Annotated in this window: 50 protein-coding genes, 6 tRNA genes, 1 rRNA gene and 1 other annotated feature; of the genes, 9 read left to right on the top strand and 48 right to left on the bottom strand. The window is 38.5% G+C overall.

Annotation, left to right across the window (positions count from 1 at the left end; all coding sequences use genetic code 11):
• Positions 1-427 precede the first annotated feature (427 nt).
• Positions 428-3064 carry a bifunctional acetaldehyde-CoA/alcohol dehydrogenase gene (gene adhE / locus H5R88_RS02175; protein ID WP_182600145.1) on the top strand — a complete coding sequence of 879 codons (2637 nt, stop codon included), beginning with the start codon at positions 428-430 and terminating at the stop codon, positions 3062-3064.
• Positions 3065-3159: 95 nt separating this feature from the next.
• Here the strand turns inward: adhE and H5R88_RS02170 are convergent, their stop codons facing one another.
• Genes H5R88_RS02170 through H5R88_RS02160 form a run of 3 tightly spaced genes read right to left on the bottom strand, consistent with a single transcriptional unit; the run spans position 3160 to position 4852 of the window.
• Positions 3160-3915, bottom strand: a complete 756-nt coding sequence (locus tag H5R88_RS02170; protein ID WP_182578738.1) for a DUF4097 family beta strand repeat-containing protein — start codon at positions 3913-3915, stop codon at positions 3160-3162.
• The gene (locus tag H5R88_RS02165) at positions 3916-4527 is read right to left on the bottom strand and encodes a DUF1700 domain-containing protein (RefSeq protein ID WP_182578739.1); all 612 of its coding nucleotides are present in this window, start codon (positions 4525-4527) and stop codon (positions 3916-3918) included.
• A complete protein-coding gene (locus H5R88_RS02160; protein ID WP_182600144.1) occupies positions 4520-4852 on the bottom strand; it encodes a PadR family transcriptional regulator in 333 nt (110 codons plus the stop codon). Before H5R88_RS02160 ends, H5R88_RS02165 begins: the two co-directional genes overlap by 8 nt.
• A gap of 188 nt (positions 4853-5040) precedes the next feature.
• On the opposite strand from H5R88_RS02160, the gene mscL reads away from it, so the two are divergent.
• The 3 genes from mscL (at position 5041) to H5R88_RS02145 (ending at position 6277) form a co-directional block, all read left to right on the top strand.
• Positions 5041-5412: a large-conductance mechanosensitive channel protein MscL gene (mscL, locus tag H5R88_RS02155; RefSeq protein ID WP_182578741.1), complete on the top strand. Its 372-nt coding sequence runs from the start codon at positions 5041-5043 to the stop codon at positions 5410-5412.
• Between the two features lie 202 nt (positions 5413-5614).
• Positions 5615-5845 carry a hypothetical protein gene (locus tag H5R88_RS02150; RefSeq protein WP_182578742.1) on the top strand — a complete coding sequence of 77 codons (231 nt, stop codon included), beginning with the start codon at positions 5615-5617 and terminating at the stop codon, positions 5843-5845.
• Between the two features lie 147 nt (positions 5846-5992).
• Entirely contained in the window at positions 5993-6277 is a 285-nt protein-coding gene (locus H5R88_RS02145; protein ID WP_182578743.1) for a hypothetical protein, read from the top strand.
• Positions 6278-6752: 475 nt separating this feature from the next.
• Here the strand turns inward: H5R88_RS02145 and rplL are convergent, their stop codons facing one another.
• The 16 genes from rplL to H5R88_RS02065 all read right to left on the bottom strand — a co-directional run bounded on the left by rplL (position 6753) and on the right by H5R88_RS02065 (position 20682).
• Complete coding sequence (gene rplL, locus H5R88_RS02140; protein WP_003666310.1) at positions 6753-7118, bottom strand: 50S ribosomal protein L7/L12; 366 nt, start codon at positions 7116-7118, stop codon at positions 6753-6755.
• A 56-nt stretch (positions 7119-7174) separates the two neighbouring features.
• Entirely contained in the window at positions 7175-7675 is a 501-nt protein-coding gene (rplJ, locus tag H5R88_RS02135; RefSeq protein ID WP_182578744.1) for a 50S ribosomal protein L10, read from the bottom strand.
• Positions 7676-7707: 32 nt separating this feature from the next.
• Positions 7708-7826 (bottom strand) — a sequence feature (ribosomal protein L10 leader region).
• A 47-nt stretch (positions 7827-7873) separates the two neighbouring features.
• A complete protein-coding gene (gene wecB / locus H5R88_RS02130) occupies positions 7874-8995 on the bottom strand; it encodes a non-hydrolyzing UDP-N-acetylglucosamine 2-epimerase (protein ID WP_182578777.1) in 1122 nt (373 codons plus the stop codon).
• Between the two features lie 28 nt (positions 8996-9023).
• Positions 9024-10325: a glycosyltransferase gene (locus H5R88_RS02125; protein ID WP_182600143.1), complete on the bottom strand. Its 1302-nt coding sequence runs from the start codon at positions 10323-10325 to the stop codon at positions 9024-9026.
• A gap of 401 nt (positions 10326-10726) precedes the next feature.
• Complete coding sequence (locus H5R88_RS02120) at positions 10727-11920, bottom strand: aminotransferase-like domain-containing protein (RefSeq protein ID WP_182578746.1); 1194 nt, start codon at positions 11918-11920, stop codon at positions 10727-10729.
• A gap of 287 nt (positions 11921-12207) precedes the next feature.
• Positions 12208-12900, bottom strand: a complete 693-nt coding sequence (gene rplA / locus H5R88_RS02115; protein ID WP_003666300.1) for a 50S ribosomal protein L1 — start codon at positions 12898-12900, stop codon at positions 12208-12210.
• A gap of 91 nt (positions 12901-12991) precedes the next feature.
• Complete coding sequence (gene rplK, locus H5R88_RS02110; protein ID WP_003666299.1) at positions 12992-13417, bottom strand: 50S ribosomal protein L11; 426 nt, start codon at positions 13415-13417, stop codon at positions 12992-12994.
• Positions 13418-13556: 139 nt separating this feature from the next.
• Positions 13557-14099, bottom strand: coding sequence for a transcription termination/antitermination protein NusG (nusG, locus tag H5R88_RS02105; protein ID WP_308182602.1), 543 nt, complete (start codon positions 14097-14099; stop codon positions 13557-13559).
• 116 nt (positions 14100-14215) lie between these two features.
• The gene (gene secE, locus H5R88_RS02100) at positions 14216-14392 is read right to left on the bottom strand and encodes a preprotein translocase subunit SecE (RefSeq protein WP_003666294.1); all 177 of its coding nucleotides are present in this window, start codon (positions 14390-14392) and stop codon (positions 14216-14218) included.
• 11 nt (positions 14393-14403) lie between these two features.
• Positions 14404-14553 (bottom strand): 50S ribosomal protein L33, encoded by a 150-nt coding sequence (gene rpmG / locus H5R88_RS02095; RefSeq protein WP_182578748.1) that lies wholly within the window; start codon positions 14551-14553, stop codon positions 14404-14406.
• Between the two features lie 65 nt (positions 14554-14618).
• Positions 14619-15368, bottom strand: coding sequence for a 23S rRNA (guanosine(2251)-2'-O)-methyltransferase RlmB (rlmB, locus tag H5R88_RS02090; protein WP_182578749.1), 750 nt, complete (start codon positions 15366-15368; stop codon positions 14619-14621).
• Entirely contained in the window at positions 15358-15771 is a 414-nt protein-coding gene (locus H5R88_RS02085) for a Mini-ribonuclease 3 (RefSeq protein ID WP_003670544.1), read from the bottom strand. Before H5R88_RS02085 ends, rlmB begins: the two co-directional genes overlap by 11 nt.
• Positions 15772-15782: 11 nt before the next feature.
• Positions 15783-17195: a cysteine--tRNA ligase gene (cysS, locus tag H5R88_RS02080; protein ID WP_182600142.1), complete on the bottom strand. Its 1413-nt coding sequence runs from the start codon at positions 17193-17195 to the stop codon at positions 15783-15785.
• Between the two features lie 377 nt (positions 17196-17572).
• Complete coding sequence (locus H5R88_RS02075) at positions 17573-18730, bottom strand: PIN/TRAM domain-containing protein (protein WP_182600141.1); 1158 nt, start codon at positions 18728-18730, stop codon at positions 17573-17575.
• A 17-nt stretch (positions 18731-18747) separates the two neighbouring features.
• Positions 18748-20121, bottom strand: coding sequence for a DNA repair protein RadA (gene radA / locus H5R88_RS02070; protein ID WP_182600140.1), 1374 nt, complete (start codon positions 20119-20121; stop codon positions 18748-18750).
• Positions 20122-20145: 24 nt separating this feature from the next.
• On the bottom strand, positions 20146-20682 hold the full coding sequence (locus tag H5R88_RS02065; RefSeq protein ID WP_182600139.1) for a dCTP deaminase/dUTPase family protein: 537 nt from the start codon (positions 20680-20682) through the stop codon (positions 20146-20148).
• 137 nt (positions 20683-20819) lie between these two features.
• On the opposite strand from H5R88_RS02065, the gene H5R88_RS02060 reads away from it, so the two are divergent.
• The 4 genes from H5R88_RS02060 to H5R88_RS02045 all read left to right on the top strand — a co-directional run bounded on the left by H5R88_RS02060 (position 20820) and on the right by H5R88_RS02045 (position 24252).
• On the top strand, positions 20820-21116 hold the full coding sequence (locus tag H5R88_RS02060; protein WP_182578754.1) for a GNAT family N-acetyltransferase: 297 nt from the start codon (positions 20820-20822) through the stop codon (positions 21114-21116).
• Positions 21117-21127: 11 nt separating this feature from the next.
• The gene (rpiA, locus tag H5R88_RS02055) at positions 21128-21811 is read left to right on the top strand and encodes a ribose-5-phosphate isomerase RpiA (RefSeq protein ID WP_003666281.1); all 684 of its coding nucleotides are present in this window, start codon (positions 21128-21130) and stop codon (positions 21809-21811) included.
• A 28-nt stretch (positions 21812-21839) separates the two neighbouring features.
• On the top strand, positions 21840-23180 hold the full coding sequence (locus H5R88_RS02050; RefSeq protein WP_182600138.1) for a C1 family peptidase: 1341 nt from the start codon (positions 21840-21842) through the stop codon (positions 23178-23180).
• 190 nt (positions 23181-23370) lie between these two features.
• Positions 23371-24252 carry a DMT family transporter gene (locus H5R88_RS02045; protein ID WP_182600137.1) on the top strand — a complete coding sequence of 294 codons (882 nt, stop codon included), beginning with the start codon at positions 23371-23373 and terminating at the stop codon, positions 24250-24252.
• Between the two features lie 44 nt (positions 24253-24296).
• Here H5R88_RS02045 and H5R88_RS02040 read toward each other — a convergent pair whose 3' ends face one another.
• From H5R88_RS02040 to H5R88_RS02015, 6 genes are all read right to left on the bottom strand, one after another.
• A complete protein-coding gene (locus H5R88_RS02040) occupies positions 24297-25088 on the bottom strand; it encodes a transporter substrate-binding domain-containing protein (protein ID WP_182578757.1) in 792 nt (263 codons plus the stop codon).
• Between the two features lie 15 nt (positions 25089-25103).
• The gene (locus H5R88_RS02035; protein ID WP_182600136.1) at positions 25104-25853 is read right to left on the bottom strand and encodes an amino acid ABC transporter ATP-binding protein; all 750 of its coding nucleotides are present in this window, start codon (positions 25851-25853) and stop codon (positions 25104-25106) included.
• A gap of 5 nt (positions 25854-25858) precedes the next feature.
• Positions 25859-26560, bottom strand: a complete 702-nt coding sequence (locus H5R88_RS02030; protein ID WP_182600135.1) for an amino acid ABC transporter permease — start codon at positions 26558-26560, stop codon at positions 25859-25861.
• Positions 26561-26586: 26 nt separating this feature from the next.
• A complete protein-coding gene (locus tag H5R88_RS02025; RefSeq protein ID WP_182578760.1) occupies positions 26587-27729 on the bottom strand; it encodes a trans-sulfuration enzyme family protein in 1143 nt (380 codons plus the stop codon).
• 277 nt (positions 27730-28006) lie between these two features.
• Positions 28007-28873, bottom strand: coding sequence for an alpha/beta hydrolase (locus H5R88_RS02020; protein ID WP_182600134.1), 867 nt, complete (start codon positions 28871-28873; stop codon positions 28007-28009).
• Complete coding sequence (locus H5R88_RS02015) at positions 28848-29597, bottom strand: 2,3-bisphosphoglycerate-dependent phosphoglycerate mutase (protein WP_182600133.1); 750 nt, start codon at positions 29595-29597, stop codon at positions 28848-28850. The genes H5R88_RS02020 and H5R88_RS02015 overlap by 26 nt, the downstream gene beginning before the upstream one ends.
• Positions 29598-29727: 130 nt before the next feature.
• Here H5R88_RS02015 and H5R88_RS02010 point away from each other — a divergent pair, with 130 nt between their 5' ends.
• Positions 29728-31497 (top strand): putative glycosyltransferase family protein, encoded by a 1770-nt coding sequence (locus tag H5R88_RS02010; RefSeq protein WP_182600132.1) that lies wholly within the window; start codon positions 29728-29730, stop codon positions 31495-31497.
• Positions 31498-31595: 98 nt separating this feature from the next.
• On the opposite strand, the gene H5R88_RS02005 is transcribed toward H5R88_RS02010, so the two are convergent.
• The 23 genes from H5R88_RS02005 to rrf all read right to left on the bottom strand — a co-directional run.
• Positions 31596-32555 (bottom strand): beta-galactosidase small subunit, encoded by a 960-nt coding sequence (locus H5R88_RS02005; RefSeq protein ID WP_182600131.1) that lies wholly within the window; start codon positions 32553-32555, stop codon positions 31596-31598.
• Positions 32539-34425 carry a glycoside hydrolase family 2 TIM barrel-domain containing protein gene (locus H5R88_RS02000; RefSeq protein WP_182600130.1) on the bottom strand — a complete coding sequence of 629 codons (1887 nt, stop codon included), beginning with the start codon at positions 34423-34425 and terminating at the stop codon, positions 32539-32541. Before H5R88_RS02000 ends, H5R88_RS02005 begins: the two co-directional genes overlap by 17 nt.
• 159 nt (positions 34426-34584) lie before the next feature.
• Positions 34585-34670, bottom strand: a tRNA-Leu gene (locus tag H5R88_RS01995).
• Positions 34671-34727: 57 nt separating this feature from the next.
• Positions 34728-35180 (bottom strand): SprT family protein, encoded by a 453-nt coding sequence (locus H5R88_RS01990; protein ID WP_182600129.1) that lies wholly within the window; start codon positions 35178-35180, stop codon positions 34728-34730.
• Complete coding sequence (locus H5R88_RS01985) at positions 35173-37350, bottom strand: Tex family protein (RefSeq protein ID WP_182600128.1); 2178 nt, start codon at positions 37348-37350, stop codon at positions 35173-35175. Before H5R88_RS01985 ends, H5R88_RS01990 begins: the two co-directional genes overlap by 8 nt.
• Positions 37351-37415: 65 nt before the next feature.
• On the bottom strand, positions 37416-38243 hold the full coding sequence (gene nadE / locus H5R88_RS01980) for an NAD(+) synthase (protein ID WP_182600127.1): 828 nt from the start codon (positions 38241-38243) through the stop codon (positions 37416-37418).
• Positions 38244-38255: 12 nt separating this feature from the next.
• On the bottom strand, positions 38256-39722 hold the full coding sequence (locus tag H5R88_RS01975; protein WP_182600126.1) for a nicotinate phosphoribosyltransferase: 1467 nt from the start codon (positions 39720-39722) through the stop codon (positions 38256-38258).
• Positions 39723-39783: 61 nt separating this feature from the next.
• Complete coding sequence (locus H5R88_RS01970; RefSeq protein ID WP_003666262.1) at positions 39784-40485, bottom strand: GntR family transcriptional regulator; 702 nt, start codon at positions 40483-40485, stop codon at positions 39784-39786.
• 146 nt (positions 40486-40631) lie between these two features.
• The gene (locus H5R88_RS01965) at positions 40632-41351 is read right to left on the bottom strand and encodes an aspartate/glutamate racemase family protein (protein ID WP_182600125.1); all 720 of its coding nucleotides are present in this window, start codon (positions 41349-41351) and stop codon (positions 40632-40634) included.
• Between the two features lie 33 nt (positions 41352-41384).
• Positions 41385-43034, bottom strand: coding sequence for an aspartate-alanine antiporter-like transporter (locus H5R88_RS01960; protein WP_182600124.1), 1650 nt, complete (start codon positions 43032-43034; stop codon positions 41385-41387).
• A gap of 92 nt (positions 43035-43126) precedes the next feature.
• On the bottom strand, positions 43127-44524 hold the full coding sequence (locus tag H5R88_RS01955) for an MFS transporter (protein ID WP_182600123.1): 1398 nt from the start codon (positions 44522-44524) through the stop codon (positions 43127-43129).
• 118 nt (positions 44525-44642) lie between these two features.
• Positions 44643-45287, bottom strand: coding sequence for a P-loop NTPase family protein (locus H5R88_RS01950; RefSeq protein WP_182600122.1), 645 nt, complete (start codon positions 45285-45287; stop codon positions 44643-44645).
• Positions 45288-45377: 90 nt separating this feature from the next.
• Positions 45378-45449, bottom strand: a tRNA-Gln gene (locus H5R88_RS01945).
• A 10-nt stretch (positions 45450-45459) separates the two neighbouring features.
• Positions 45460-45542 (bottom strand) — tRNA-Tyr (locus H5R88_RS01940).
• Positions 45543-45641: 99 nt separating this feature from the next.
• Complete coding sequence (locus H5R88_RS01935; protein WP_182600121.1) at positions 45642-46472, bottom strand: metallophosphoesterase; 831 nt, start codon at positions 46470-46472, stop codon at positions 45642-45644.
• A gap of 58 nt (positions 46473-46530) precedes the next feature.
• On the bottom strand, positions 46531-48030 hold the full coding sequence (locus tag H5R88_RS01930) for a peptide MFS transporter (RefSeq protein ID WP_182600120.1): 1500 nt from the start codon (positions 48028-48030) through the stop codon (positions 46531-46533).
• Between the two features lie 212 nt (positions 48031-48242).
• The gene (locus H5R88_RS01925; RefSeq protein WP_182600119.1) at positions 48243-48938 is read right to left on the bottom strand and encodes a lipocalin/fatty acid-binding family protein; all 696 of its coding nucleotides are present in this window, start codon (positions 48936-48938) and stop codon (positions 48243-48245) included.
• A gap of 150 nt (positions 48939-49088) precedes the next feature.
• A complete protein-coding gene (locus tag H5R88_RS01920) occupies positions 49089-49415 on the bottom strand; it encodes a DMT family transporter (protein ID WP_182600118.1) in 327 nt (108 codons plus the stop codon).
• Entirely contained in the window at positions 49412-49840 is a 429-nt protein-coding gene (locus H5R88_RS01915) for a MarR family winged helix-turn-helix transcriptional regulator (protein WP_182600117.1), read from the bottom strand. The genes H5R88_RS01920 and H5R88_RS01915 overlap by 4 nt, the downstream gene beginning before the upstream one ends.
• Positions 49841-49967: 127 nt before the next feature.
• A tRNA-Asn gene (locus H5R88_RS01910) sits at positions 49968-50040 on the bottom strand.
• A gap of 785 nt (positions 50041-50825) precedes the next feature.
• Positions 50826-50898: transfer RNA gene (locus tag H5R88_RS01905), tRNA-Thr, on the bottom strand.
• Positions 50899-51057: 159 nt separating this feature from the next.
• Positions 51058-51130, bottom strand: a tRNA-Asn gene (locus H5R88_RS01900).
• 5 nt (positions 51131-51135) lie between these two features.
• A 5S ribosomal RNA gene (gene rrf / locus H5R88_RS01895) occupies positions 51136-51234 on the bottom strand; the annotation flags it as partial.

Below are 51234 nucleotides of genomic sequence, written 5' to 3'. Positions count from 1 at the left end.
CACTTCAATATGAGCAGAATCTAGTTGCCTAGAAAAATATTTATTCAATTTTAAAGCAAGAACATACAGGTTCCAACTTTAAGGGTACACGTCATTCTGAATGGTGTTTTTTTATTCCCAATAATCTTCTGACGAATCGTTAACTTAATAACTAACTAAGTTAAATCAATCCATTCTCCTCTATGCCTCCTTTGTGAAATCAATTTCAATGGTTAATAGTTAGTGAATCTGCCATCTCATCGCCCTAAAAATAATACCAATGCTTTTTGCTGTCATGAAAGTGTTATCAAGACAATGTTGTAAGCGAATTCACAAAAAGCAACCATTGTTTAAAGATTCACAAAGATGTTTACAAAGCAAAAAAATGTAGTAATATTATAAATGTTCAAAGGTTAACAAAGAAAAATTGAAAAAGGAGATTTCAATTATGCCTGCTAACAACAAAAAACAAGTTGAAAAAAACGTATTAACTGAAGAAGAAAAAAAGAAAAATGCACAAAAATTAGTTGATGACATCATTGCCAAAAGTGAAGCTGCTTTTGAACAATTACGTTACTACTCACAAGAACAAGTTGATAAAATTTGTCAAGCAATGGCCTTGGCTGCTGAAGAACATCACATGGATTTAGCTATTGATGCAGCCGAAGAAACAGGTCGTGGAGTTGCCGAAGATAAGGCTATCAAGAACATCTACGCAAGTGAATACATTTGGAACAACATCCGTCATGATAAAACTGTAGGAATCATTGAAGATAACGATGAAAACCAAACTATCACGATTGCCGATCCTCTTGGTATTATTGCAGGTATCGTTCCCGTTACTAACCCTACATCAACAACTATTTTCAAATCAATCATTAGCGCTAAGACACGGAATACAATTATCTTTTCATTCCACCGTCAAGCAATGAAATCTTCTATTAAAACGGCTAAGATTTTACAAGAGGCTGCTGAAAAAGCTGGTGCACCAAAAAACATGATTCAATGGCTTCCTGAAAGTAGCCGTGAAAATACAACTGCACTGTTACAACATCCTAAGACTGCTACCATTTTAGCAACTGGTGGCCCTTCATTAGTTAAGGCTGCTTATAGTTCAGGTAACCCTGCACTTGGTGTTGGTCCTGGTAACGGTCCAGCTTACATTGAAAAGACTGCTAATATTGAGCGTTCTGTTTACGATATTGTTCTTTCTAAGACTTTCGATAACGGAATGATCTGTGCTACTGAAAACTCAGTTGTTGTTGACGAAGAGATCTACGACAAGGTAAAAGAAGAATTCCAAAAATGGAACTGTTACTTCTTGAAGCCAAATGAAATTGATAAGTTCACTGACGGCTTCATCGATCCTAAGCGTCACCAAGTTCGTGGACCGATTGCTGGTCGTTCAGCTAACGCTATCGCTGACATGTGTGGAATTAATGTACCTGAAAACACTAAGGTTATTATTGCCGAATATGAAGGTGTTGGTGACAAATACCCCCTTTCAGCTGAAAAGCTTTCACCAGTATTAACAATGTACAAGGCTACTTCCCATGAAAATGCTTTTGATATCTGTGCTCAATTACTGCACTACGGTGGTGAGGGGCACACTGCTGCAATCCATACTCTTGATGATGATTTAGCAACTAAGTACGGTCTTGAAATGCGTGCTTCACGGATTATTGTTAACTCACCATCTGGTATTGGTGGTATCGGTAACATCTACAACAACATGACACCATCACTTACTTTAGGTACTGGTTCATATGGTGGTAACTCAATTTCTCATAACGTTACTGATTGGGACCTCTTAAACATCAAAACAATTGCGAAGCGGCGTGAAAACCGTCAATGGGTTAAAATTCCCCCAAAAGTATACTTTCAACGCAACTCACTAAAAGAATTGCAAGATATTCCAAACATTAACCGGGCATTTATCGTTACTGGTCCTGGAATGAGCAAGCGTGGTTACGTTCAACGTGTTATCGACCAACTACGTCAACGTCAAAACGACACTGCTTTCTTAGTATTCGATGATGTTGAAGAAGATCCATCAACAAACACTGTTGAAAAGGGTGTTGCCATGATGAACGACTTTAAGCCTGATACAATCATTGCTCTTGGTGGTGGTTCACCAATGGATGCTGCTAAAGCAATGTGGATGTTCTATGAGCACCCAGAAACTTCCTGGTACGGGGTTATGCAAAAGTACCTTGATATCCGGAAGCGTGCTTACCAAATCAAGAAACCTACTAAGTCTCAACTTATTGGTATCCCTACGACATCAGGTACTGGTTCAGAAGTTACTCCATTTGCCGTTATTACCGATTCAGAAACCCATGTCAAGTACCCACTTGCTGACTACGCCTTAACACCAAACATTGCGATTGTTGACTCACAATTCGTTGAAACTGTTCCAGCAAAAACCACTGCTTGGACTGGACTAGACGTTTTATGTCACGCTACTGAATCATATGTTTCTGTTATGGCAACTGATTACACTCGTGGATGGTCATTACAAACTATTAAAGGTGTAATGGAAAACCTTTCTAAGTCCGTTCAAGGTGATAAGTTAGCTCGTCGTAAGATGCATGACTTCTCAACAATGGCTGGTATGGCATTTGGTCAAGCCTTCTTAGGAATTAACCATTCTCTTGCCCATAAGATGGGTGGAGCATTCGGTCTTCCTCACGGTTTACTTATCGCTATTGCAATGCCACAAGTAATTCGTTTTAACGCAAAACGTCCACAAAAACTTGCTCTCTGGCCTCACTATGAGACTTACCATGCAACTAAGGACTATGCTGACATTGCACGATTCATTGGTTTGAAAGGTAACACTGATGAAGAATTAGCTGAAGCATATGCTAAGAAAGTTATCGAACTCGCTCACGAATGTGGTGTTAAACTTAGTCTTAAGGACAATGGCGTTACACGTGAAGAATTTGATAAGGCCGTTGACGATCTTGCTCGCTTAGCTTACGAAGATCAATGTACTACGACTAATCCAGTTGAACCACTTGTTAGCCAACTCAAGGAATTACTTGAACGTTGCTATGATGGTACGGGCGTTGAAGAAAAATAATCCAGCGCATAATTAAAAATTAAGACTTTTCTCTTATTAAAAAGCTCCTCGATATCTAGCTGGATATCGAGGGGCTTTTATTGATCTTAGTCTACTTAATTTACTTCATTATCACCAGATTGCGTTATTAAGCGGAGGACATTTTCTGCATCATCATTTTGATGTAAGGATTCTTCACCTTTGTCTTCCCCATTAAGTTCATTATCACCGGCATCAGTCTTTAGGAAATAACCATCAACAGTTGTGTTTGTGACCGTATTATCGCCAGACTGATTATTAACAGTATATTGGCCTTGAACTGTTAAATCATGTCCTGTGAAGTTACCTGACGAAAGTTTTGTACTTCCACCACGTAATGTAACTTGATGATATTCAACGTCGCCTGCACCACTGTTAACATCAATATTGTCCATTTTAACTTTAGAAACTGTTAGATCACCACTTTCTAAATGAATGCGCCCAGCTAAGGCTTGGTCATGCGGGATAGTCACAATGATTAAATCTTGGTGAGGTTGATAATCGTTAAAATTAAAGACAAGCGGAAATCCACCAGTTTGGCGAATTGAAGCAACATTATTATGAACAGTTACTGCCGGAGTATGCTTACTGATGCCAGAATAAGTAATCTGATAATTCTTGCCTTCACGAATTACTACATTAGCCGTCGATGCTGAAATATCAATCCGTTCAAAAGCTTTTTTAGTACTTATCGTTTTAGTGTGAAAATGAAAAATTGCTGGACGATTGTTTTCAAAATAAACGGCCTTGTTACCATTATTAAAGAAGCCTATTCCAAGGAGAACTACTCCTATGATTAAAACAATCAATCCTACCTTAAACGTCTTTTTCATTTACTTTTTCCCCCTTACCTGTACTTTTGCATAAATGAATTTAGCAAAATTTGCAATCCCTTGAACAATAACTCTGATTAACCAGTAGATTAAAGGCAAACAAACAAGGAATAAGCCGATGAGGGTCACTCCTAATCCAAGATAAAATAGTCCACTGAACAAGTTTGTCGCAATTAAACCTATTCCAACATAAAGAGATACAATCGCTATGGCAGCAACTCCAAAGATCAAGACAATTATTCCAGCGATTAAACCGAATGCGATTCCCCCTGCTGCCAACAATAGTACTAATAAGGCAATTCCTAGCCCAAATGTTATTGGTGAAGTAATAATCGCTACTAGCACCCACCAAAAGACACGCCAACTAGAATGAGGTGAAGCAGGGTGTCCTTCTTTAAGTGACTCATTATTAGCTTTAATTGAATAATCGGCTAGTATCTTATGGCTTAACTGTCGTGGTGTGCCTAACCTTTCCTCAATTGCTGTTCGGGTTTCTAGTCTAGCATCTGCAATATACTCATCATAAAATTCTAAGGCATCATTTCGTTCTTCATCAGTCAATTGTCTTAAATATATTGATAAATCATTGATGTATTTTTGACGTTCATTCATCTTTATCTTCTCCCTCACTTAACCCATAAAAAATACCATCTAAACTATTTTTATAATCATTCCATAACTTACGAATACGTTGTAAGTGTTTCTTGCCGGCCTCCGTAATTTGATAATAACGACGATTACGTCCCTGATAAGGCTGATCATAAGTTGTTAAATAGCTATCTTTCTTTAACCGGCGTAAAACGGGATACATTGTTGATTCGGAAATAGTAATAGCTGATTGCATTCGCTGGGTTAGGGCATACCCATAATAATCTTTGTGTTCAAGAATTGCTAAGACCATCCCATCGAGTAAGTCTGCTGTAATTTGAATCTTCATTCTATCCCTCCTTTTTAAGCAGTAATATTATATGAAATATAATATAGTAGTTGAATATAGTATACAAGTATTATTTAAAAATAAATTAAATATTCCTGTGTCATCTCATAAAAGAACTAAGCATATAATCTGTTTGGTATAATTATAATTGAAGTTATCCCCCCTAGAACTAAAAGGAGGTCTATTTTATGTTAAGAGAATTCAAAACATTTATTGCACGTGGTAGCGTCATTGACATGGCCGTTGGGATAATTGTTGGGGCAGCTTTTACATCTATCGTTAAGTCACTAGTTAATAACCTGATCAATCCCCTTATCGGTCTATTCATTGGTCGAGTTGACCTATCTAACCTTGTTTTGATAGTTGGTGACGCTCAATTTAAATATGGAAGTTTCCTAAATGCGGTTATTAACTTCCTAATTATTTCCTTTGTTGTTTTCTTAATGGTAAAAGCAATTAATACTTTCCGTAAAAAAGAGGATAATCAAAAAGATACTCCTAGCGAAGAAGTTATGTACCTCAAAGAAATTACTGAACTTCTTAAAAAGAATAAAGATTAAAAAGCGGCCTCCAAGGTTCGGTTTTACCGAGTGTTGGAGGCCATTATTGTGTACTACGCTATTTATTCTTTATGAAAGGAGCCTGACCTATGTCACACCCCTCTTTATTAAGATATAATATTTTTATTTTTATATCATATTATTGGAATTGAGTTTGTATAATTGTTACTATCATAGTAGGATAACAAAAGAGGTGATAATCATGTTCAAAAAGAAAAAGTGTCCTACGTCAGGTAGCCAAGAAAATGTAACAAGCGCATACCAAAAAGGTTATGATCAAGCAGTTAAAGATTATAAGGCACTAGAACCTTTCCGCAAATATCCGCAACGAGTTATTAATGTTACCAACAAATTCATCAAAGGTAAGATGCATGCACTTCATGACTATGTTGACGGATATGAAGATGCTAAACAGCAACTTTCCCAAAAATAAAGTATTACCATTATCTATCGTAAATTACGAATATTTGAATAACTTCAACTGCTAACTACACCGAGTAATACTTTTTTCGAATGTTGCTATTTATCAGTACAGTATAAAGTTATTTGCTTTTATTTAAGTCCTAAGGAGGGATAGCTTATGTTATTTAATGTTATTTTTTGGATCTTAGCTATTTGGTTTGTCATTAATGTTATTTGGATGTGGTTCCAACTTAATAATCAAATCCTACAAAAGACTTTCGCTTGGATCAATGTTTGTGCAATTATTATTGGTTTTTGGGTTTATTATGGTGTATCTCATGATGCAAGCGCAATTAACGGTTGGTTTATTGCTATGAACTGGGTTAATATTGCTATTGCTGCTATTCAATTCTACTTTGGTTACCGCACCAGTAACAATAGTACTACTCATCCTACAAAGTAGGTTTACCTACTTTGTAACTTTTCTATTCTCCTTTTCACATGTCAAAAGGAGAATGGGAAACAACTTTCTTGACAAGGTGGATAGTTAAGTCCCCCGCCAGCTACTACATCATAGTAGTCTATACTTTAAGAAGTTAAGTTGATTTGTAGCCCAATTAAATACGAGACAATTGATTGATTAATTCAATTAATAACCTCTTACACCACTGTACGTACGGGCAGTTTGTCAACTTAATCATGTTTGAATTAACTGGAGCGTCTTGAACAGATTTATAAGTCCAAGTTGTTCCAGTTTTTCATTTTTAAGGTATTTTCCCTTAAAATTTTTTAGATTCCCCCTCACTCACAGTTGGATCATCAACTTATAGTTCCAACTACTACGGCCCATACGCTACCATATTCATGCTAGGCGCACAAACAAAAAAAGAGTTACGAAAATTACTTCTCGTAACTCTTTTTTACTTAATAATTTTAGACTACTTAAGGGTAACAGTAGCACCAGCAGCTTCAAGCTTTTCCTTGATGTCGTTAGCTTCGTCTTCCTTAACGTCTTCCTTAATAGCTGATGGAGCACCATCAACAAGGTCCTTAGCATCCTTAAGACCAAGACCAGTAATGTCCTTAACAGCCTTAATAACCTTAACCTTAGCTGAACCTGGTTCAGTTAATTCTACAGTGAAGCTGTCCTTAGCAGCAGCGTCACCACCAGCAGCACCTGCAACTGCAACTGGAGCAGCAGCAGAAACGTCAAATTCTTCTTCGATAGCCTTAACTAAGTCGTTAAGGTCAGAGATTGATGCTTCCTTTAATGAAGCAATAATAGCATCCTTATCAAAAGCCATGTTTATTTCCTCCAATGTTTAGGTAATTAATTTTAATTTTGTATTGTATTGATATATTATGCGGCTTCGTCTTCCTTGTCGGCAATAGCCTTGACTGCGCGAGCAATCTTCCGCATTGGATCTTGTAATGCAGATGCAAGCATTGACAACAGTTCTTCTCGACCTGGCATATTTGCATATTCGTTGATTTCGTCAAGAGTCTTAACACTCTTTTCAATGAAGCCACCCTTGATTTCAAGAGCGTCGTGATCATCAGCGAACTTCTTTAAGATCTTAGCTGGAGCAATTGGGTCTTCGTCAGAAAAGGCAACAGCAGTTGGTCCAACAAAAGTAGAACGAAGATCTTCGTAATCAGTGCCTTCAACAGCACGATCAAGAATCTTGTTCTTGATAACTGACATTTGGACACCCGCATCGCGAAGTTGCTTACGTAAGTCAGTAACTTCCGCAACAGTCAAACCACGGTAATCTACAACGATAGCACTTTGGGCTGCATTAAGCATATCAATAGTTTGCTTAACGATTTCAGCTTTCTTAGCAATAGCTGCTTCACTCATGAATTTTCACCTCCTGCAATGTTTTTTTGATCGGATTTATAAAAAAATCCCTATGACCGCAGACATAGAGAAGGAACTTTCATTTCTTCCTCGGCAGGCATTTAATTAAGGCTTTCGCCACCTGAGTCTTAGGCAGAGTCATATTTAATCAACTTTTACAGTTTAACATATTCCCTAAAGTTCTGTAAAGGGACTTTTTTATAATTCTTTTTGGGTTTCCGCCCATTCAGCAATCGCATCTAAAATCCGTTCACTTGCATACCCATCCCCATAAGGATTCTGAGCTTTACTCATCTTATCATATTCTTCAGGATTCTCTAATAATGAAGATAATTCTTTAGCTACATTATTAAATTCCGTCCCGATTAATTTAAGGGTTCCGGCAGTTACACCTTCTGGACGCTCTGTAGTAGTACGCAAAACGAGAACTGGTTTATGAAGTGCCGGTGCTTCTTCCTGCACCCCGCCTGAATCACTCATTACCAGTAAAGCCTTACTCATAATATTATGAAAATCAACCACATCCAATGGGGAAATCAAATGAAAATGATTATCATTTCCCAAAATTTTGTTAGCAACCGCTTGGACTTTCGGATTAAGGTGAACCGGATAAATAACGTCAATATCGTCACGGTGGTCCACAATTGTCTTAATTGCCTTAAAGGTTTCTGCCATTGGTTTACCCCAATTTTCTCGCCGGTGCATCGTAAGTAAAATAATTTTCTTGCCGGGGGTAATTTCGTCTAGTACTTGGTGATGGTACGAATGATTAATCGTATACCGCAAAGCATCAATTGCCGTATTACCCGTAACTATAATTCCATGACAATGATTTCCCATTTTGAGATTTTTAGCACTTGTTTCCGTTGGCGCAAAATATAAATCAGCAAGATCGTCAATCATTTGTCGGTTCATCTCTTCCGGATAAGGAGAATATTTATCCCATGTTCGCAACCCAGCTTCTACATGACCAATTGCAATCCGATTATAAAAGGCAGCTAAGGCCGAAGCGTAGGCCGAACTAGTATCACCATGAACTAATACAATATCTGGCCGTTCTTTTTGAATAATTGGTTCAAGTCTGGTCATCGTTTCTATTGTAATTTCTGTTAATGTTTGTCCAGGACGCATTATTTTCAAATTATAATCAGGTTCTATTTGGAAAACAGCCAAAACCTGTTGAAGCATTGCAGCATGCTGACCAGTCGAAACAACCACAGATAAAAAGCGCTCATCTTGCTCCAGTGCCTTAACGACTGGACCCATTTTAATTCCCTCCGGACGAGTTCCAAATACCGTCATTACTTTAATCTTTCTCATCATATCTCCCTGCTAATTATAAATAAACTCAAGCCGCATTTTTCCCATGTTCCGTTTTAATCCACGAATTTTGATGGAAACTCCATCGCCAATAAGCCATTATAATACTAAAAAACAGAATAACATACATATAGGAAATTCCAATCGGTAAAAAGAACAATTGACGCTTTTTTAAAGGGGGTTCATGATAGTGAGCTAAGTCACGACAGTAAAAGATACCAAAAATTATTCCCCAAAATAATGAAAAGGTTACTAATCCTCCTATCACTAATGAAAAGGTCATAATCGGCAAGTAACTATAAAGATCATGCCAATGAGTAAGGGTAATCGTCGTTAAAATAATAATCGCAATATCTGCAAGAAAATTAAGCCATGGCTGAAGCAGAAAATAATATATTCCAAGTTTCTGTGTCCTACTTAAAATTCGACTTTTAATAACTTGCGGAAGGTACTTAAGACAATTTAAATCGCCTTGCACCCACCTACTCCGTTGACGAATAAACCTTTTCGGAGACGTTAATGCTTCCTGGTAAACATATGTATCTGTCATATAATCAACACGCAATTTTTTTAGCATCATCTTTATCGTTAATTCATAATCATCTAATAGCGCATTACCCCAGGGATGTACACCAATTTTATCAATAATTGGTTTGAGACGGAAAAATTGTCCATTTCCACTTAAACCAACTGTTTTAGTATACATTCGCATAATTTGAGCCATGTGATTAATGCTAAAAAACTCAATATCTTGCAATATTTGTAAGCCATTTTTAAAATGTGGATACATTTTAACTCGCATCTGGGTAATGTTCGTCTTTGGTAAAGAAAAATATGCATTTAATCTTTGTAGCGCATTATCAGCTAATTGCGCATCAGCATCCACAACCCCAATAATAACCTTTTCAAAGGGAACTCCCTGACGGATAGTGATCTGACAGATATAATCTAAAGCAAAGTTCAATACGTCTCCTTTACCTGTATGGGCATTAGGGACATAACGCCGTAAAAGGTGTACACGTGAATTATTAATCTGCTTAATTTTACTGATCGAACCATCACTACTGGCATCATCTACTACTACTATTTCAAATTGTTTAAATTTCAATAGCCCCTTTATTGTTCGTTGAATAACCCCTGCTTCATTAAAACATGGAACGATAACATAATATTGTAAATTACAGTCAATTTTAGCTGGTTGTTGGTTTCCAGCAAAGTGATAAAAGTCACGAGGATATGAAATCATTCGAAATAAAAGACTAATCAACGAATAAAATAAAAATATAAACAGCGCGATCCCCCAAATAAGTGTAAAAATTACAATTAACATCTATAATTATCCCTTTTTCATATTTTGGTGATAAATCAGCCAAAATAAAAAACTAACTACAAAAGATACCATAAACATTACTATTAAAGTAAGGATAACGGACGCTGCCATTCCTGTATTAGTTAAATTTATTATTGACATTATCAAAAACTCCTTTTACCTTTAAAAATTTTGATAATGCCTATTTCTATCCCAATTGGATAGTCAGAAACCCGAATATTTAAAACTTATCAGCAATTAATATAATTATAATCATAATTAACTAAAAGTACAAAATGATTTTAGTGATGTAATTCATTTATAGCAACATATAAATAGAGACTATGGAAAAATTTCCACAGCCTCACAACTACTTAAATTCAAATTTTTATTAGGATTATCTTTATTAATGGCTAAAATAATTACTTATTAACGGCAGCTGTTAAAGCCGCTCCTAAACGCTTTAATCCGACTTCAATCTGGTCTTCTTTCATATTTGAATAGTTCAAGCGGAAAGCACCGGGTTGAACTTCACTAGCAAAGAATGGGTCACCGGGAACAAAGGCTACATTATGTTCAAGGCATTCTTTAAATAATTCAACTGTATCATCAACACCGGGCACTTCTACCCACAAGAACATGCCACCTTCTGGATCGGTGTATTTAACTCCTTCTGGGAAGTATTTTTTTATTCCTTCCAGCATTAAATCTTTACGTTTGCCGTATAAATTACTAATTTCTTTAACGTGGGCATCCACATCATTATCAGCAAAGAATTGGGCAACCGCGAATTGAGCTAAGTTATCTGTATGAAGGTCAGCCGATTGCTTAAGAACTGTTAATTTATTAACAACATCTTCATCAGCAACCAACCATCCTAAGCGAAATCCGGGTGCTAATGTCTTGGAAAATGTACTCATATAAAGGACATGGCCTGATTTATCAAACGCCTTAACCGCTGGTACATGCTCGCCAACAAAACGAATTTCACCATATGGATTATCTTCTAGTATATATACATCGTATTTTTCTGCTAATTCAGCTAACTGCTTTCGGCGTTCTTCAGTCATTGTTCGTCCAGTTGGATTTTGGAAGTTTGGTACTGTATAAATGAGTTTGGTATTTGGATTAGCCTTCAGCGCTTCTTCTAATGCATCCATCTTCATCCCATCTTCATCCATCTCAACACTAGCAAAATTAGCACCGTAAGAACGAAAAACATCTAAAGCACACAGATATGTTGGTTGTTCAACTAATACAGTATCACCAGGATCAACAAAAGCCTTCCCTACCAAATCCAGGACCTGTTCGGATCCCGTTGTTACTAAAACATTGTCTAATTCAGAGTCAACGTTTTCTTTTTCCTTTACATGCTGTTGGATGACCTCACGTAAAGCTGTGACTCCCTTTGCTGCTCCATACTGCATCGCTTCTTGACCATGTTCTTCAAAAACCTTATCAACAGCTGCCTTCATTTCTTTAACAGGAAACAATTCGGGTGCCGGCAATCCCCCAGCAAATGAAATAATCTTAGGATCCGCTGCTGCTTGTAAAATTGCACCAACTGCATCCGTACCATCTGCTGGAACACGCTCTGAAAATTTAAATTGTGTCATTGTCGTCACTCCTTAATTAGTTTTAAATCCAAATGATAAAATCTAATTATTTTTTAATTATTTTATCATCGTTTAATAATATAGCACAACATATCTCCATTGTGAAGTGTGAAAATTACTCGGACATAAATGATCGAGTCTCTGGGAACACCGAGTAATTTAGGATGTTGCTTCTGTATTCAGAAGACCAAATATTTACAGCCCCCTTCTTTCACCATCCACCCCGAGGGTACAAAAAAAGACTTTGAACAAAAATTCAAAGTCTCGTTAATTCTAATTAATTTAAATTAAAATGTGGTTAAATCAAGCGTAACACTAGGTCCAAATGTTGAAGAAATGGAAGCGTGCTTGATGTATGTTCCACGTACTGAAGCTGGACGAGCCTTAGCCACAATATCTTCTAAAGTGGCCAAGTTTTCAACTAACTTGTCAGTATCAAATGAAACCTTACCGAATGGCACAGCAACGTTACCATCACGGTCAGTCCGGTAAGTTACTTGACCAGCCTTGGCATCTGAAACAGCCTTAGCCACGTCCATTGTAACAGTACCAGTCTTAGGGTTTGGCATTAAGCCCTTAGGTCCAAGGACACGTCCTAAACGACCTACTTTAGGCATCATATCTGGTGTTGCAATTGCAACGTCAAAGTCAAGCCAACCGTCTTGAATCTTTTCTACTAAGTCATCGTCGCCAACAAAGTCAGCACCAGCTTCTTGAGCAGCCTTAGCATTTTCACCATTAGCGAAAACAATAACTGTTTGATCCTTACCAGTACCATTTGGTAAAACAACGGCACCACGTAATTGTTGGTCAGCTTGCTTTGTGTCAACGTTTAAGTTAAATGCTACTTCGATAGTAGAGTCGAAGTTAGCGTAGGCAATATCTTTTACTAATTGGACAGCGTCTTTAACAGCGTATTCTTTCTTGCTGTCAACTTTCTTGAGCGCGTCTTGGTACTTCTTACCACGTTTTTTAGCCATCTTGTGTTTTCCTCCTTGCAAATGTGGTCGAGCGGAGTTATACCTCCCACGTAGGTGCACTATTTTCATAGCGCATCCCGACTGCTAGTAATTAGTCTTCAACAGTGAAGCCCATGCTACGAGCAGTACCTTCAATCATGCGCATAGCTGCTTCTACGTCAGCTGCGTTTAGATCTTGCATCTTAGTTTCAGCGATTTCCTTAACTTGGTCCTTCGTTACTGAAGCAACCTTGTTTGTGTTAGGTTCACCGGAACCATGTTCAACACCAGCGGCCTTCTTTAGTAAGACAGCAGCAGGTGGCGTCTTAGTAATGAAGTCGAATGAACGGTCCTCATATACAGTAATTACAACTGGGATTAACATACCCTTTTGGTCTGCAGTCCGTGCGTTGAATTCCTTAGTGAAGCCCATAATGTTAATACCTGCTTGTCCAAGTGCAGGACCTACTGGTGGAGCTGGTGTAGCGGCACCGGCAGGAATTTGCAACTTGACAATGTTAGCTACTTTCTTTGCCACGAGACAAAACCTCCTTAGTCCGTGTTGTGGTCATGATGAGGCAGTAAGTTTTACCTCTCCCACAGTATGTTAATAGCATACTAAGAAAACATACCACAATTCTTAACTTATTTCAATGATTTTCAAAAGATTAAACTAACTAAAATGTATCGATTTGATCAAAACCTAATTCAGCAGCTGTTTCACGACCGAACATTTCAACGGTTGCCTTAATTTTTTGCTTTTCGTGGTCAACTTCGACAACTTTGGCCGTCATATCAGCAAAGGAACCAGCAATAACTTTTACAGTATCACCTTCCTTAACATCAATATCACTAACAGTTGTTTCAGTTCCCATCCGCTTCATAATACGTTCAACTTCTTCAGAAAGCAATGGGGTTGGTTTGGAACCACCACCGTGAGATCCTAAGAAACCAGTTACTCCCGGAGTATTACGAGCAATATACCAAGCCTGATCAGTCATTACCATTTCAACTAAAACATATCCTGGGAACGTCTTTTCAATTGTCTCTTTTGCTTGCCCGTCTTTAACCTGGCGAACTTCTTCTTCAGGAACAACTACTCGAAAAATATAGTCTTCCATTCCCATTGATTGGGCTCGTGATTCCAAGTTACTCTTAACCCGGTTTTCGTAACCAGAGTAGGTATGGAGCACATACCAACGTTTTTCATGTGATTCCACGATGAATCCTCCTATCATAATTTAAATCATTTTTTAGTAAAATAAAAAACTTCGTAATAGCTACGAAGTTCCCTTAGATTTAGTATAACAAACTAATTTCTATTTGACTACTAATGTTAAACAAAGAGTTTCATCATTAATTGAATTAACCAATCAAACAGAGCAAAGAATAGTACGAAGAACAGAGTCAATGAAACAACAATAGTCGTATCACGACGATTTTCCTTAGCTGTTGGCCATACAACTAGCTTCATTTCGTGGTTAACACTCTTGATAAATCGAATTAAGTGCATAATTTCCTCCACTATCTGCTTTCACGGTGAATAGTATACTCACCGCAATATTTACAGAATTTACGTAATTCTAATCGTTCTTGTCGTTGAGGGTTTGCGGTAATCGTATAATTACGCGCACCGCACTTTGTACATTCCAATGCTACTTTTTTCTGGGACATACTTACCACCTCCACACAGTACATAGGTTAGCACGAATCAAGGTTTAAAAGCAATAAAATCAAAATTATTTTAAAGGATGGCGTGAATTAAATCCTTGGTAGATCAATAGACTTGCTGCAACACTCGCATTTAAGCTTTGAACGTGCCCAACCATTGGAATTGTCAGCATTTCATCACAAGTTTTCTTTAGCAAGGATGAAATTCCTTTACCCTCATTACCGATAACTAAAGCTACGGCACCATGAGCATCCCATGTTCGATAATCCTTTCCTTTCATATCAGTACCGAATAACCAAACACCTCGTTCTTGAAGCTCTTTAGCAGTTTGAACCAGGTTTGTCACTCGGGCAACTGGTACGTGTTCAATTGCCCCCGTGGATGTTTTGGCAACCACTGAAGTCAACCCGACTGCTCGTCGTCGTGGAATAATAATCCCATGAACACCAGCGGCATCAGCTGTTCGGATGATTGAACCAAGATTATGAGGATCTTCTAGTTCATCAAGAATGAGAAAAAACGGATCTTCGTCATGCTTGGCCGCGTTATCAAAGAGGTCATCAATCGTTGCATACTGATACGCTGCTACAGCTAATACAACCCCCTGGTGATTTTGCCGATCAGTCATCAAATCCAATTTATTTTTAGGAACATTTGATACAACTAAATGGCGTTCTTTAGCCAATTTAACAATCTGGGAAATGGCATCTGCCTTTAAACCAGACTGAATAAAAACTTTATTAATCTCTTGGTCAGATTTTAGTGCCATCACAGCCGGGTGACGACCAATAATAAAATCCATATTCTCATTTTTCATGTGCTGTTCGCCCCGCTTCTACTTGTTCGATACACCATTGTGCTAATTCTGCCAATCGCTCTTCTTTACCAGCTAATTTGAGGTAACCCATCACAGCTTCAAATCCGGTTGAAATCCGGTAAGTCATGACTGATGTATTCTTAGCATGGGTATGACTATTAGCATTTCGTCCCCGCTTAAAGTACGACCATTCTTCATCTGACAATAACTCGTCTTCTTTCATCAGGTCAATGAGAGCCGCCTGTGCTTTAGCTGAAACATAGTGGGTTGCAATATGTTGTAATTTAGTTGGCTTACTAATCCCCTTAGTTAAAAGGTGCTGACGAATGTAAACCTCATAAGCGGCATCCCCTAAATAAGCTAAAGCAATACCATTAAGTTGTCGATAATCTGCTTGTACCATAAGGATCCTTTCTATTTCTTTTTATAACGTGTTCCTTGAGGGGTATCTTCAAGAATAATCCCTTGTTTCTTAAGATTATCACGGATTTCATCACTTCGCGCAAAGTCTTTATTCTTCCGTGCTATATTTCGTTCTTCAATCAATTGCTTGATCTTTTCATCATTAATTTGGTTGTCACTTGCTTCAAGCTTAACGCCAAAAATACTCATCAATTTAACAAGTTCCTTTTTGATTGCTTGAATAGCACCTAAACTAATATTATCTTGTTGCACATAAACATTTGCATACTTAACTAGTTCGTATACTGTGGCAATCCCATTTTGGACATTGATATCATCATCCATCGCCATAATAAATTGATGATGAAATTGATTAAGCCGATCAGTGACTTCTTGAGCATCTCCTTCATCGGCATCTTGTTCACGATAAGTCAAGTTATCAAAAGCTGTTTGAATATGATTAAGATTATTTTGCGCATCAGTTAAATTGGCCTGACTATATTGAATTGGACGCCGATATTGAGTAGTCGCCATAAAGAAACGTAAAACCTGGGGATCTACTTTCTTTATAATTTCATGAACCGTAATGAAATTATGGAGGGACTTACTCATCTTCTCGTTATCTTTTCCAATTGTTACAAAACCATTATGCATCCAGTAACGAACAAACTTTTGACCTGTTTCCGCTTCACTTTGGGCAATCTCATTTTCATGGTGAGGAAATTCAAGATCTTGTCCCCCTGCATGAATATCAATTGTCTTGCCCAAGTACTTAGTAGCCATCACTGAGCATTCAATATGCCATCCCGGACGACCTTTTCCCCATGGTGAATCCCAACTAATTTCGCCAGGCTTAGCTGCTTTCCATAAAGCAAAATCGAGCGGATCTTCCTTTTTATTAACCTCATCTGTACTAACATGTTCGCTAGCACCTACTTCTAAGTCATCTAGCGACTGCCCAGAAAGTTGTCCATAATTCTTAAATTTTCGCGTGCGATAATAAACATCCCCATCTTTAGCATAAGCATACCCTCTATTTATCAGGTCCTGAACAAACTTAATAATCTCACCAATATTTTCAGTTGCCCGGGGATGGAGAGTAGCCGGTTCAATATTGATAGCAGTTGTATCCTCCATAAAAGCATCTATGTATTTTTCTGCTAGCTGGGGAACTGTAATCCCTTGCTCAGCTGCTGCCTTAATCATCTTATCGTCAACATCCGTAAAATTCGAAACGTAATTTACTTTATATCCCTTAAATTCAAGGTAACGTCGGACTGTATCAAAGGCAATCGTACTGCGTGCATTTCCGATATGAATGTAATTATAAACCGTCGGACCACAGACATACATGTTAACAACGCCTGGATGCAATGGCTTAAATTCTTCTTTTTTTCTTGTTAACGTATTGTAAATTGTTAGCATGTCTATCCGCTCCTTAAAATTCATTAATAAAGAATTAATTTGTACAGTTAATCTTACCACATTCCGTATCAGAATAGCATTTCTGATAATATTAATTTGTTTTCAAAAAAATTATTTACTATTTGGTCATACTTTCTTCACATTCTACTGCTATTATATATATCGTAGTAAAGATGAACTTTACTACATCAATGAAACCTATTATTTTTCAATTACTCCTCCCAATAGTAACCGAAAAAAATATTTTCTTTTTACGAAATCTCCCCCAAGATTATCGTAATACTCCCTAAGAAGCAGCTTTTTCCTAAGCTGCTTCTTTTTTTGTTTAAAAATAGCTGCGAGTGAGAAAAGCCTTATTCATCCTCGCAGCTATCTTTCTATTTTTTCTTATCCTTAGTATTCCGATTGTCTTTATGTTCCGCATCCGTATGCTCATCAATTCCTCGTTGGGAATGAAGAGGGCGTGCAAAGATCATTCGACCAGCGTCCGTTTGAAGAGCACTGGTTACTTCAACTTCAATTTGTTTATCCATAAAGTAACGACCGTCTTCAACTACGACCATCGTTCCATCATCAAGGTAAGCAACTCCCTGTTGGCGTTCAGTTCCCTTTTTCACAACAACCACTGTCATCGTTTCACCGGGGATAACGCGTGGTCGTAATGATTTCGCCAAGTTATTAATATTTAATACTTGAACGTTTTGGAATTGAATTACTTTATTAAGGTTATAATCATTGGTCACAATTACCCCATCCACCTTTTTAGCGAGGGCAATTAATTTACTATCAACTTCTGGAATATCTTCAAAATCTCCATCATACATTTCAATTGGAACGATTTTTTCACTCCGTAATTTGTTTAAAATATCAAGGCCACGGCGTCCACGCACACGCTTAATGCTTTCACCAGAATCAGCAATATATTGCAATTCATATAAAACAAAGTTAGGGACCAGTAACGTTCCTTCTAAGAAACCCGTTTTGACTAAATCATAGATGCGTCCATCAATCAAAATATTCGTATCTAGAATTTTATAATGATGATAGTTGTCATCCTGGCGTTCAATTACATTACCACCATCATTTTTACTACTTTTGGCATGGGTAAATGCTTTACGCCAGTCATCTAACCGTGTTGTACCAATCCGAAAACCAAAATAACTAAAGACAATCATTAGAAGGATCGGCAAAATATTATTAATTACCGGAATCCTCGTTCTCCACAATGGAATCGAAATAAGAACCGCCAAAACTAAGCCAATAATCGTTAGTAAGGTTCCAAAGAAAAGGTATACGGGACTACGCTTTGTTAGTTCTTTTTCAATTCGCTGGATCAACTTTTCAGTGCCGCTAACTAATGGGAGTGATAATAGCCAGAAAATAAGTGCCCCAATAATAATGTCGATAAATACTAATAATGCCGAGTTAAGGGCGATGTTCAAAATTCCCCATAATAATGGCAAATAGTAAAATCCCACTGCCGCGCCAACTAGAATATAAATGAGAGTAATCATTCTACGCCGCATTTGCTTCATCCTTTCAATTATTCATTTTACCCCAACGCTAAATATAACGCTTCCTTAAGGGTTGAGACACCAACTACTTGAATATTAGTTGACGGTTTCCAACCCTTTAAATTATTTTTGGGAATAAAGATTCGTCTAAAGCCAAGTTTTTCTGCTTCAGCAACCCGCTGTTCAATGCGGTTTACCCGGCGAATTTCTCCAGTTAAACCTACTTCACCAACAAATGCGTCAGTTGGTTGAGTACCTTTATCCCGATAACTAGAGGCAATACTTACTGCAATTGCTAGATCAATTGCGGGTTCATCCAACTTAACACCCCCAGCTGCTTTTAAATAAGCATCTTGGTTTTGAAGCATTAGGTTAGCACGTTTTTCTAGTACTGCCATTATCAATGATACTCGATTTCTACTCAAACCGGTAGCAGTACGCTGGGCATTCCCATAAACAGTTGGCGTCACAAGCGCCTGAATTTCAACCAAAATTGGCCGTGTACCCTCTAATGAAACAACGACGGCGGAACCAGTGGCATCTTTTAATCGTTCCTCCAAAAAGATTTCTGATGGATTTTTTACTTCCGTCAACCCATTAGTATGCATCTCAAAAATACCAAGCTCATTGGTTGAACCAAAACGATTTTTTACTGATCGCAAAATACGATAAGTATGGTGCAAGTCTCCTTCAAAATACAAAACCGTATCAACCATGTGCTCTAAAATCTTCGGACCGGCAATTGCCCCACCCTTTGTCACATGACCAACCACAAAAATCGTAATGTTATTACTTTTGGCAATCTGCATTAACTGGGCGGTAACTTCACGGATTTGTGATACACTACCAATCGCTGAACTCACATCAGTCGCCTGCATCGTTTGCACTGAGTCAATAACCACATACTCGGGCTTGAGCTCACGAATAGTATCCCGAATACTATCCATATTTGTTTCTGGATACACATAAAAGTCATCTCCTGCGACCTTCAACCGTTCAGCCCGCATTTTAATTTGCGTCCCACTTTCTTCTCCGGACACATATAAAACACGGTGATGCTCATCGCTTAATTGTCCAGAAACTTGCAAAAGGAGGGTTGATTTCCCAATTCCAGGATCCCCACCAATTAAAATTAGTGATCCCGGAACGACACCACCGCCTAAAACCCGATTTAACTCATTCAGTTTTGTTTTAACACGCGGAGTTTCCGTACTATTAATCTCATTAATTTTTTGGGGCTTGGCAACTAAGCCAGTTAAGGTCGTGGTGGCTTTTTTGGTCGGGGCAGAACCTGTTTCTACCTGTTCTTCCACTAAAGTGTTCCATTCACCACAGTTCGGGCATCGTCCTAAGTACCGGGGTGAGTTATAACCACAGTTTTGGCAAACATATTGTGTTCGTACTTTTGCCATTGCTTTAATTCCTCTCTGAGTTATTTATTCTTTTGTTGAACCAAATCCGCCAGTTCGTTTAGCCGTTGGTTGTTCCTCACCATCGGCAGTTAAATACGGCATAAAAATTCCCTGACCAATCCGTTCTCCTTTTTTTATATGATAGTCTCGTAACCCGTAATTAATAAGTTGGAAGAAAATTTCCCCTTCATTACTATCGTTATCATAATAGTCTGCATCTACAATGCCAATTCCGTTCGGTAAAATCAAGCGGCGTTTAAATGGGCCACTTGATCGATTAGCCAGCAACAGAAATTCATCTGGTTGCATATAGGCCTTGATTCCTGTTGGTACTAAGTATGGCTTTAAGCAAGAATCAGCCACCTTAAACTCTTCATCAGTTAGCTTTTTTTGTTGATGAATTTGCCAAAGTGCCTTTAAGAAATTGCCCTTCCAAATTGATGGTAGAACGAAATCCTCTGATGCCGCAAAATCATATCCGGCAGCCCGAGTTGTTTGGCGTTGGGGTAAATGTATATCTTGGTCTTTCTTACTGGAAACAATTTTAAATCCACGTTTCATTACGTTCACCTCATAGTGTTTTATTCTTAGTATTCCAGTATACTATTATATGCTAGATAATAAGTTAATGGTATCGCTTTGATAACTTGACTTTTAAAAGCAGTTTATCGAAAATTATCATGAAAGGATGTGTTTATATGCAATATCGAGTTGATGGGCAGCGGATCATTGCTTTTGACGATCAAGAACCTTTAGTTGGCGAGATCAGTTTTCCAAAAGTTCCAGATACAAATGATCACGTTGTCGTTGAACACGTTTTTGTGCAACCAACTTACCGTGGACAAGGAATTGCAGCTGATCTAGTACGTCAATTTGTGGATTATGCAACGAAGGAACACTACACTGTCAAGCTCATGTGTCCATATGCGGTAGCGCAATTCAAACTACATCCAGAATATCAGCAACTATTGCCAGTTGCAGATCGCTTTAATTAGGAGGAATATTAATGGATCAAAATGCATTAAAAGAACAAACAGGTAAGGAATCAGTTAAGTACATTAAATCTGGGATGATTGTCGGTCTTGGAACTGGATCAACCGTTAAATATATGGTTGATGAGCTTGGTAAGCAAGTCCAAGAAGGTAAAATCAAAGATATCATCGGTGTAACAACTTCAAACCGAACTGCTAAGCAAGCACGCGACCTCGGAATTACAATTAAAGATATTGATGACGTTGACCACATCGATTTAACTATTGACGGGGCCGATGAAATCAGTGATGACTTCCAAGGTATCAAAGGTGGCGGTGGTGCCCTCCTTTGGGAAAAGATCGTTGCCAATGCCTCAAATAAAGTAATGTGGATTGTCGACGAAAGCAAACTCGTCCACAAACTTGGTGCTTTCCCCCTTCCGGTTGAAGTAATTCCCTTTGGTTCCCAACATGTCTTTGACCGTCTTGAAAAGAAAGGCTACAAGCCAACTTGGCGGATGGACGGAGATAAAAAGTTCCGTACTGATGAAAATAACTATATTATTGACCTTCATCTTGGCGAAATTGATGATCCGAAGGCCTTAGCCGATGAATTGATCCACATGGTTGGGATTGTCGAAACTGGTTTATTCTTAAATCGAGTTAACGATGTCATTGTTGGTACTCCAGAAGGTCCAAAGGTATTGCACGCTCGTTAATTCAATCTATTCAAAGGAGATATTGCAAATGAGCTTTTCAATTAATAAAGAAGATATCGCTAGTTTTCATAAAAACTACCGTCATCACCCTAATAGCAGTGTCTTAGAAAATACTGTTACAAAAAACGGTGTACGGAATGCCAGCTTTAATTGGCATTCAATTGCTGATAATACTCCTCATTTTTCCATTGACCTTAAAACGGGGGACGTTGCTGATCAAAAACAATCCGGTCGTTGTTGGATGTTTGCGGCACTCAACACAATGCGTCATGATATGCAGCAAAAGTTTAACTTGCCTGATAATTTTGAACTTTCACAAGCTTACCAGTTCTTCTGGGACAAGTTTGAAAAATCTAATTACTTCTACCAAAACGTAATTAAGACTGCTAAAAAGCCTACTGACAGCCGAAAAGTTTCATGGTTAATGAACGAGCCACAAAACGATGGTGGGCAATGGGATATGCTTTGTGCCCTTATCAGCAAATATGGGGTTATGCCAAAAGCGGCAATGCCCGAATCATTTAACTCTTCTAACTCACGGGGAATTGATGAAGTCCTAAACAACAAGCTTCGTCATGATGCTGTTATTTTGCGGAAAATGATTAACGAAGATCATGCAAATGAAGAAGCAATTGACGAAGCGCGCCGTAAGATGTTAAACGAAAATTATCGAATGCTTGCTTACACGTTTGGTGAACCGGTTAGCCACTTTGACTTCGAATATCGGACAAAGAAGGACAACGAATTCCACCGCGATACTAATCTTACACCACAAGAATTCTTCAAGAAGTATGTTGGCTGGAACCTTGATAACTATATCTCAATTATCCAAGCACCAACTGCTGATAAGAAGTACCACCAAACTTACACCATTGACATGCTTGGTAATGTTGTTGGCGGCCGCGAAATTAAGCACTTAAACCTGCCAATGGATGAATTTAAGCAACTTGCGATTGAACAATTAAAGAATGGCGAAAGCGTTTGGTTTGGTTCAGATGTTATTAAATATTCAGAAACTAAACTTGGGATTATGGCCCTTAACACCTACGACTACGACAAACTATTTGATGTTGATCTTGAAATGACCAAAGCTGAAGCACTGGATTATGGTGAGAGCATGATGGATCACGCAATGGTTATCACTGGTGTTGACCTTGTCGATGGTAAGCCAACCAAGTGGAAAGTCGAAAACTCATGGGGAAACAAGGTCGGTCATAAAGGTTACTTTGTTATGAGTGATGATTGGATGGACAAGTACTGCTACCAAGTCGTCATTAATAAGAAGTACCTTAACGAAGATCTTAAACGTGATTACGCTAAGAGCCCAGTTGTTCTTAAGCCTTGGGATCCAATGGGAACTTTAGCATAATAATTTAACATTAATTTGTGAAAAAGCTGTGATCAATTTATATTTATCGCAGTTTTTTTATTTACCGATAATAATGTTATACTTATTACTACTATTTTAAGAAGGGAGTCATTCTTAATGATTTTTGCACCATTACGTGAATGCGATGTACCAGCTCTCCATTAAAAAAATTTAATGGAGGGATTAATAAATGAAAAAATCAAATACAGTTCTAGGAAGTATTCTTTTAAGCCTCGCAGCAAGTATTTGGGGCGGGATGTTTGTAGTAGTAAAAAGTATTGTGACCATTATTCCACCGGTTGAACTAGTGTGGCTACGATATTTGATTGCATTTTGGGCCTTATTATTTTACTGTTGCCTAAAAAAGATTAAATGGCATTGGGATTGGAAGAACGGTAGTTTAATTATTATTGCCGGAATCATTGGCAATACAATTTCAATCGTAACGCAAGAAACAGGAACATGGCTTTCGTCAGCCCAATTGGGTTCAGTTATTACGGCCGCTACGCCAACTTTTATGGTAATTTTTGCATGGATTTTGCTTCATGAACAAATTACCACAGTTAAAATAATATCTTTAATATTGGCAACAGTCGGTGTCATTTCAATTGTAGGTATTCATCCTACAGGTAGTCATGGTCTAATGGGAATCATGATGCTTATCATTGCGGCACTTACTTGGGCACTCATGTCAGTTATCAATAAAATGATTGATCCACAATATGATGTCTTAGAAATTACTACTATTTCTGTTTTGATTGCAATTTGCTGTCTGACACCATTTGTTATCCATAATTGGTCAGGGACACTTAGCCATGTTAATTTCTTAGCTTTTAACATCTGGGGATCGCTTATCTACTTAGGTGTTATTTCTACAGCAACTGCTTTTGTAATGTGGAATCAAGGATTAAAGTATCTTAATGCCGCTAGCTCTGGACTATTCTTCTTATTCCAACCAGTTGTAGGTACTTTACTCGGTTGGTTATTACTTCATGAGCAAATAACCTGGGGCTTTTTGATTGGCGCGTTTCTAATTGCTGGAAGTATTTGGTATTCAATTAGATTTTCTTAGCATAATTAAAAGATCTCTAACATAGACGTTGGAGATCTTTTTTATTATTCAGTAATATCTGCACCGAAGTACTTTTCAGATAGCTTCTTGACTGTGCCATCTTGTTGAAGTTCCTTAAGCGCTTTGTTGTAGGAAGATTGAATAGCAGTATCTTTCTTGTTAAAAAGCGCTGAAATCTTGGCTGGATCTTGTTCACTAGAAACATCAATCATCTTGAGACCCTTGGTAGTGTGCTTCTTACTATAAGCGTACCAAGCTTCACGAGAGTTGACCGTTCCGGCAGCACGACCTTGCTTAATCATGTCTAGGGAACTGGCAAAGTCGCTGTTTGGTGTAAGAATCCCCTTGTACTTCTTAACCACATTCGCATTATTAGTTCCTGTCCCAGCAATAATCTTCTTCCCCTTAATATCCTTCAAGCTCTTGATATTACTATCAGTAGGAACAATTAATGCAAACCGTGACTTGATATATGGCGTAGAGAAATTATATTGCTTTGCTCGTTCCGGTGTTTGCGTAATGTTGTTCATTACCACATCAAATTTTCCCGAACCAAGGCCGGCAATTAGTGAGTCCCATTTAGTTGGTACAAAGTTAGCCTTTAAGCCCATTTTTTTAGCAATTGCTTTACCAAGGTCTACTTCAAAGCCAGTTAATTTGTTATTTTTGCGGTAAGAATAAGGAGAATAAGTGCCTTCAAGACCAATTGTCAACTCTCCTTTGTGCGTTAACTCTGAATTAACAGCTGATGAAGCAGCAGAGACACCTGTAATTCCCGCAGAGGTACCGACTGTTAAGGCTGCAATTGTTAATAGTGCTTTCTTCCAAAATTTCATGATTCTAAACTTCCTTTATTTTAATTTTTCCATTGTCATTGAAGCAATAAAGTTCTTAATGCGTTCATTTGGATTATCTGGAGCAAAAAACTCATCCGGAGTACCATCATATAAAATTTCGCCGTTTTCCACAAAAATAATCTTATCCGCAACATGTTTCGCAAAGACCATGTTATGCGTCACAATTACCATTGATTGTTTTTCTTCGGCCAATTGCAATAGAACCTTCAGCACACTAAGTTCTAATTCTGGATCAAGAGCCGAGGTTGGTTCATCAAGTAAGATATACTTTGGTGACATTGCCAAAGCCCTCGCAATCGCTACCCGCTGTGCCTGTCCACCAGATAATTCATTCGGATAAGCTTCCCCGTAATCTGCTAAGCCCACTTTAGCAAGTAAATTATGCGCATTTGCAATTGCTTCTTTTTTCGGCTGTTTCAAAACCTGTGTTGGTCCTTCAATAATATTACCAAGGACAGTTTTATTAGGGAAAAGATTGTAGTCTTGGAAAACCATCCCTGTTTCTTGACGAATTGCCAACTTATCTTTATTGCTTATTTTTTGACTGAAATCCAAATGATGAGCATCAAAATCGTACTGGCCACTCTCTGGCATTACTAATAAGTTAAGTGAACGAAGAATTGTTGATTTACCAGATCCAGATGGGCCAACCATCACTGTTGTTTTACCTGCAGGAAACTCTAACGTGGTATTTTTTAGGACTTTTTTATTACCAAAACTCTTATTAATATTTGTTAATTTCATTTTTCTCACCTATTATTTGCATTTACTTGACGATCTACTACTCGCTCAAGATATCCTTGGAAATAAGATAAAATTGTCGTAAAGGCCGCGTAAACCATAGCTACTAAAGTATACATAAGTAATGGTTGATAGTTTTCAGCCGCAATCTGTTGACTAACAGCAAACATTTCCATAATGGTAATTGAAGCAGCTAATGACGTATCCTTTACTAAACTTATAAAACTGTTTGATAAAGGAGGTAAGGCCACTCTTAAGGCTTGTGGTAAAATAATTCGCCACAAGATTTGCAACCGCGTCATTCCGATGGCTGCCCCTGCCTCCCATTGGCCAGTCGGAACTGCACTGATCGCTGCCCGAATTGTTTCTGAAGCATAAGCCCCAGTGTTTAGTGAAAACGTAATAATACCAGCCGTGAATGGTTCAAGTTTTATTCCATGAGGTAAAATTCCCTTGATTCTCAAATATGGTAGTCCAAAGAATACAATAAATAATTGAACTAGGAGTGGTGTTGATCGAAAAAGCCAGACATAAAAACTAGCAATCCATTTAAGAATCATGAATACCCCATGTTGGCGAGAGAGACGGATTAAAGCTGTTATTAGCGCAATAATCAGTCCAAAGAAAAATGAAATAATTGCTAACGGAATCGTATATTTAAATCCCGCTGCTAAGAGTTGTGGTAAAGACGTCTTGATAATTTCCCACATAAGTCACAGTTTCCCTTCTTCTACAATTAATCTAATTTTTTAAGTGCTTGCTGCAAGTCAGCAATAATATCTTCAGAGTCCTCAATTCCTACTGAAAGCCGAATCAATTCATCTTTAATTCCGTTTGCTAATCGTATTTCCCGGGGAATAGATCCATGGGTCATAACAGCAGGAACTTCAATCAAGCTTTCAATTCCTCCTAAACTTTCAGCAAGATCAATTAATTGTAGACTTTCAACAAACTTCTTAGCATCTAAACCATCCTTAAGTTCAAAGGAAATCATTGCTCCAAAGTTACGCATTTGCTTAGCAGCAACCTCATGACCAGGGAAATCTGCTAACCCTGGATAATAAATTTTTCCAATATGGTCATCATGTTGGAGAAAATTAATAACTTCATTAGCATTTTCTTGGTGAACTCGCATCCGGGCACCAAGTGTTTTTATTCCTCGTTGTAATAACCAACTATCATCAGGACCAAGTGTACTGCCGATCGAATTTTGAAGGAATGCTAATTGTTCAGCAACCTCATCATCATTAGTAACTGCTAATCCTGCAACAACATCACTATGACCGCCTAAATATTTGGTTGCGGAGTGCACAACAATATCTGCTCCAAGGCTTAATGGTTGTTGATTATAGGGAGTAGCAAAAGTATTATCAACAATTGTCTTTATACCATGTTTCTTGGCGATACTAGCAATTGCTTTAATATCAGCGATTTGTAAGAGTGGATTAGTCGGTGTTTCAAAATAAACTGCAACGGTGTTATCTTGAATTGCATTTTCGACTGCTTCAAGGTCTTGCATATCAACAACAGTAAATTCAAGGCCAAAGCGTTTTAATACCTTATTGATTAACCGGAATGTTCCACCATATACATCACTACCAACTACAAAATGATCGCCTTGAGAAAATAAAGAAAAAGTAGCATGAATAGCCGCAGAGCCAGAAGCAAATGCAAAGCCGGCTGTCCCATGTTCAAGCTCTGCAATTAATTTTTCAAGAGATGCGCGTGTTGGATTTCCCGTACGAGAATATTCCCACTTAGGTTCACCACCAAGTACATGTTGATGAAATGTTGATGAACGATAGATTGGTGTTGAAACGGCACCGGTTGTCGGATCTTCATTATTACCACCATGAATCAATTGTGTGTTAAATTTCATAATATCAATCTCCTTTAGAATTCAAAAATGAATACGAAAAAGGCGCAAACTCAAGAAACTTTCACTTGAATTTGCGCCTTATGCATTTATTCCCGATTACGTTAGCAGTTACTCAACTAAAAGTAAGCACGCCAAATTGTGGGTCGCATAAGACGCGATCCACAACAACAAACAGTAGCGTTAATTAATTGTTTGTTAAACATGACGTGTTCCTCCTAACTTAGTATGTTGAAATCATAACTTATAAAAAATAAGTTGTCAATATAATTGCTAAAATTTATTTAAATTGATCGTCAAGAAACTTCTGCACAATATTATAAATAGTTGGACTCCAAAAGTCCCGTTCATGGTTTGCCCCCTTAATTCGATACGCTTCAACAGAGTTTCCATTATTCTTCAACCGCATATACATTTTTTCCATTTGTTCATACGGCACCACTTTATCCGCATCGCCGTGGAACAATAAGAATGGCGGATAATTTTGCCCATCTTTGACTTGATGTAAGGGACTCATCTGTTTTTCAATTGCTGGCCACTTTGATACGTCAGGTCCCAATAAGCAATATTGCAATAGCTTATTTCCCGGAACGTTAGCATTATACTCAAAGGTCTTCTCCACGTCCATTGGTGCAAAACAACTAACCACAGCATCAACTGCATCAGATTCGTCTTGATAAAGGTCAACCTTGTAGCGCGAATCATCTCCCGTTAAGCCGACTAACATTGCCGCATTGGCCCCAGAGGAAGTTCCCCAAATTGCAACCTGTTGCGGATCAACTGCATATTTTTGCGCATTTGCCCGCAAGAAGCGAATGGCAGTCTTAACATCTTGCAAAAAGGCCGGAAATGGGTGTCCATCGATTGAACTACGATGTTGAACAGTCGCCACAATATAACCTGCTCGAACAAATTGCACCAGTTGGGGAATTTCTTCGCCCATTGTTGGGGTTCGCCACGAGCTTCCTTGAACAAAAACAATCAATGGTCGGGGCTCAGTTTGATATTGTTTTGGGAAACGTTGCGTCCACGGTGCTAAGATCGACATATGTAATGCCTCCCCATCCATTGCACCATAAACAATATTTTCAATTAAGCGTACTTGGCCGCTTAACGTTGGGTTATTTGCTAATTCGTGTATTGTCATCAATTTCACCATCCATTGTTATAAAAGTCTTTTTAATGACATTAAGATGATCATCAAAGCGATATAAAATTGGCTTTCCATTTGGAACTTCCACTTTATCAATATCATCATCTGAAATACCATCTAAATATTTAATTAGTGCCCGCAAAGAACTACCGTGGGCAACAATTAACTGATTATGTCCATCGATTAAACGAGGCGCAATATGGTCTTGCCAATATGGGAGGAGTCGTTGGAGCGTCATTTCTAAACTCTCACTAAGCGGAATCTTAACTCCTAAGCGATCATAACGGCGATCATGCTGACGTTCTTTTAATTGTGGCGGTAAGTCTTTAAAACCTCGTCGCCACTTATGAAGCTGTTCTGCACCAATTTCTTTCTTCACTTCATCTTTATTTCGACCACTCAATGCCCCATAATGACGTTCGTTTAGTCGCCACGTTTTATGGACAGGAATATATAACTGATTAATTTCTTCTAGGATAATATTAGTCGTCATGATTGCCCGTTCCATGTAGGACGTATATGCATCACTGAATTGGATACCTAGTTTTAGTAATTCCTTACCGACTAATTCACCCTGCTTAATTCCTTTAGGGGTCAACGGAACATCAGTCCAGCCGGTAAAAATATTATCACGGTTAGCCTGACTTTGCCCATGACGTACAATTACTAATTCTGCCATTTTTTCACTCCCCTTTATCACTACCTTATAATAGCGCATTTTACTAGTGCTTAACAATCAAACTAGCTGTAGAAGATTATTTTACAGCCGACTTTTCTGCCGTATAATTATTAAGGTAAGTATTTGAGGAAAGGAAAAATTAAACTAGTTTAGTTTAATTCTCAATTTTATGAAATCTAAAATTGCTAATCTAATTAATTGGGGGTTGCCGTACTGTGCTATTGCTGCAATGGCCTATTTAATCATGTTCCCCCAGCTTGTATCACACAGCGTTATTTTAGGGACCGACTCCATTTTTCACTTTAACCGTTTTTATGATGCTGCTAAGCAAATTCAACAGCTCAATTTCAGCTATTTTCAAAGTAATTATAGTTTTCAGCAAAGTGGCCGCATCATCAATGCTGTTTATGGGCCCCTCTTTGCGTATTTAAATGGAGCTATTCTTGGAGTAGTAGGAACCTGGTATCAATATCAGATTGTTACTACCTTTATCGTCTATCTAGTGGGTGGAATTGGCATGTATCAGCTTGGTATCCGTGTCCATTGTAAACGTACATTTGCAATTATCTGTGCCCTAATTTATATGAACATTGGTTGGCTTCCACGATGGGAGTTAGCTCAGAACATGAACGCATGGGGAGCTGCTCTGGCCCCCTATATGGTAATTTGTGGAGTGCGCATGCTCCAAGACCACCAAAAGCCCGTTAACTGGTTACAATTAATGACCCTAATGACGATTATTATCCAGGTTCATATGCTAAGTTCTTTATTTTTTGTAGTCACCCTAATCCCGTTCTTTATTATCGGTTTAATAATAACGACTAACCGGAAGAAAATGTGGTGCGAAACATTAAAAGCAGTCGGTGGAACCGTTATTTTAACAGCCAATGTCTGGGGAGCCTTATTAATGCTTAACCTCCACAATAATATTGCCCATCCTGCCGATTTTAGTCTCGCAGATAATGTATTATTACCTTCAATATTTAGCAATACACGAGATTACCTAATCTACGCAATGTGGATTCTGTTTATCTTTCAACTCATCTACGTACTATTCACTTTCAAAAAATCACTTATTAATACAATACTGACATTACTTGGTTCTTTAATCTTATTACTTAGTTCTTTTCTTACTCCTTGGTCACTTTTTCAAGATGTTATCCCCGCTCTTGGCCACACTTTGCAGTTCCCTAACCGTTTAACAATTATTGCCTTCCCTCTTTTGCTTGCAGGAGTTGGGATCAGTGCCACTACTCTTGATAAAAAGGTCCAAGAGAGGGGCCTGCAAAATCAATTAATCACCGGAATTCTCTTACTAATGGTCTTTTTGGTCTTTACTCCTACAACAATTGATGTTTATAAACGAGCAGCACGCTATGACTCAGAAATTGTGCTTAATAGTTTTAGTGCGATTACCCGAGTAAGCGAAAATAAGGCCGCACTACGACACTCCGTCCATGATCTTTACCCTGGTCAATTGTTAACGATGGTTGAAAAGAGAAGTCCTGACTATTTGCCAATTCCGAAGAAGTATATGAATCAAAAATATGTTCGTTCTTATGCTTACGAAGGACAAATCATTAACGAAGCACATAAATATACTCATACTGTCTTGTCTCATGGGGGATTGCAATTATCATGGGAAGCTGGAAAAGCTGGAAAAGTTCGTTTACCAATTATTACATATTACGAATCACAATTAACGGTTAATGGTCATCTACTTCACCACTATCAGCGATCCTCAGTTGGGGCTCCTTACATTCGGCAGCGTAAAGGGAAAAATACTGTTACCCTCTATTTTAAGCAAGCTAGATGGTTCACCGCTTTATTAGCAATTTCATTAGTTGGCCTTAGCCTGCTTGCAATTTATGGTCTCTATTATTTCTTCACCCATATTAAGAAATACTTCCAGGAGATTATAGCTGGACAAATTAATTAAAACAAAAAGGTCTCTAACGTTCGATTTTACCGGGGCGTTAGAGACCTTTGCTATACAACCTTTTATGAATATAGAGGCTGGGAAAATAATCCAACCTCTTATTTTGCATTCAATACAAACGAAAACTCAACATCACGGTCGGCAGGAATATGATACTGTTCTTCAGCATCTGCACCCCAACTATCAATTCCACCGACACCACGAACTGCCCCCGCGACAACAAGGACCGTTCGGCGTGCGAGTGGTAACTCTTCGATGTGTGTTGCATTTTCTAATTCCTCAGCTGTATACGGTAAACAACTAAAAGCAAATGGTTGCTCGGCTTGCTTAATAGTTAAGCTAAATGGTTCACGAGAATGATCAGCATTATTTTGAGTGGAATCACGAGTAATTGTTAATGCGCGAGTATCCATATGCATTCCATTTTCCTGAGGGACTAAATACTTAGTAACCGGTAAACCATCAACATGGAAGGTGCCCTCAGTCGCTCCTGCCATCCGGTCGGGGTAAGTTTCACCGGATAATCCTTGATAGTCAAAGCCGTTAGCAACTGTTGGCATGATAAAACGCATTCCTACTACGGGGAGGCTTGGTAAGTCTTCATGACCATAATAGTGCATCATTACTTTAATCTCACCATAGCCGTTAACCTCATAAGTTAAAGTGACTTGCGTAGCCGGAACTGTTAGCGTCTCAAAAGTATACTTAATTTTGACGTTCTCAGCAGATACCGGATCACTAAATTCATTGGTTATCGGCGCAATAGGTAATTCAGCAAAGTGTTGGTTATCAACTGTCAGGTCAATCCCAACACACTTATGGAAAGTATCCGCTGCTAACCACTGAGCAGACCGAATATTAAAGTCGCTTCCCCGGTCATTATCAGTGGTTGCCCGCCAAAACGTCGGCATTGGTTCACGATATAGCCATTCTTTACCGTTTAGTTTAAGCGATTCTAATCCACCACGCTCATAGCTAAAAATATAATGAAAGCCGTCACTACTAAGTCCTAACGTCGCATCACCATATATCACGCGTAATTTATTTGTGTAAGCCATAGTAGTATCTTACCTCCTGCATTGCTGGCTTCGGTGTCCGATCAGCAAACATCAAGCCATCTCCCGAGAATTCGTAATCTGAGTGACGATCATCGAAATCACCACCGTAGCGCATCACTTCTTGCCCACTTATCGGATCCTTAACAAGGAGGGCTTGGTCAATAAAGTCCCAAATGAAGCCACCAAAGTATTGTGGGTATTTATCAAGTAAGGAAATGTACGAACCCATTCCACCATCGGAATTTCCCATATCATGCATGTACTCACATTCCATAAATGGCTTATCTGGATTGTTCTTCAGGTACTCCTCAACTTCTTTAGGTGGTAAGTACATCCAGCTTTCAACGTCTGAGATCCGATCACGGTATTCAGGAGTATGACAAACCCCTTCATAGTGAACAAGCCGACTATCATCATGCTTCTTATAGAATTCATTCATTTTGACAATATTATCGCCAGCATATGATTCATTACCTAACGACCAGAATAAAATCGACGTATGGTTCTTAAATGTTTCATAGTTAGTTCGTGCCCGATCTACTACTACGTCACGCCATTGCGGAACTGAACCAGGGACGTTATATGATGGTTCAATTGCCCCCATCTTTTGCCAGGTAGCATGAGATTCCAGATTATTTTCGGCCATCATGTAAATTCCGTTATCATCACAAAGGTAATACCACGGAATCTGATCTGGATAGTGACACGTCCGGACAGCATTAATATTATTTTTCTTAAAGGTGTGAATATCGCTCGTCATATCATCCATCGTGATCGCACGGCCCCGTTTAGCATCCCATTCGTGACGGTTAACACCATTTATGATTAATCGTTGACCATTTAATAGGACAACATGATCGTTATTAATTTCAATTCGCCGAAAACCAAAACGGTACGGAATAAGTTCGACTAAATTACCTTCATCATCACGAATTTCAATCAATAATTGATAAAGGTAAGGATCGTGGTTATCCCATAAGTGAACATTTTCTAAAAATTGATCCTGAACTTTTACCGTAGAGTCAACAGGATGAGTTTCATTGATGAGCGTATTACCATCGTTGTCGAAAACCCGCACATTAACATTCCCAGTCTTTTCCCCGTGAAGTTGCAGGTCAACATTAAAAATACCATCCTGATAATTATCGGTAACAATTGGTCGAATATTAAGGTCTTCAACATGAATAAATGGTTGAGCTAACAGGTTTACACTCCGGAAAATTCCAGAAAAACGGAACATATCCTGATCTTCAATCCACGAGGCGGTACTGTGTTTAAATACTTCTACAGCCAAAACATTATCTTCGTCTTGAATGTAAGGAGTCAGGTCAAATTCAGATGGCGTAAAACTATCTTCAGCGTAACCAATAAAGTGACCATTAAGCCAAACATACATGGCACGTTCGACACCATCAAAACGAATACGAACCTGCTTTCCCCGTAAGGAAGAGTCAAGGTCAAATCGTTTCAAATATTCGCCAACAGTATTATCATCCCCATTGCTAAACGATCCTTCCTGACCATCATCAGGACTAAGGGCATATGCGGGACGACGGTAAATCTTACCTTCCCACGGAATCAAAGTGTTAATATAATTATTTTGAGCGTAATTATTTAGTTCAATCTCACTAGGAACTTCGATTGTTCCAAAACTGCTGCTATCGTAATCTATCTTATAAAAATCTTCTTCACGTTTACGCGGGTTTTCAGCAAAGTTAAATTGCCATTGACCATCCAAGTTTTGTACAAACCGACTGTTATTATGACGCCATTCATTATAGTTACCATAATAATAATGGTCACTATGAGCAGGTAATTGATTAACCCGGAAAGTTTCTGGATCATCAAGCCATTTGATATCTGCATCCATTAATAAATTCCCTCCTCGTTACTAACGATAACGCCTTAAGTATAGCGCTTTCATTGTTGAGATAGCAAGAGAAGGAAGTAAAATTTGCGTAAAGTTTATTAATAAAAATTTTTAAACACAAAAAGCACTGAGTAAATATTACTCAGTGCTTTTAAATAGTGCGGCCGAGAGGACTTGAACCTCCACGGTCATAATCGACCATAAGATCCTTAATCTTACGCGTCTGCCAGTTCCGCCACGGCCGCATATCAACCAACGAATATTATTATAGCAAGATCTCTATTCGCTGGCAACAACTTTTTTTAATTTTTCAAAATAAATTTGTGTCCGCATCGACGACAAACGTATCGTTGGGTATTGAAACGCCGTTGTCGCGCAATTTTAACACCACAGCCGGTACATATATAATGCCATTTTTTCTTGGAATTTACCTTTCTTTTACTAGTTAGTGGCGCATATCTTGATCCCCCAACCTGTGCCAATAGGGCCTTAAATTCTCTACTGCGATGGTGATAATCCATTCCTAATAAATGTAGATGATAATGGCACAATTCATGAAGGACCACTTGGCGAAGGTTATAAAGATCAAATTCAGTATACATTAACGGATTGATATCAATATGGTGGTCACTTAAATGATAACGTCCACCGGTTGTTTTTAACCGTCTATTAAAAAATACCTTGTGCGTAAATTCTCGCCCAAAGTATTCTTTTGACCACCGTTCGGTCAATTGTTGTAATTCAGCATTAGTCATTTGTGACTGTCTCCGGTTCAAGCATTGTTAATTGAATGCGCTGACGCTTCAAGTCAACATCATCAATCCACACGTCCACAATATCACCAACGGCTACGATTGCCCGTGGATCACGAATGAACTGCTTACTCATCTTTGAAACATGAACTAGTCCATCGTGTTTAACACCGATATCAACAAAGGCCCCAAAGTCGACAACATTTCGAACAGTCCCTTGGAGTTTCATTCCTGGTTTAAGGTCTTCAATTGTCATCACATCATGACGTAACAATGGTGCCGGCATTGAATCACGAAGGTCTCGACCTGGCTTTTGTAATGAAGAAATAATATCAGTAACAGTTTCGATTCCTACTTGGTCATCTGTAAATTGATTAATATCGACTTTCTTCAATTTATCATCAGCGCTTGGCGTTCCCAACTCATCCATATTAACACCAGCGGCCTGAATGATTTTTTCTGCAACCTGGTAACTTTCTGGGTGGACATCAGTATTATCAAATGGATTTTCTCCACCAATAATTCGTAAGAAGCCAACAGATTGTTGATAAGCTTTAGGCCCTAACCGTGGCACTTTCTTTAGCTGCGTTCGGTTTGTGTAACGTCCATTTTCATCTCGATAGGTAACAATGTTTTTTGCGATCGTTTTATTAAGTCCGGAAATACGAGTCAATAACTGGTAGCTGGCTGTGTTGAGGTTAACACCAACCCGATTTACTGCCCGTTCAACGATTGTTTCTAGTTCGTCACTCAATTCTTTCTTCGGTAAATCGTGTTGGTATTGGCCAACTCCCACTGCTTGTGGATCAATCTTGACTAATTCCGCAAGCGGATCTTGCAAACGACGACCGATACTAATCGCGCTTCGTTGTTCAACATGCAGGTCAGGAAATTCATCACGTGCTTCCTTACTTGCAGAGTAGACAGAGGCACCAGCTTCATTTACGATTACATAATAGATTGGCCGTTTGATCTTTTTAAGAGCTTCGGCAACAAACTGTTCTGATTCCCGACTAGCTGTCCCGTTACCAATCGCAATCATTTCAACGTGGTACTTCTCTAGTAAGTCAATAAACTCATTTTCTGCTGTCGCCCGTTGCTTTTCTGGCGCCGGCTTGTGTGGATAGATAACTGCTTTAGTTAAAAATTTTCCATTTTCATCAAGGACCGCCAACTTACAGCCAGTTCGGTAAGCAGGATCAAAGCCTAACACAACTTTTCCCTTAATTGGGGCTTGCATCAATAAATGATAGAGATTTTCACCAAAAACCTTAATCGCTTGTTCATCAGCGCCTTCTGTTAATTGTCGCCGCAGTTCCCGTTCAACTGCTGGACCCAAGAAGCGCTTGTAAGCATCCTTGTAGGCTTCTTCAATAAAGGCAGTCGCATCGTTTTTCTTACTAGTTTTGATCAAACGGAAACGAAGATAATTCATTACTGGTTCTTCATCTAAAATGATTTTTACGTTAATAATCCCTTCTTTTTCTCCACGATTAAAGGCCAAGATTTGATAAGAATTTAATTTTTGAACTGGACTAGTGAACTCATAGTACTGCTTGTAAGTCCCTAGTTCATCTTTTTCTTCCCCACCACGTTTTACATTTGTCTCTAATTGACCATGTTGGGCAGTATAATTTCGTAACCAGCTTCGGACCGTGGCCATTTCACTAATTGCTTCGGCTAAAATTTCATGCGCCCCTGTTAATGCACTTTCAGCATCAGGAACATCATCAGTAATAAACTCTTGCGCCTTCGCACTTAAATCATCATCAGGGTAAGATAACAGCCAATTTGCTAATGGTGCCAAGCCATGTTCACGAGCCTTCTGGGCCTTTGTCTGCCGCTTTTGCTTATATGGCAAATAAAGGTCTTCCACTTCTTGCAATTCGGTTGCACTGTTAATTTGCTTTTCGAGCGCCGGCGTTAGCTTACCGAGCTCTTTAATTTTATTGATAACTGTTGCTTGCCGTTCCCGTAAGGTAGTTACCCGATGATACTCGTCCCGAATAGCTTGCAATTGAACTTCATCAAGCGTTCCCGTCATTTCTTTACGGTAACGGGCAATAAAAGGAATCGTATTTCCCTCATCCATCAATCCGAGAGCCGCTTTAATTTGTTGAGGGCGAATATCTGGTAACTGTTTACTAACAAGTTGAAGTGTTTCTTCTTCCATTGTCATCCTCCTTAAAACCAGTAAAGAGACTGGGTTGATTCCCAGCCTCCCATTTTATAATCAATTTACTTCCACCAAGTATCATATGGTGCAATCGGTAAGTGACGCTTATGTTGTGTTCGCCGATACCAGCCTTCAATTTTTTCAGCAGCTGCTGGCGAAACTTCATGACCTTCTAAATAGTCGTCGATTTCATCATAGCGAACACCAAGCGCTTCTTCATCCGGACGCATTGGTTTGTCTTCTTCCAAGTCCGCAGTTGGTGTTTTATTATAAAGCATTGCGGGAGCTCCTAAGGATTGTAATAGGGCTTTTCCTTGCCGCTTATCCAAGCCAGAAAGTGGTGTAATATCTGCGCCACCATCCCCAAACTTAGTATAAAAACCCGTTACTGCTTCAGCGGCGTGATCAGTTCCTACTACTGCCCCTTTATTTTCTCCGCCAATCGCATATTGGACAATCATCCGTTCGCGAGCTTTAATGTTGCCCTTATTAAAATCGCTAATTGGCGTGCCTGCTTCATTTAGGGATGCCACCATCGCATCAGTCGCCGCCTTAATGTTAACCCGCATTATTTTATCAGGTTTAATAAAGTCATTAATTGCAAACATTGCGTCCGATTCATCAGCCTGCTCACCATATGGAAGTCGGACTGCAATAAATTGGTATTCATTGTCGCCAGTCTCTTCTCGCAGCTTTTCGACGGCCAATTGTGAAAGTCGGCCCGCTAAACTTGAATCTTGTCCGCCAGAAATCCCTAATACCAGTGTCTTCATCTTAGTGGTTTGGAGAAAATCACAGATGAACTGAACACGCTTAGTTACTTCTGCTTGGGAATCAATTTGTGGTTTAACCCCTAATGCATTAATTATTTCTTCTTGATACTTTCGCACGACAAACTACCTCTACTTATTCAATGATTTAACGTATTCATGAACCTGGTGAATTAATTTAAGTTTATTATCATAGCATTTCTGCGATAAATCGACTGGATATACTTCTGGGTTTAAATCGCGTTTATATTCATCCCATAAAGCATTTAAGCTGTCAAAACGGTGTTGACGACTTTCCTCTAAGGTTGGCTCGCCATAAACATACTTGCCATCTTGCCAAATTGGCTTCAGCATTGGCCGGGCCGTAAAATCCTCCACGTCCTTTTGCTGGAGCGGGAAGTTTGGGTTAAACATATTGAGTGATTTTTCATTACGAGGATCCTCATCAACCAATGTAATATAGTCCCCTTCACTCTTGCGATCTGCCCGATCATTAATTCGCCATACTTGTTTCTTACCGGGAGTTGACATTTTTCCTACATTATTAGAGATTTTAATCGTGTCAACAAGCCGGCCATTTGCATCTTCAATCGCTACTAATTTATATACTGCTCCTAAAGTTGGTTGATCGTAGGCAGTAATTAATTTAGTTCCGATTCCCCATGTATCAATTTTGGCGCCTTGCATTTGCAGGTTTTGAATCGTCTTTTCATCTAACCCATTAGATGCAATGATTTTTGCGTCTGGGAAGCCAGCATCATCTAGCATTTTCCGAACTTTTTTAGATAGGTAAGCCATATCACCACTATCAATCCGGACACCGATAAAATTAATTTTATCACCAAATTCCTTGGCAACCTTAATTGCGTTTGGCACCCCGCTCTTTAAGGTATCAAAAGTATCCACAAGAAAAACACAATCATGGTGCGTTTCAGCGTAGGCTTTAAATGCGTCATAATCATTCATGTATACCTGTACAAGGGCATGGGCATGGGTTCCGGAGATCGGGATCCCAAATAATTTACCTGCACGGACGTTACTTGTAGCATCAAAACCACCAATGTATGCTGCTCGTGTTCCCCACAAAGCCGCATCCAATTCCTGTGCCCTACGTGAGCCAAATTCCATTACAGTTTGGTTGCCGACAATCGACTTAATCCGTGAAGCTTTTGTCGCAATCATAATCTGATAATTAAGAATATTTAAAATTGCTGTTTCAATCAATTGTCCTTCAATAATCGGCGCATCAACTTGAATAATCGGTTCATGGTTAAATACCAAATCTCCTTCTTCAAAGCTGCTGATTGAACCCGTAAATTTAAAGTTACGTAAGTATTCTAAAAAGTCATCGTCAAATTGATTCGTAGACTTTAAATATTCAATGTCGCTATCAGTAAAATGTAATTGTTTTACATAGCGAATAATGTGATCTAACCCGGCAAAAACAGCGTACCCATTATCAAATGGCATTTTACGAAAGAAGGCCTCAAAGACAGCACGACGGTCACCCATTCCTTTTTTCCAGTAGGTCTGCATCATACTCAATTCATACGCATCAGTATGAAGGGTAAGGCTATCATCCGGATAATCAAATTTCATTAGTATAATTCCTCTCAAAAGTAATATCGTTAATCAGTATTGTAACATGGATTTGTCTTGATTACTTTTCAAAGACAAATTCAAACCGCGATCCAACATATTGAGTATGGACATATTCAAATGGACGACCATCTTGTAAGTAAGATAATTGGGTCATTCGTAAGAGAGCATCCCCTCGCTTAATCTGCAAGTAGTTAGCAATCTTTTCTGTCGCCTTCGTTGCTGAAATATGCTGGGTTGCATGACCAGGATAAAGGTTTGCTTTTTTTTCTAGTGTCCGATAAAAAGACGTGGTAATTTCTTCCTTACTAAATTTTTGAACAAGGTTAGCAGGAACAGTTGCAATTTCATAACAAATTGGCACATCATTTCCATAACGAACCCGTTCCATTCGTAAAACCTGTTCATCTGGGGCTAACTTTAATTTTTCAACCTCTGTTTGCGAAGGGATCGTCAAGTGGTAAGAAATCGTCTTACTAGCAGCTTTCTTCCCTGTCGCATGCATTAATTCAGTAAAGCTCGTTATTCCTGACATTTTTTCTTGAACTTTACGATTTGCGACAAAAGTTCCGGAGCCAACTCTTCGCTCAAGAATTCCTTCATCAACCAATGCTTGAATTGCTTGCCGGAGAGTCATTCGACTGACACCGAAGTCATTAGCGAGTTCGCGTTCAGCGGGAATTTTATCGCCAACTTTCCACTCACCATCTTCAATGTTTTGTCTTAACTGATTGTGAATTTGAATATAAACAGGTGAACTCATTTTCTTTCCTCCTTACGCCATAGATATTGCGCATGTGTATATTTTACACCATCCCAAAAATCTAGACCAATTTCTTGAAATATCACCAAAAGATTAATAAAAATTAGAGACCGTGGAAATCACTTTCTTCCCCCAGTCTCTAATTTTTAATTTTTATTATTTTGTCGTAATTTCAATGCTCGTTCAAGGGAGCGATCAACAATAATTGATTGCGAATCGGCAACAGGGTATGCAGTTTCAGGGTCCATCTCTTCCGCAAAAGATAATTCAGTACAACCTAAAACGACTACATCTGCTCCTTGTTCTTCAATCATTTTCCGCACTAGCTCATGATACTTGTTGCCATCAGAATGACCAGCCTCTTTAATATCATGGTAAATCAAGTCTTCTGTCATCTCGGCAATCTCAGGAGTAGGCTTGATAAGTTCATACCCAGCCTTCTCAATATAAGGATCATATAAGTTAGCTGCCAAAGTTCCCTTAGTGGCTAATAGACCAACCCGCTTTGCATCCGGCTTAATCTTCTTTATCTCATTAACTGTTTCTTGCAACATGTTGAGAATTGGAATTTCCGTTACTGCCTGTAACTTATCAAAAGAGTAATGGGCTGTATTACAAATCAAGACAAAGAATGCAGGATTCAAAAGACTTTGCTGTTTAATATCTTCAATCAGGGCTTCATTAGGATCTGGTTGACTATGATCAAGAATCCATGTAGTACGATCAGGAACGGTTGCATGGTTAACAACTAAATAGTTTAAGTAATCTTGATCACGATGAATTGGCGTTCTCTTATCTAACAGACGTACATAACTTTCTGTTGCCAGCGTCCCCATTCCACCTAAAATTGTAAAAAATTGTTGCATTATAATTTTGCACGCCCTTTCTAAGCGAATAAATTATGATAGTAGTGCCACAAAAATCGGCCCTAGTAATGTAATTCCAATATTACCAACTACAAACGCCGGAGTAAAGGCAGCCGCATAATATGCTCCACCTTCCGGACCTGCCTTTTGCGAAATCTCATTCATGGCTGCTGCAATCGTTCCTGAACCAGTTAACGCGCCAATTAAAGCAAGAGGTTCCATTTTCAACACATAGCGTCCAAAGAACAGTGTTAGCAAATGTGGCATTATCGAAATCATCGCCCCAACAAACAAGACCCCGATACCTAACGACTTAATTGCACTTGTAAATGCTTGAGCTGATTGCAAACCGACTGTCCCCACAAAAAGCGTTAGTCCAAAACTCTGAAGAAAACTAGTTACCGTTACAGGGATAGATTTACGGTCACGATGACGTTCAATCCACGAACTCAGGATTAGTCCCATAATTAAAGCCGCCGTTCCATTTCCCAGTTGCAACGGAATACTGTTTAATTTTAGCCCGATAATTCCTAAAAGGGAAGCACAACCGATTCCTAAAGAAAACAAAGAATAATTTATTGCTGTATCTGCAGCTTTCCAGCGTCCCATCTTTTTCAAAATTGCCTTTGTTCGCGAAGTATTACCAGTTAGCGAAATCACATCTCCTGGCCGCAACTGGTTAATCAACTGTTGGCTCCCACTGATTGGGTCCTGAATATTTACAAAGACTCCATGTTGCCTAAGAAGTGCTAACTCCCCCGGTTTAAAGTTTTTCCCTAGGACAAAGGCTCGTTCACGAGGAGCATTGGTCGGCGTCAAAACTTCAGTTAATCCTGGTACTCGCATTAATCGATCAAAATGAACGGCATAACCAATAACAGTTAGCAAGTCACCAGCCTGTAATTGATATTCAAGGTGGTCAGTCATTTTGCCATCATGAAAAGCAGCTAACCCAATAATTCGGTAATTAGACCGCCAATTAAATTCTTCAAGCGTTTTGCCAATAAGTGGCGAATCAGTCGCAATCCGATATGTACGCCGCCAAGTTGGGTTAGGATTTTTCGCATGAAAGTGATAACGTTCGGCCATTTTAGGACCTTGTTCAGCAATCGAAATCCCTAACATTTTAGGTGCAAGGTCACGTAAAAAGATAATTATCCCTAATGTTCCAAAAACATACGTTAAAGCATAGGCAACTGGTAGCTGAGCCTCATAAGTTGCTCTGACACTTTGACTAACTGGTAAAGATCCAATCGTTTGCAACGAACTAGCAACAGTAGCTGACTGGGTAAGGGCCCCTGAAATAACTCCGGCAGCGATCCCCGGTCCAATCTTAAAGGCAGAAAAAAGACTCCACCCAACTAGAAACGCAACAACCATCCAGAAAATACTAGCGATTAAAATGCGAACCCCAAATAATTTTAAACTAACTAATAACTGGGGCCCGATCCGATAACCAACAGAGAACATGAAGGCACCAAAGAAAATCGTTCCTAGCATTTCATTCCGGGGAAAACTTCCAATCTGCCCCACGATTAAGGTTACAATTAATGTCCCCACCGTCGCTCCAATATTAAATTTACCCGCAATTTTATAATTTCCAATCAAAAAGCCAATTGCCAGACAAATAAACAGTGTAAAAACCTGATTGCTCACCATAAAGTGAACGATAGAATGTGTCATTTTAACTTATAGTCACTTTCTTAAAAAACTTATAATAACTTGTATTAATTAAGCCACATTATACATTCTTATTAGACTAATTCAACCACTTATTATGAAATACTTTCCTTCTTTTGTTGCATACGATAGTTAGTGATCATTATTAACAAAGTAATGATTGCTAAAACTCCTAATAAGATAAAGTCAAATCGTCCCCCGGCATACGTACGTCCTATCATTGAACCACTGTTGCCCATTTGGAATAAAGCAATTGTGGATGCAAGGAGACTAGTCCCCAGTGAGCCAGCAAATTGTTGAACCATATTAAAAATCGAATTTACATCGGGGGCATTTTGCGGTTGAACCAACATTGAAGCATTGGAAATTGTATTAGAAAAAGCAAAGTTAAACCCTATTCGCAAAATAACAAAGAAGATCGTTATTAGTAATGGTGTTAAATCACGTTGAAAAATACCGAAGCAACTTGTGCCAATAACTAAAAAAATCCCCCCAAAAATTACTGGCGTAGCAAAGCCATAACGATCAGCCAGGGTTCCGGCAAATGGCGAGATAAAAGCGCCGATTAATGACCCGGGAAATAAAATAAGACCCGCTACAATTGCAGAAGAGTGCAAAACATATTGAACGTAAATAGGAATAACAAGCGAAATGCCAATATTAATAAACTGTAAATTAAAATAAGTGACAGTTGATAGACGTAACGGGACAACCTTAAATACCTTTAAGTCAAACAATTCTGATTTACCATGATTATTGATATAGATAAAGGCGCTAAAGAAAATAATTGCTACTAATAATAAAAGCCAAAATTGCTTTCCAAATCCTTGTTTTCCAATTGATGAGACAGCACTAATTATACTAATAAGGGCAATTGCCAACGTAATTAAGCTTCCATAACTAAATGCTTTATCATTTCCAAGTGGTTTATTACGAATAAAAAGTTGACCACAGACAAGACTAATCAAAACAATTGGTAGTAAAATCCAAAAGATCATCCGCCATGATAGCATTTCTGAAACGACACCACCATATGTTGGACCCAGCGCTGGTGCAAACGAAATAACCATTGCAGCCAATCCAGTCATCATTCCAATTCTTTCACGCGGAATCTCCGTAAAAATCAAATGGAACATGATTGGTGTTGCTAACCCCGTAGCAATCGCTTGAATCAATCTCCCCGTTAACAAAATAGGAAAATTACCAGTCAGAGCACACAGCAAGTCGCCAACAATAAAAAATGATACCGCAAATAAGTGCAACCAACGCGCTTGATACTGGCGCAATAGATAGGCAGTCGTCCCCATCGTAATTGTTACCATCAATAAATAACCAGTTGTAATCCACTGAATAACGTCAAGCGATACGTTAAACTGAGCAGATAATTCTGGATATGTGACATTCATCGATGTTTCATTCAAAATTCCGATAAACGTTAATAATGCAAGTGAACCAATTGCGAGATAAATACGTGAATTGTTTTTTTCTGCCATTGCTTTTCACTTCCTCCTTTAAAATCAAAATAAAAAGAGCCACGGTGATAAAAACTCCACCACAGCTCTGCAATAACGATTTAATTCTACCAAGGAAGCAGAAGGAAAGTCAACGCCATTATTTTTCTGCTAATTTTTTTAGCCAACCTTTTGTTTCCTCATCTAGGTCAGGAGCAATTTCAAATTTAAATGGTGCCAATAACAACCGTACCTTGTCCCATTCAATTGTCTGCTCATGATAGATCGTCGTTAGCATCATCGTCGCCATCTGATCCTTCCTATTTTGATCAGCTCCTGGCTGCTTAATAAATGTAATTGCAGTAATCTTTCTTACCAATAACTTCGCAATTAACGTCTCCATTTCCTGCGTTGTGACTATTCGCCTAATTCGTAGACGCTTTTTTAATGGGACTGCAGGAAGTTCTTTTTGCAAAAATTTTTGAAGTAAATCCCATTCTTCCAAAATCGCTGGATAAAATTGCCAAGGTACCCGAGCATTAAGGCTCATTAGTAAATTCGGAATGATCACCTGTAAATCTCCATTATCCTCTTGTAAAGAATCACAAATTTCAATCAAGAAGCGTTGAACAGTTTCTTGAGCCCCAGATTGAACCCTCTTCTTAGCTGTTAAAGCAAAGCGAACCACTAGGAAGTCTGTTAACTGTTCATCATCAATGATTGCACCCGTTGCATTGCGTTTCACCTTGAAATCATTTAGTTGTTTAGTTCGTATGCTTTTAGCAAAATGACCTTGTTTAGGCATTAGCTGTCATTCCTTTTTTATATAATTTAAAATTTTTGAACTAGAAAAGGCTAAGAAAAACAAATGTTTTTCTTAGCCTTTTAATAACAGTTGGGCTAGCTGGATTCGAACCAGCGCATGACGGTACCAAAAACCGTTGCCTTACCGCTTGGCTATAGCCCAATAATAAAGATGGAGGAGGGTGGATTCGAACCGCCGAACCCGAAGGAACGGTTTTACAGACCGTCGCGTTTAACCAGACTTCGCTACTCCTCCAAGAAGTTGCTTGATCAAATATTCCGTATCAATCAACGTTTATTATAATACCTAATTTCTAATCTCATTGCAAGTGTTTTTTCTTATTTTTTTGAAAAACTAGATTTTTTTAGTATAAAGGCGATTAATCCATTGATCTAGCAGGCTTGTTCCTTTCCATTCTCCACCACTTTTACGTTTAACCCCAACTGCTTGATTATGATATTCAATATTTTCAACGGTAATTAATGGCCTAACATAATGAAGATGCCCATAGAAAACTTTTTTCACTTCTGGGAATCTAGCTAGTAACGCTCCTAAGTATTTACTGCCCAACATTGCTGTCGTCATCTCCCACATCCGTTGACGCCGTGCTGACTTAATAAGCGGATGCGAGAGAGCTTCTCTAATCGGTGCAAAGTGAGTCATAAAGATAACCCGTTTATTCTCAAGGCGGGCTTGTTTTAAGGCCCTTTCAACTTCATGTAAAACAATTACCATTCGTTCTGGATCATTCATCGGTTGTATAATTAGACGATCCACCCAATATGCCCGTTTCCATCGTGTGACCTCAGCTGCCTTACTTTCATACGTTGAAAATGAATAATCATACCAGCCATTATTACCAATAATCCGCCAATTTGTTTCGGGAATATCGATAGAACGATTATGGAAATATAGGTCATCATCTAAATTTTCTAATTGTTCATAAGTGACCCCTTTTAACATATCATGGTTACCAGCAAGATAATGCACCTTTGTGGTAGGCAATTGCGATTGCAGTTCCGCAAAATATGCTCTGGTTTGCTCAAAATCATTAAAGGCATCCCCCACAAAAAAGTAATGGTCAATTCCTTGACGGGTTAAATAATGCGCCTGTTGAGAAACAAATTCCGCAACATTAACATGGTTTAAATCTAAATGAAGGTCACTGCTTACTGCGATTTTCATAACTCACCTCATAAAAAAAGAGACCAAGAATTATTCTCGATCTCTTAATATATAATTTTTAGTCTACACCATCCATCAAACCATGAATCTTCTTAACGAATAAGCAAAGAATCAATCCGAAGACGATACTTACAGCCCCGATAATTAAGAAGTATGGAACTTCGGTAGCTGATGAGTAGTACTTAACAACTTGGGCATTAACCGCTTGTCCAGCAGCATCAGCCAAGAACCACATACTCATCATTTGAGACCTAAATGCCTTTGGTGCAAGTTTAGTAGTTACTGAAAGGCCAATCGGTGAAATCAACATTTCGGCAATTTCAACGATGAACCATGAACCAACTAACCAAAATGGGCTAACCCGTCCAGCAGTTGTTCCATGAATCATAGCAGGAAGAGCCATCCAAACATATGAAAGACCCGCAATTACTAACCCAGCAGCAAACTTACCAGGAGCACTCGGTTGTTTTTTCCAGTGATCCCAAAGCGTAACGAAGAATGGGGTCAAGAGCATAATGAATAGTGGGTTCAATGTTTGGAAGTTAGCAGCAGCAAAGTGCCAACCACCAATATGTAAAATAGTCCGTTGTTCAGCAAAAAGGGCTAAGACAACTGAACCTGATTCTTCAATTGCCCAGAAGATAGCAGCAGCAATGAAAAGTGGAATGTATGCAACAACCCGTGATTTTTCATCCTTTGTAACCTTCTTGGAATTCAACATCATTACAAAGTAGTAAATTGGTAAAGCAATAGCAATAACCGTAATAATTGTAATGATATTATTGATGTTTAGTTGTCCCATTGCAGCAAGCAAGCCAAGAATAATTACTAATGCAATAACACCAACAATTGACCAAATAATTACTGGACGTAAACTTTCCTTATCGATCGGATCATCAGGATATAAGCTGTCTTTTGAAAGATACTTCCGACCGTCAACTACATATTGAACTAAACCAAAAAACATTCCGATCGCAGCTAGTGAGAAACCAGCGTGGAAGTTCATTTCACCATGGAAAAGGTTTAAGCCAAAACCATTAGCAGCCCAAGGGACAGCCCAAGGAGCAACAGCCGCACCTAAGTTAATTCCGAAGACGAACATACTAAAGCCAGAATCTCGACGACGATCTTCAGGACTGTATAAGCCCCCAACCATTTCTGAAACATTTGGCTTTAATAACCCGGTACCAATAACAATCAAAGCGATTGATACATAAAGTGCTGACACACCAAATGGTAATGCCAAAACAATATGCCCAAACATAATAAGGACACCACCGATGAAGACCGTTCGCCGTGATCCCCATATACGGTCAGAAAGCCACCCACCAATTACACTAGCTAGGTAAACTAATGAACCATAGATTGACATAATTGATGCTGCAGTAGCCTGGTCCATTCCCAAGCCACCCTTAGTAACCGCAAAGTACATATAGAATAGAAGGATAGCCCGCATTCCGTAGTAACTAAAACGTTCCCACATTTCAGTGAAGAACAATGTCGACAATCCACGCGGTTGTCCAAAGAAGGAGGTATCCAAATTCTTTTGTTTACTCATACAATTCCTCCAAATAATTTCACTTTTCAATTAGCACAATGTTAATTGAATACGTATTCTAAACATTAAAAAACTTTAACAATAAAATTCAGAATAGTACTATTATAAACGTGTCTCGAAACATCGTCAATTGAAAAATAAGTTTTTGATGAGAACGCAAACGCATGTATGAGCTATAATTGTTTATTTTATTAAGTTTGTCGCTAAGATTATTAATTAGCCGAAGTATCTCCATCAATAACCGGACGTGGATAAACTTTTCCGTGTCGAACAATGGCATATTCAGTTCCATTATCATCAACAAAGGCCCAACCCTCATCTGGTTCAGATAGGTCAGTTGTGGCCTTCAAATTATCAATCTTACTGGTGTCTTTGTGGTGATCACTCGCCCATTTCTTAAGTGCTGCTCGTGCATGAGTCGATGATTCCTTAGAATTAGTATTCCTAGATGTAGAATTATTTGTTTTCGTATGTTGCTCTTTCAAGAACCTATCGATATTAAAATCACCATGAACTCTAGTAAATGATTGATTAGGCCACTCATTATTACCTACGAGGCTCAAATTATCTTTATTTAGCCGCGCATCGATCGGCGTATGATAATTACTATCATTCAGGTTAATGATGTAATTCTTCTTTTCCTTCTTCCAGGTTAATTGATCATGAATATCAGCCTGCGTCGGATTTGCCATTACATATGTCCCAGTCCCATCTGAATTAAGGATAATAGCTGCTCCATCGGCATCATCACGATAAGAGCCAACAATCTGTGCTTCTTGTTTCTTTACTGACGAAATTCGGGAACTACTACTCTTGTTGTTTGCATTAGACTCATTACCACAACCACTAACACAAATGCTAAGCGTAAATACGCTTGTCGCTAATAACATTGCCTTTTTGAATTGCATTATTAACCCTCCGTTCTCCAAAATATATACCAGTCTAACTATAATTTAGTATATTATTATTACATATTTTATACAATTTTTTTGATAATAAGAAGGCAACATAAAAACGAGAACCTGAATAAGAAATTTTTTCATACAAGTTCTCGTATTTTAATGGGTACTTCCAAAAAGATTGACAACAATTACACCAGCAATAATTAACGCCAAGCCAAGTATATGAACCGGCTGCATCGCTTCACGCCAAATTAGGACTCCGATAAGTGACGTTAAAACAATTCCTGCTCCTGACCAAACTGCATAGGCAACATTAAGACTCATTCCTTGCTTAAGGGCAAAGGAAAGAGCTATAAAGCAAACTCCATAAAGTAATAGGCTTAAAATGCCAATGCCAAGTTTGCTAAAACCATCTGATACTTTTAGGAGGGTCGTTCCTACTACTTCACCAATAATTGCTATTACTAAATAAAGGTAACTCATTTTCTCACCTGTTCTTTCATTTTTCCAATCAATTCTGCATTAATCTTATTTAATTGTTCGACCTTAGCTATGCCAACTTCTACCATTGCGCATCGTTCAACTGTATGAATCGCATTTAAAATCTTTATTGCCCATTTTTGACCTGCAGCTGTCAATGTAATTACTCGGCTACGTTTATCAGCAGGATTAGTCTTTGAAACCATTATTCCCTGCTGAGTTAATTTTTGTACCATTGAGCTTATTGTTTGCTTAGACAGCCCAGTATCTAAAACTAGTTGTCTATTAGGCGCATAAAACTTATGACACTCTAATGCTAACAACATTGATAACTCACCAAACGTTATGTTGTTAGCCATGGCGATCTGTTGGTAAATCCGATTAAACGACTGCCAATCACGTTCATACTGCCTAATAGCGCTCTCCATTTCATTTCTCCTCGTATTTTATAATTTTAAAAAGATTATTAGTTGTCTATTCTAATAGAACATATAGTCCTACTTCGGACAATTTATTTAAAAAAAAACGCTAGCCAGCAGCTAACATCTTTATAAACTCCGGCAGTCAGACTCGAACTGACGACAACCTGATTAACAGTCAGGTGCTCTACCAACTGAGCTATGCCGGAATAACTTAACGGATATAATTATATATTATCTCGTTATGCCCGTCAAGTTAATTTGAAATTTGTCGAGAAATATTTTCAAAATGTTTTCTCTCTGTTTACTTAGTAAGTTTAGTATATATACCCCAAAAGTAAAGAATAATCATTATGGAACAATTATAAAAAAACGTCACCAATTATCAACACAAGCTTAATATGACTCAACAACAATTAACAGAATTAAATAACTTATCAATTTATTTTTCGCCTTGAGCATGGTGGTTTAAACAATGCTAGGTCAATTACCCTGTAAAACTTATCAACGGCTCTTGGTATTTTAATAGATGATTTAATGAATAAAGGGACAGAAGGAAGACTACAATTAACTAAACTGATTAATAAATTTAAAAGTTATGGTAATTCTCAATTAAGTAAAGTCATTCTTGAACTTCTCAACAAAAATAATGATGGTGCAACAATCTTGCTCTTGTTTGTAAGTATCGTTTTATAAAGATATTGCCGTAATCAAAAGAGATCCAAGCAGGATGCCATAAATAAAAACGGAGTCTTAATTTATCATTTTTGGTAGTCCATGACCCTCTATTGACTGCTTATAACTTCCAAAAATTTTTCATTACACACAGCCGGTTGTGTGTGCAGCGCATTTATATTTTCGTAGGAAGTATCTTCTGTCAACCATACAAGTTGACAGATATCCAGATATTCACTTTAAGTATACAAAAAAGCCTACATAATAAGCTTTGTCAGCCTAATCTGTAGACTTCTAATTGGTTATAAATCCTTTATAATGCCAACTAGAGGAATCGAACCTCCGACCTTCTCTTTACGAGGGAGATGCTCTACCGACTGAGCTAAGTTGGCAATCTAACAAACATTAATATTATATCATGCTAATCAACCAGTGAAAACACTTAATTCAAATTAATAGCTAAAATTCCAGACAATTTATAACAGCGATTATATCATTATGTAAAATAAAAAAGTATCGATTACCATAAGTATCGATACTTTTAACATAAACTCCGGCAGTCAGACTCGAACTGACGACAACCTGATTAACAGTCAGGTGCTCTACCAACTGAGCTATGCCGGAATAATGCATGGCAACGTCCTATCCTCGCAGGGAGCGATCCCCCAACTACTTTCGGCGTGTTGAAGCTTAACTTCTGTGTTCGGCATGGGTACAGGTGTATCCTT

This window comes from Limosilactobacillus agrestis (assembly GCF_014145585.1).
Classification (GTDB): Bacteria; Bacillota; Bacilli; order Lactobacillales; family Lactobacillaceae; genus Limosilactobacillus; species Limosilactobacillus agrestis.
Note: the sequence above shows the minus strand (reverse complement) of the source record. Positions and strands in the feature narration are given on the sequence as shown.

Excerpts from the sequence above, each read along its gene's own strand:
- adhE (WP_182600145.1), top strand. The coding sequence starts at position 428 with ATGCCTGCTAACAACAAAAAACAAGTTGAAAAAAACGTATTAACTGAA.
- H5R88_RS02170 (WP_182578738.1), bottom strand. The coding sequence starts at position 3,915 with ATGAAAAAGACGTTTAAGGTAGGATTGATTGTTTTAATCATAGGAGTA.
- H5R88_RS02165 (WP_182578739.1), bottom strand. The coding sequence starts at position 4,527 with ATGAATGAACGTCAAAAATACATCAATGATTTATCAATATATTTAAGA.
- H5R88_RS02160 (WP_182600144.1), bottom strand. The coding sequence starts at position 4,852 with ATGAAGATTCAAATTACAGCAGACTTACTCGATGGGATGGTCTTAGCA.
- mscL (WP_182578741.1), top strand. The coding sequence starts at position 5,041 with ATGTTAAGAGAATTCAAAACATTTATTGCACGTGGTAGCGTCATTGAC.
- H5R88_RS02150 (WP_182578742.1), top strand. The coding sequence starts at position 5,615 with ATGTTCAAAAAGAAAAAGTGTCCTACGTCAGGTAGCCAAGAAAATGTA.
- H5R88_RS02145 (WP_182578743.1), top strand. The coding sequence starts at position 5,993 with ATGTTATTTAATGTTATTTTTTGGATCTTAGCTATTTGGTTTGTCATT.
- rplL (WP_003666310.1), bottom strand. The coding sequence starts at position 7,118 with ATGGCTTTTGATAAGGATGCTATTATTGCTTCATTAAAGGAAGCATCA.
- rplJ (WP_182578744.1), bottom strand. The coding sequence starts at position 7,675 with ATGAGTGAAGCAGCTATTGCTAAGAAAGCTGAAATCGTTAAGCAAACT.
- wecB (WP_182578777.1), bottom strand. The coding sequence starts at position 8,995 with ATGAGAAAGATTAAAGTAATGACGGTATTTGGAACTCGTCCGGAGGGA.
- H5R88_RS02125 (WP_182600143.1), bottom strand. The coding sequence starts at position 10,325 with ATGTTAATTGTAATTTTTACACTTATTTGGGGGATCGCGCTGTTTATA.
- H5R88_RS02120 (WP_182578746.1), bottom strand. The coding sequence starts at position 11,920 with ATGACACAATTTAAATTTTCAGAGCGTGTTCCAGCAGATGGTACGGAT.
- rplA (WP_003666300.1), bottom strand. The coding sequence starts at position 12,900 with ATGGCTAAAAAACGTGGTAAGAAGTACCAAGACGCGCTCAAGAAAGTT.
- secE (WP_003666294.1), bottom strand. The coding sequence starts at position 14,392 with ATGCACTTAATTCGATTTATCAAGAGTGTTAACCACGAAATGAAGCTA.
- rpmG (WP_182578748.1), bottom strand. The coding sequence starts at position 14,553 with ATGTCCCAGAAAAAAGTAGCATTGGAATGTACAAAGTGCGGTGCGCGT.
- rlmB (WP_182578749.1), bottom strand. The coding sequence starts at position 15,368 with ATGAAAAATGAGAATATGGATTTTATTATTGGTCGTCACCCGGCTGTG.
- H5R88_RS02085 (WP_003670544.1), bottom strand. The coding sequence starts at position 15,771 with ATGGTACAAGCAGATTATCGACAACTTAATGGTATTGCTTTAGCTTAT.
- cysS (WP_182600142.1), bottom strand. The coding sequence starts at position 17,195 with ATGCTAACAATTTACAATACGTTAACAAGAAAAAAAGAAGAATTTAAG.
- H5R88_RS02075 (WP_182600141.1), bottom strand. The coding sequence starts at position 18,730 with ATGAAGCAAATGCGGCGTAGAATGATTACTCTCATTTATATTCTAGTT.
- radA (WP_182600140.1), bottom strand. The coding sequence starts at position 20,121 with ATGGCAAAAGTACGAACACAATATGTTTGCCAAAACTGTGGTTATAAC.
- H5R88_RS02065 (WP_182600139.1), bottom strand. The coding sequence starts at position 20,682 with ATGAAACGTGGATTTAAAATTGTTTCCAGTAAGAAAGACCAAGATATA.
- H5R88_RS02060 (WP_182578754.1), top strand. The coding sequence starts at position 20,820 with ATGCAATATCGAGTTGATGGGCAGCGGATCATTGCTTTTGACGATCAA.
- rpiA (WP_003666281.1), top strand. The coding sequence starts at position 21,128 with ATGGATCAAAATGCATTAAAAGAACAAACAGGTAAGGAATCAGTTAAG.
- H5R88_RS02050 (WP_182600138.1), top strand. The coding sequence starts at position 21,840 with ATGAGCTTTTCAATTAATAAAGAAGATATCGCTAGTTTTCATAAAAAC.
- H5R88_RS02045 (WP_182600137.1), top strand. The coding sequence starts at position 23,371 with ATGAAAAAATCAAATACAGTTCTAGGAAGTATTCTTTTAAGCCTCGCA.
- H5R88_RS02040 (WP_182578757.1), bottom strand. The coding sequence starts at position 25,088 with ATGAAATTTTGGAAGAAAGCACTATTAACAATTGCAGCCTTAACAGTC.
- H5R88_RS02035 (WP_182600136.1), bottom strand. The coding sequence starts at position 25,853 with ATGAAATTAACAAATATTAATAAGAGTTTTGGTAATAAAAAAGTCCTA.
- H5R88_RS02030 (WP_182600135.1), bottom strand. The coding sequence starts at position 26,560 with ATGTGGGAAATTATCAAGACGTCTTTACCACAACTCTTAGCAGCGGGA.
- H5R88_RS02025 (WP_182578760.1), bottom strand. The coding sequence starts at position 27,729 with ATGAAATTTAACACACAATTGATTCATGGTGGTAATAATGAAGATCCG.
- H5R88_RS02020 (WP_182600134.1), bottom strand. The coding sequence starts at position 28,873 with ATGACAATACACGAATTAGCAAATAACCCAACGTTAAGCGGCCAAGTA.
- H5R88_RS02015 (WP_182600133.1), bottom strand. The coding sequence starts at position 29,597 with ATGCGCTATTATAAGGTAGTGATAAAGGGGAGTGAAAAAATGGCAGAA.
- H5R88_RS02010 (WP_182600132.1), top strand. The coding sequence starts at position 29,728 with ATGAAATCTAAAATTGCTAATCTAATTAATTGGGGGTTGCCGTACTGT.
- H5R88_RS02005 (WP_182600131.1), bottom strand. The coding sequence starts at position 32,555 with ATGGCTTACACAAATAAATTACGCGTGATATATGGTGATGCGACGTTA.
- H5R88_RS02000 (WP_182600130.1), bottom strand. The coding sequence starts at position 34,425 with ATGGATGCAGATATCAAATGGCTTGATGATCCAGAAACTTTCCGGGTT.
- H5R88_RS01990 (WP_182600129.1), bottom strand. The coding sequence starts at position 35,180 with ATGACTAATGCTGAATTACAACAATTGACCGAACGGTGGTCAAAAGAA.
- H5R88_RS01985 (WP_182600128.1), bottom strand. The coding sequence starts at position 37,350 with ATGGAAGAAGAAACACTTCAACTTGTTAGTAAACAGTTACCAGATATT.
- H5R88_RS01975 (WP_182600126.1), bottom strand. The coding sequence starts at position 39,722 with ATGAAATTTGATTATCCGGATGATAGCCTTACCCTTCATACTGATGCG.
- H5R88_RS01970 (WP_003666262.1), bottom strand. The coding sequence starts at position 40,485 with ATGAGTTCACCTGTTTATATTCAAATTCACAATCAGTTAAGACAAAAC.
- H5R88_RS01965 (WP_182600125.1), bottom strand. The coding sequence starts at position 41,351 with ATGCAACAATTTTTTACAATTTTAGGTGGAATGGGGACGCTGGCAACA.
- H5R88_RS01960 (WP_182600124.1), bottom strand. The coding sequence starts at position 43,034 with ATGACACATTCTATCGTTCACTTTATGGTGAGCAATCAGGTTTTTACA.
- H5R88_RS01955 (WP_182600123.1), bottom strand. The coding sequence starts at position 44,524 with ATGGCAGAAAAAAACAATTCACGTATTTATCTCGCAATTGGTTCACTT.
- H5R88_RS01950 (WP_182600122.1), bottom strand. The coding sequence starts at position 45,287 with ATGCCTAAACAAGGTCATTTTGCTAAAAGCATACGAACTAAACAACTA.
- H5R88_RS01935 (WP_182600121.1), bottom strand. The coding sequence starts at position 46,472 with ATGAAAATCGCAGTAAGCAGTGACCTTCATTTAGATTTAAACCATGTT.
- H5R88_RS01930 (WP_182600120.1), bottom strand. The coding sequence starts at position 48,030 with ATGAGTAAACAAAAGAATTTGGATACCTCCTTCTTTGGACAACCGCGT.
- H5R88_RS01925 (WP_182600119.1), bottom strand. The coding sequence starts at position 48,938 with ATGCAATTCAAAAAGGCAATGTTATTAGCGACAAGCGTATTTACGCTT.
- H5R88_RS01920 (WP_182600118.1), bottom strand. The coding sequence starts at position 49,415 with ATGAGTTACCTTTATTTAGTAATAGCAATTATTGGTGAAGTAGTAGGA.
- H5R88_RS01915 (WP_182600117.1), bottom strand. The coding sequence starts at position 49,840 with ATGGAGAGCGCTATTAGGCAGTATGAACGTGATTGGCAGTCGTTTAAT.